48 protein-coding genes, 1 other RNA gene and 4 pseudogenes (1 of these 53 running past the window's edge) are annotated in these 57,671 nt (G+C 59.2%); 20 read left to right on the forward strand and 33 right to left on the reverse strand.

Features of this window, described 5'->3' with window-relative positions:
- The 4 genes and pseudogenes from GHN92_RS24005 to GHN92_RS03820 form a co-directional block, all read left to right on the forward strand.
- Positions 1 to 334 (forward strand): annotated as a pseudogene (locus GHN92_RS24005) (hypothetical protein); the annotation flags it as partial.
- A gap of 59 nt (positions 335 to 393) precedes the next feature.
- Positions 394 to 1,692, forward strand: a complete 1,299-nt coding sequence (locus GHN92_RS03810) for a carbohydrate porin (protein WP_095001509.1) — start codon at positions 394 to 396, stop codon at positions 1,690 to 1,692.
- Between the two features lie 80 nt (positions 1,693 to 1,772).
- Positions 1,773 to 3,233, forward strand: coding sequence for an amidase (locus GHN92_RS03815; RefSeq protein ID WP_095018310.1), 1,461 nt, complete (start codon positions 1,773 to 1,775; stop codon positions 3,231 to 3,233).
- Positions 3,234 to 3,273: 40 nt separating this feature from the next.
- Entirely contained in the window at positions 3,274 to 4,617 is a 1,344-nt protein-coding gene (locus GHN92_RS03820) for an MFS transporter (protein WP_095001631.1), read from the forward strand.
- A gap of 74 nt (positions 4,618 to 4,691) precedes the next feature.
- Here the strand turns inward: GHN92_RS03820 and GHN92_RS03825 are convergent, their stop codons facing one another.
- The 12 genes from GHN92_RS03825 to hmpA all read right to left on the reverse strand — a co-directional run bounded on the left by GHN92_RS03825 (position 4,692) and on the right by hmpA (position 17,671).
- Positions 4,692 to 5,921 (reverse strand): efflux RND transporter periplasmic adaptor subunit, encoded by a 1,230-nt coding sequence (locus GHN92_RS03825; RefSeq protein WP_240043259.1) that lies wholly within the window; start codon positions 5,919 to 5,921, stop codon positions 4,692 to 4,694.
- The gene (locus tag GHN92_RS03830; RefSeq protein ID WP_240043258.1) at positions 5,908 to 7,362 is read right to left on the reverse strand and encodes a TolC family protein; all 1,455 of its coding nucleotides are present in this window, start codon (positions 7,360 to 7,362) and stop codon (positions 5,908 to 5,910) included. The genes GHN92_RS03825 and GHN92_RS03830 overlap by 14 nt, the downstream gene beginning before the upstream one ends.
- Positions 7,352 to 8,548 (reverse strand): ABC transporter permease, encoded by a 1,197-nt coding sequence (locus GHN92_RS03835; protein WP_133145188.1) that lies wholly within the window; start codon positions 8,546 to 8,548, stop codon positions 7,352 to 7,354. The genes GHN92_RS03830 and GHN92_RS03835 overlap by 11 nt, the downstream gene beginning before the upstream one ends.
- Complete coding sequence (locus GHN92_RS03840) at positions 8,545 to 9,252, reverse strand: ABC transporter ATP-binding protein (protein ID WP_153379414.1); 708 nt, start codon at positions 9,250 to 9,252, stop codon at positions 8,545 to 8,547. Before GHN92_RS03840 ends, GHN92_RS03835 begins: the two co-directional genes overlap by 4 nt.
- 186 nt (positions 9,253 to 9,438) lie before the next feature.
- On the reverse strand, positions 9,439 to 9,906 hold the full coding sequence (locus tag GHN92_RS03845) for a hypothetical protein (RefSeq protein WP_133144795.1): 468 nt from the start codon (positions 9,904 to 9,906) through the stop codon (positions 9,439 to 9,441).
- 284 nt (positions 9,907 to 10,190) lie between these two features.
- Complete coding sequence (gene cyoE / locus GHN92_RS03850) at positions 10,191 to 11,078, reverse strand: heme o synthase (RefSeq protein WP_095001514.1); 888 nt, start codon at positions 11,076 to 11,078, stop codon at positions 10,191 to 10,193.
- A gap of 11 nt (positions 11,079 to 11,089) precedes the next feature.
- The gene (gene cyoD, locus GHN92_RS03855) at positions 11,090 to 11,416 is read right to left on the reverse strand and encodes a cytochrome o ubiquinol oxidase subunit IV (protein ID WP_016779556.1); all 327 of its coding nucleotides are present in this window, start codon (positions 11,414 to 11,416) and stop codon (positions 11,090 to 11,092) included.
- The gene (locus GHN92_RS03860; RefSeq protein ID WP_095001515.1) at positions 11,416 to 12,039 is read right to left on the reverse strand and encodes a cytochrome o ubiquinol oxidase subunit III; all 624 of its coding nucleotides are present in this window, start codon (positions 12,037 to 12,039) and stop codon (positions 11,416 to 11,418) included. The genes cyoD and GHN92_RS03860 overlap by 1 nt, the downstream gene beginning before the upstream one ends.
- Positions 12,040 to 12,042: 3 nt before the next feature.
- Positions 12,043 to 14,067 (reverse strand): cytochrome o ubiquinol oxidase subunit I, encoded by a 2,025-nt coding sequence (gene cyoB / locus GHN92_RS03865; protein WP_095001516.1) that lies wholly within the window; start codon positions 14,065 to 14,067, stop codon positions 12,043 to 12,045.
- A gap of 3 nt (positions 14,068 to 14,070) precedes the next feature.
- Entirely contained in the window at positions 14,071 to 15,009 is a 939-nt protein-coding gene (gene cyoA, locus GHN92_RS03870; protein ID WP_153379416.1) for a ubiquinol oxidase subunit II, read from the reverse strand.
- An 811-nt stretch (positions 15,010 to 15,820) separates the two neighbouring features.
- Positions 15,821 to 16,330, reverse strand: a complete 510-nt coding sequence (locus GHN92_RS03880; protein WP_095001518.1) for a disulfide bond formation protein B — start codon at positions 16,328 to 16,330, stop codon at positions 15,821 to 15,823.
- A 168-nt stretch (positions 16,331 to 16,498) separates the two neighbouring features.
- Positions 16,499 to 17,671, reverse strand: a complete 1,173-nt coding sequence (gene hmpA, locus GHN92_RS03885; RefSeq protein ID WP_133144794.1) for an NO-inducible flavohemoprotein — start codon at positions 17,669 to 17,671, stop codon at positions 16,499 to 16,501.
- Between the two features lie 154 nt (positions 17,672 to 17,825).
- Between hmpA and norR the strand changes: the two genes are divergently transcribed.
- From norR to GHN92_RS03900, 3 genes are all read left to right on the forward strand, one after another.
- A complete protein-coding gene (gene norR, locus GHN92_RS03890) occupies positions 17,826 to 19,373 on the forward strand; it encodes a nitric oxide reductase transcriptional regulator NorR (RefSeq protein ID WP_133144793.1) in 1,548 nt (515 codons plus the stop codon).
- 217 nt (positions 19,374 to 19,590) lie between these two features.
- The gene (locus GHN92_RS03895; protein WP_095001521.1) at positions 19,591 to 20,490 is read left to right on the forward strand and encodes a chemotaxis protein; all 900 of its coding nucleotides are present in this window, start codon (positions 19,591 to 19,593) and stop codon (positions 20,488 to 20,490) included.
- A gap of 5 nt (positions 20,491 to 20,495) precedes the next feature.
- Positions 20,496 to 20,969, forward strand: a complete 474-nt coding sequence (locus tag GHN92_RS03900) for a GNAT family N-acetyltransferase (protein ID WP_133144792.1) — start codon at positions 20,496 to 20,498, stop codon at positions 20,967 to 20,969.
- On the opposite strand, the gene GHN92_RS03905 is transcribed toward GHN92_RS03900, so the two are convergent.
- The 3 genes and pseudogenes from GHN92_RS03905 to GHN92_RS03910 form a co-directional block, all read right to left on the reverse strand.
- Positions 20,966 to 22,012: a methyl-accepting chemotaxis protein gene (locus tag GHN92_RS03905; protein ID WP_370688595.1), complete on the reverse strand. Its 1,047-nt coding sequence runs from the start codon at positions 22,010 to 22,012 to the stop codon at positions 20,966 to 20,968. The genes GHN92_RS03900 and GHN92_RS03905 overlap by 4 nt on opposite strands.
- Positions 22,013 to 22,270: 258 nt before the next feature.
- Positions 22,271 to 22,552: pseudogene (locus tag GHN92_RS24400) on the reverse strand (PAS domain-containing protein); the annotation flags it as partial.
- Positions 22,553 to 22,704: 152 nt separating this feature from the next.
- Positions 22,705 to 22,932, reverse strand: a complete 228-nt coding sequence (locus GHN92_RS03910; RefSeq protein WP_095001524.1) for a hypothetical protein — start codon at positions 22,930 to 22,932, stop codon at positions 22,705 to 22,707.
- 270 nt (positions 22,933 to 23,202) lie between these two features.
- Between GHN92_RS03910 and GHN92_RS03915 the strand changes: the two genes are divergently transcribed.
- From GHN92_RS03915 to GHN92_RS24410, 9 genes and pseudogenes are all read left to right on the forward strand, one after another.
- The gene (locus tag GHN92_RS03915; RefSeq protein WP_095025446.1) at positions 23,203 to 24,348 is read left to right on the forward strand and encodes an efflux RND transporter periplasmic adaptor subunit; all 1,146 of its coding nucleotides are present in this window, start codon (positions 23,203 to 23,205) and stop codon (positions 24,346 to 24,348) included.
- Complete coding sequence (locus GHN92_RS03920) at positions 24,345 to 27,440, forward strand: multidrug efflux RND transporter permease subunit (RefSeq protein WP_153379418.1); 3,096 nt, start codon at positions 24,345 to 24,347, stop codon at positions 27,438 to 27,440. Before GHN92_RS03915 ends, GHN92_RS03920 begins: the two co-directional genes overlap by 4 nt.
- 8 nt (positions 27,441 to 27,448) lie before the next feature.
- The gene (locus tag GHN92_RS03925; protein ID WP_095001527.1) at positions 27,449 to 28,123 is read left to right on the forward strand and encodes a heavy metal response regulator transcription factor; all 675 of its coding nucleotides are present in this window, start codon (positions 27,449 to 27,451) and stop codon (positions 28,121 to 28,123) included.
- A gap of 28 nt (positions 28,124 to 28,151) precedes the next feature.
- A complete protein-coding gene (locus GHN92_RS03930) occupies positions 28,152 to 29,495 on the forward strand; it encodes a heavy metal sensor histidine kinase (protein WP_095018366.1) in 1,344 nt (447 codons plus the stop codon).
- A 229-nt stretch (positions 29,496 to 29,724) separates the two neighbouring features.
- Positions 29,725 to 29,949 carry a hypothetical protein gene (locus GHN92_RS03935; protein WP_095020348.1) on the forward strand — a complete coding sequence of 75 codons (225 nt, stop codon included), beginning with the start codon at positions 29,725 to 29,727 and terminating at the stop codon, positions 29,947 to 29,949.
- Positions 29,950 to 30,140: 191 nt separating this feature from the next.
- Positions 30,141 to 31,460, forward strand: a complete 1,320-nt coding sequence (locus tag GHN92_RS03940) for an OprD family porin (RefSeq protein WP_095031980.1) — start codon at positions 30,141 to 30,143, stop codon at positions 31,458 to 31,460.
- Positions 31,461 to 31,545: 85 nt separating this feature from the next.
- On the forward strand, positions 31,546 to 33,039 hold the full coding sequence (locus tag GHN92_RS03945; protein ID WP_153379420.1) for a GGDEF domain-containing protein: 1,494 nt from the start codon (positions 31,546 to 31,548) through the stop codon (positions 33,037 to 33,039).
- A gap of 101 nt (positions 33,040 to 33,140) precedes the next feature.
- Positions 33,141 to 33,866: pseudogene (locus tag GHN92_RS24405) on the forward strand (cache domain-containing protein); the annotation flags it as partial.
- Positions 33,867 to 33,942: 76 nt separating this feature from the next.
- Positions 33,943 to 34,617 (forward strand): annotated as a pseudogene (locus GHN92_RS24410) (GGDEF domain-containing protein); the annotation flags it as partial.
- A gap of 50 nt (positions 34,618 to 34,667) precedes the next feature.
- On the opposite strand, the gene lpxC reads toward GHN92_RS24410, so the two are convergent.
- The 18 genes from lpxC to rsmI form a co-directional block, all read right to left on the reverse strand.
- Complete coding sequence (lpxC, locus tag GHN92_RS03955; protein ID WP_019823785.1) at positions 34,668 to 35,579, reverse strand: UDP-3-O-acyl-N-acetylglucosamine deacetylase; 912 nt, start codon at positions 35,577 to 35,579, stop codon at positions 34,668 to 34,670.
- A 112-nt stretch (positions 35,580 to 35,691) separates the two neighbouring features.
- Positions 35,692 to 36,906, reverse strand: coding sequence for a cell division protein FtsZ (gene ftsZ, locus GHN92_RS03960; RefSeq protein ID WP_095001531.1), 1,215 nt, complete (start codon positions 36,904 to 36,906; stop codon positions 35,692 to 35,694).
- A 73-nt stretch (positions 36,907 to 36,979) separates the two neighbouring features.
- On the reverse strand, positions 36,980 to 38,239 hold the full coding sequence (ftsA, locus tag GHN92_RS03965) for a cell division protein FtsA (protein WP_016779533.1): 1,260 nt from the start codon (positions 38,237 to 38,239) through the stop codon (positions 36,980 to 36,982).
- Between the two features lie 15 nt (positions 38,240 to 38,254).
- Positions 38,255 to 39,121 carry a cell division protein FtsQ/DivIB gene (locus tag GHN92_RS03970; protein ID WP_095001532.1) on the reverse strand — a complete coding sequence of 289 codons (867 nt, stop codon included), beginning with the start codon at positions 39,119 to 39,121 and terminating at the stop codon, positions 38,255 to 38,257.
- A 4-nt stretch (positions 39,122 to 39,125) separates the two neighbouring features.
- On the reverse strand, positions 39,126 to 40,082 hold the full coding sequence (locus tag GHN92_RS03975) for a D-alanine--D-alanine ligase (protein WP_088379010.1): 957 nt from the start codon (positions 40,080 to 40,082) through the stop codon (positions 39,126 to 39,128).
- Positions 40,079 to 41,539 carry a UDP-N-acetylmuramate--L-alanine ligase gene (murC, locus tag GHN92_RS03980; protein ID WP_095001533.1) on the reverse strand — a complete coding sequence of 487 codons (1,461 nt, stop codon included), beginning with the start codon at positions 41,537 to 41,539 and terminating at the stop codon, positions 40,079 to 40,081. Before murC ends, GHN92_RS03975 begins: the two co-directional genes overlap by 4 nt.
- Entirely contained in the window at positions 41,532 to 42,602 is a 1,071-nt protein-coding gene (murG, locus tag GHN92_RS03985; RefSeq protein ID WP_095026394.1) for an undecaprenyldiphospho-muramoylpentapeptide beta-N-acetylglucosaminyltransferase, read from the reverse strand. The genes murC and murG overlap by 8 nt, the downstream gene beginning before the upstream one ends.
- Positions 42,592 to 43,806: a putative lipid II flippase FtsW gene (ftsW, locus tag GHN92_RS03990; protein ID WP_095001535.1), complete on the reverse strand. Its 1,215-nt coding sequence runs from the start codon at positions 43,804 to 43,806 to the stop codon at positions 42,592 to 42,594. Before ftsW ends, murG begins: the two co-directional genes overlap by 11 nt.
- Entirely contained in the window at positions 43,803 to 45,149 is a 1,347-nt protein-coding gene (murD, locus tag GHN92_RS03995) for a UDP-N-acetylmuramoyl-L-alanine--D-glutamate ligase (RefSeq protein WP_178102595.1), read from the reverse strand. The genes ftsW and murD overlap by 4 nt, the downstream gene beginning before the upstream one ends.
- Before the next feature lie 5 nt (positions 45,150 to 45,154).
- The gene (gene mraY / locus GHN92_RS04000; RefSeq protein ID WP_095001537.1) at positions 45,155 to 46,237 is read right to left on the reverse strand and encodes a phospho-N-acetylmuramoyl-pentapeptide-transferase; all 1,083 of its coding nucleotides are present in this window, start codon (positions 46,235 to 46,237) and stop codon (positions 45,155 to 45,157) included.
- On the reverse strand, positions 46,237 to 47,604 hold the full coding sequence (gene murF / locus GHN92_RS04005) for a UDP-N-acetylmuramoyl-tripeptide--D-alanyl-D-alanine ligase (protein ID WP_153379422.1): 1,368 nt from the start codon (positions 47,602 to 47,604) through the stop codon (positions 46,237 to 46,239). Before murF ends, mraY begins: the two co-directional genes overlap by 1 nt.
- Positions 47,597 to 49,060 carry a UDP-N-acetylmuramoyl-L-alanyl-D-glutamate--2,6-diaminopimelate ligase gene (locus GHN92_RS04010; RefSeq protein WP_153379424.1) on the reverse strand — a complete coding sequence of 488 codons (1,464 nt, stop codon included), beginning with the start codon at positions 49,058 to 49,060 and terminating at the stop codon, positions 47,597 to 47,599. Before GHN92_RS04010 ends, murF begins: the two co-directional genes overlap by 8 nt.
- Positions 49,060 to 50,808, reverse strand: coding sequence for a penicillin-binding protein 2 (locus GHN92_RS04015; RefSeq protein ID WP_095018295.1), 1,749 nt, complete (start codon positions 50,806 to 50,808; stop codon positions 49,060 to 49,062). The genes GHN92_RS04010 and GHN92_RS04015 overlap by 1 nt, the downstream gene beginning before the upstream one ends.
- Positions 50,805 to 51,098: a cell division protein FtsL gene (ftsL, locus tag GHN92_RS04020; protein WP_019823808.1), complete on the reverse strand. Its 294-nt coding sequence runs from the start codon at positions 51,096 to 51,098 to the stop codon at positions 50,805 to 50,807. The genes GHN92_RS04015 and ftsL overlap by 4 nt, the downstream gene beginning before the upstream one ends.
- A complete protein-coding gene (gene rsmH, locus GHN92_RS04025; protein ID WP_165446504.1) occupies positions 51,095 to 52,042 on the reverse strand; it encodes a 16S rRNA (cytosine(1402)-N(4))-methyltransferase RsmH in 948 nt (315 codons plus the stop codon). Before rsmH ends, ftsL begins: the two co-directional genes overlap by 4 nt.
- Positions 52,039 to 52,494, reverse strand: coding sequence for a division/cell wall cluster transcriptional repressor MraZ (gene mraZ / locus GHN92_RS04030; protein ID WP_095001541.1), 456 nt, complete (start codon positions 52,492 to 52,494; stop codon positions 52,039 to 52,041). Before mraZ ends, rsmH begins: the two co-directional genes overlap by 4 nt.
- Before the next feature lie 357 nt (positions 52,495 to 52,851).
- Positions 52,852 to 53,205: RNase P RNA component class A (gene rnpB / locus GHN92_RS04035), an RNA gene on the reverse strand.
- A gap of 140 nt (positions 53,206 to 53,345) precedes the next feature.
- Positions 53,346 to 54,200 carry a 16S rRNA (cytidine(1402)-2'-O)-methyltransferase gene (gene rsmI / locus GHN92_RS04040; RefSeq protein WP_095001542.1) on the reverse strand — a complete coding sequence of 285 codons (855 nt, stop codon included), beginning with the start codon at positions 54,198 to 54,200 and terminating at the stop codon, positions 53,346 to 53,348.
- Positions 54,201 to 54,435: 235 nt separating this feature from the next.
- Here rsmI and GHN92_RS04045 point away from each other — a divergent pair, with 235 nt between their 5' ends.
- The 4 genes from GHN92_RS04045 to GHN92_RS04060 form a co-directional block, all read left to right on the forward strand.
- Positions 54,436 to 56,208 carry a penicillin-binding protein activator gene (locus GHN92_RS04045; protein WP_095018294.1) on the forward strand — a complete coding sequence of 591 codons (1,773 nt, stop codon included), beginning with the start codon at positions 54,436 to 54,438 and terminating at the stop codon, positions 56,206 to 56,208.
- Positions 56,208 to 56,573 (forward strand): YraN family protein, encoded by a 366-nt coding sequence (locus tag GHN92_RS04050; RefSeq protein WP_153379441.1) that lies wholly within the window; start codon positions 56,208 to 56,210, stop codon positions 56,571 to 56,573. The genes GHN92_RS04045 and GHN92_RS04050 overlap by 1 nt, the downstream gene beginning before the upstream one ends.
- Positions 56,574 to 56,707: 134 nt before the next feature.
- A complete protein-coding gene (locus GHN92_RS04055; protein ID WP_095001545.1) occupies positions 56,708 to 57,301 on the forward strand; it encodes a phosphoheptose isomerase in 594 nt (197 codons plus the stop codon).
- On the forward strand, positions 57,298 to 57,671 hold the 5' portion of the coding sequence (locus tag GHN92_RS04060) for a BON domain-containing protein (protein WP_095001546.1). It continues 208 nt past the right edge of the window; only the first 374 of its 582 coding nucleotides appear in the window; its start codon is at positions 57,298 to 57,300; its stop codon lies off the right edge, out of view. The genes GHN92_RS04055 and GHN92_RS04060 overlap by 4 nt, the downstream gene beginning before the upstream one ends.

Genomic DNA, 57,671 nt, shown 5'->3' on the forward strand with positions numbered 1-57,671 from the left:
CAAGCCCGGCTCCCACAACCCCAGGGCCATCTCTCCCTGTGGGAGCGGGCTTGCTCGCGATGCAGGCAACACGGTGCATCTGGCAAACCGCAATGCCCCCATCGCGGCCAAGCCCAGCTCCCACAACCCCAGGGCCATCTCTTCCTGTGGGAGCGGGCTTGCTCGCGATGCAGGCAACGCGCTGCATCTGGCAAACCGCAGTGATCCCATCGCGGCCAAGCCCGGCTCCCACAACCCCGGCTCCCGCACGGTAGTCGCACTACCAGCCCCTGGCCCTATCGATAGTCCCCGCTGGCCCCATTCGCTGGTCACGGATATGCAGTACTACTGCTGACCACCAAAGCACTTGGCGTCGTCCTGAAAACAAAACGTTAAGGATGGGAAACTCTCACTATGTTTTACGCAAAGTATCCGTTAGCCGTCAGCCTTGCCGCCTTCGCTTTTACCCAGCATGCGCTGGCAGCCGACACGTCCGCTGCCCCCGAATGTGCCCAGTATGAAAAGCTGCTGACCCGCGCCGAACTGGCCTTCAAGAACGTGCCCATTTGCGCGCGGATCAAGCCGGACCTGTGGGGGCTGCGCAAGGAGCTGGCCGAGCATGGCATCGGTTTTACCGCCACCTCGTATAACGGTTACACCTATGACGTATTGGGCAACAACGCGAAAAAGCAGGTGTATAACGGCCAGAACCCCAGCTACAACACGTCGCTCAACCTGTACCTGACTTACGATCTGACCCGCATCGGTTTTGCCAATGACGCGCAGCTGACACTGGCCGGCAACTGGGTGGACTCGACCTACACCCCGGCCAACCCGCGGGTCAAAACCGTCTCGGTATTTGCCATCAACCAGTCCTTTTTCAATCACCAGCTGGAACTGGAATACGGCTTCATACCCGGCGTGCGCCTGTTCTATGGCATGGCGCTGGGGGGCAGTGCCTCGACCGCCGCCCTGGGGCCAAGCAGCGTGGTGCCATTTCAGGTCGGCATGTCGGCTACCGAGCCGACCCCAACCGTCAACGTGATCGTGCGTGACCCGTCGCTGCGCTTCTACAACAGCACCGCCCTGACCCGCAGCGTCAGCCCCGAAGGCATCCAGAAGGATGTCGACCTCAACCCCAGCGGATTGCGCCTCAAGGTGCCGGATGCCCGCGCCATGCTGATCAATGAGTTCGGCTACAAGCAGGCACCGTCGGCCAGCTCCAACGCCATGTGGCTGCGCGCAGGGGCCATGTACAACACCAGCCATTACACCGAGTTCACCACCGGTGAAAAGTCGGACAACAACTACGGCGTATACCTGGCCGAGACGGTGCAGGTGACCAAGCCCTACGGCGATGCCCGCGGCTGGTATCTGGACAGCAAACTCGATTACTCGCCTGACTCGGTCAACGCCATCAACAAGGCATTCCAGGTCAGTGCCTTCAATGTCGGCCCGTTCGCCAGCCGCCCTGCCGACATGGCCGCCGTGGGCCTGACCAAGAGCTACTACAGCAAGGATCTGCGCGACGTGACCAGGAGCTATGGCATGGAAGCGGCGCCCTACACCCTGGCGGTAACCGCTTCCTATGCGGCCCGCCTGATCCCCGGCGTGTATTTGATCAGCGGTCTGACCTACACCAAGAACCCGGTATTCACGCCGATCCATTCCGATGCCCTGTTGCTCCAGGAATCGCTGAACTTCCTGTTTTAAAGCGCCAGCCCCCAGCCGTATATACCCGTCACCTGGTCCTTTGCAGCGCAGGCCCAGGTGCTAATGCGAGGTCGTAGAACATGAGCGATGAACGTTATCAACTGTCCACCGGCGACTATCTGGCGCTGGACGCCACAGCCATGGTCGCGGCGGTCAAAACCGGCGAACTGACCCCCCGGATGCTGCTCAGCGCCGCCCAGGCGCGCTGCGATGCGGTAAACCCGCTGGTCAATGCGGTCAACATGCGCCACGACGAGCATGCCAATAGCGTGCTCAGGGCCCGTCACCACGCCGGCAGCGAGCTGCTGGGAGCATTGGCCGGGGTGCCGATGCTGCTCAAGGACTTGAACACTTACCTGACTGGCACCCTGACCACCAACGGCTCAAGAATGCTGGCCGACACGCCGCCGGCAACGCGCAACAGCACCATCGTGCAGCGCTACGAGGCCGCCGGGATGCTGATCTTCGGCAAGACCACCAGTCCCGAGTACGGCCTGACCACCACCACCGAATCCTCACTGTGGGGCCAGACGCGCAATCCGTGGAGTCTGGCCCACAGCGCAGGCGGCTCATCCGGCGGTGCGGCGGCAGCCGTGGCCGCAGGCATCGTGCCCGTGGCCCACGCCACCGACGGCGGCGGCTCGATTCGCATCCCGGCGTCGTATTGCGGCCTGTTTGGCCTCAAGCCCACGCGCTATCGCACCCCTCAGGGCCCGGACACCTTCGAAGGCTGGTTCGGTGCCAGTTGCGGTCATGTGGTATCACGCAGCGTGCGCGACTCGGCACTGTTGCTGGACGTCAGCCACGGTCATGAAAAAGGCAGTCCCTACTGGCTCGCGCCACAGGCCATAAGCTACAGCGAGGCAGTGCGGCGCAGCCCCGGTTCGTTGCGCATCGGCGTGGTCGATCAGGCCATGACCGGCCTGGAACTGGACGCCGATATCCGCAGCGTTTTGAACACTACTGTTGATCTGCTGTTGGGTCTCGGACATCGGGTAGACCCCGTGACCCTGCCCGTCGACCCGCAGCAGGTATACGGCGCTCACGGCGCCGTGGGTGCAGCCGCACTGCTGGCCGCCGTGCGTGACCGCGAAACCGTCCTCGGCCGCCCGTTGCACGCTGACGAGCTGGAGCCCGTCAGCCGTTATCTGGTCAACAATGCCACTTCGGCCACCGCCGAAAACCTGTACCGTGCCCGACGCAGTTTCGAATTGATCGGCAGTCGCATGGAACACCTGTTCGACGACTATGACCTGCTGCTCAGTCCGGTCACCTCGCAGATCACTCCCGAATTGAAAGTGGCCAGTCTGGATCAGGATTACCCGCACTACATCCAGGGCATCATCGGCAGCATCGGCTACAGCGTACTGGCCAATGTCAGTGGCCAGCCGTCCATGTCGGTGCCGCTGGGCACCAGCAGCAGCGGCTTGCCCATCGGCATGATGTTCAGTGCAGGCTGGTGCCGCGAAGACCTGTTGTTCCAATTGGCCGGGCAACTCGAACAGGCAAGCCCCTGGGCTGATCGACGCGCACCGCTGTAAGCCACTCAACCGATGAACACTGCTCGATGGGATTGAAATGATGAATAACCAAATCTCCGGATTTCGCCGTCATTACACCTTGTTTGTGTTGTTCCTGATTTCGGCGGTCAGCCTGATCGACCGTCAGGTCATGGGCGTTGTGATTGAACCGATCAAGGCCGAATTTCACGTTTCCGATACCCAGATCGGCCTGCTTACAGGTCTGGCCTTTGCTCTGGTCTACTGCCTGTTTGCGATCCCGTTGGGGCGCTTTGCCGACCGTGGCCATCGGCGCAACCTGATCGGCTGGTGCTGTGCGTTCTGGAGCGTGATGGCCATGCTTTGCGGCTTTGCCAGTAACTTCTGGACCCTGGCCCTGGCACGCATCGGCGTGGCAGTGGGCGAGTCGGGCAGCGGCGCAGCATCGATGTCGATGATCGCCGACCTCTACCCGCCCCATCAGCGCTCCAAGGCCATCAGCGTATTCATGCTCGGAGCGCCCATCGGCGCCTTGCTGGGCATGAGCCTGGGCGCCTATATCGCGTACTACCACGGCTGGCGCGAAGCCTTTATCTGGATGGCGCTGCCTGGTATCGCTGCCGCTGTATTGCTGCGGTTTACGGCTGCCGAACCATTGCGCGGCTTATGGGAGAAAGCCCGTGAGTCGCGCCCAGCCGTGCCCCATGAAAGCGTGATGCAAGTGATGCGCGTGGCCTGGGCGTCGAAAACCTTTGTACGTATTGCCCTGGCCGGGGCGCTGCTGGCGTTTGCCAGTTATGCGTTCAGTATCTGGAGCACTGCATTTCTGGTACGCAGCCACGGGCTGACGCTCAAGGACGCAGGCATCATCATGGGCCTGGCAGCCGGGCCGGGGGCCATTATCGGCTCTCTGTCCAGCGGCTGGTTGAGCGCCTGTCTGGCCCAACGCGACAGCCGCTGGCAATTGGGCGTGCCGATCGTCGGGGCACTGCTGGCCTTGCCGATGTCGATTGCCTTCGCGCTGTACCCGGCCGGTCATCCCTGGACGCTGGGTGCGCTGCAAGTGCCCCAGGCAACGGTGTTCATGTTTGGCATGTCGGTGTTCGGCATGTGGTGGATGGCACCGAGCTACACCGCCATTGCCCAACTGGTGGCGCCTGAGCGCCGCGCAACCATGATCGCCCTCTACAACTTCGGGATCATGGCCATCGGTGCAGGTTTCGGCCCATTGGCCGTGGGTGTGCTGAGTGATCACCTGACCCCGCTAATGGGCATCAATGCCCTGCGCTGGTCGCTGGTCATCTGTTCCGGGGGTTATCTGCTGGCGAGCGGGTTGTTGATCAGCGTATTGCGGCCGTACGGGATCGCAGCCGGTCTTGCCAATGTACTGCCGGTGTTGCCGACGGCCAAAATGCGCACGGCCTGACAATCACTATGGGGGCCGGCTTTGCTCCGCAGCCTGTATCGCGGACAGCCCGCTCTCCAGAGGGTTGCAGCCAATCACTTGACCCGGACGAAACCGGACTCCACACCGAACACTTCAAGCCCATCCACAGTGGACTGGCCTATGGTGATGGCTCGACGCTCAACCGGGGCGTCCAGCCCGTCGCGATACTCGACAGACAGGGTATCACCGTCCCTCTCGACGGCTTCGTGGGGGATGATGAAACTGTTGTCGTTGCGGTAGGTAACGATGGTCATCCGGGCGCTCATACCCAGCCTCACACGCTTGAAATCACCACCGGAAGGCTGGTTAACCGTAATGGTGAGCGGAAACCTTGCTGCACTGCCCTCATTTTGATCCTGTACGGCCAGTTGACTGATAGAACTGATATAGCCACTCAGGGCTGCCGAAAAACCCTCTCCGGTAATCCTGACTTCCTGATTAAGAGAAAACTTGCTGACGTCGGACTCCGATACCTGGGTGATGACCTTGAGCCCGCTCATATTGGCCAGTTTGATCATCTGCTGGCCCATGCTGAAAAGCGCACCTTTGTGCAACGTCACGGCATCACCACCTGTTGACTGCGGGCCTCCCAGTGACAACACAACACCCGAGTACGGCGCGTAGAGCGTCTTGTGCGCCAGCAATGCGTTCAGTTGTTTATGGATGACACTGGCGTTGCGCAGCTCCATCTCGGCAATGGTTCTGGCCTCCCCCCTGCCGGTTGCCAGCACAGTGTCGAGTTCGGAAGTAGCTGCCGCCAGCTCCAGCGCTTGCAGGTCACGCTGTTGCTTCAAGCTGTCGCGCTCATTACGGGGAACAATGCCTTTTTGATATAACGCCTCGACTTGCGAAAGCTCCAGTTCAAGGTTTTGCATGGCCAGCTCGGCCACCCTGAGTGACCGCTTTGCCCGCACCACCTGCGGATCGTTGGTCCAGGTTCTGAACGTTTCGACTACCTGCTGCTGCTTCAACTTGTTCGCCAGCGCATCCCTGACCTTGATTTCAAGCAACGCCGTATCGAAAGAAAGAAGGACCTGCCCCTCTTCGACCGACATGCCGGGGCTTAACTCATGGGCCATCAAAACCCCTTCAAAAGGGGCATTGAGTACGCTGGTTTCAACCGGTTCTACCCTGCCCACCAGGCCGATTTCATGTTCCAGCTTCTGCCTGCTGACGGCGACCCAAACCTCTGTGTCTTCAGGGACTGAGGAAGTGAACAGGGTCCACCCTGAGGCGAGCAGCAGGACAAGGATAAGGACGCTGAACGGTTTAGAAATCCTCAAGAGAAATCTCCCAGTTTTCCAGCAGCACGCCCAGCAGTACATCGCGTCGGGCCCTGGCATCCAGGTATGAAATCCTCGCATTCAGATTCGCCTCCTCTGCCGCTCGCAGGTCTGACTCGAAGCTGATGATCTGGAAGTTGCTCGAGCGCCCGACATTCAATTTGTCGGTCTCGATGGCCAGTTTGCGGCGGGACAGGTCCGTGAGCCGCTGCGAGATTTCAAGCTGGCGCCACTGGGTTTTCAACCCCCGCACCGAGTCGGTTACCTGGCGTTCAAGATCCATGCGTGCCTCTTGCTGGATCAGTGCTTGCTGCTCTACCTGGGTTCGCGCATGTACTTTGCCTTGTCGCAGGGCCATATCTGCGATGGGGATTTCCAGCTTCAGGCCGGTATAGCTGTCCCAGGATCTGCCACCACCCCGGGTACCCTGTTCGCGTAACTGATTGACCCCTGCCACCCACGACAGATCCCAAAGAGCCTGATCTTGTGCAACCAGCAGATTGATTGAGGCCACTTCACTCTGCAGCAACGTCGCCAAAAACTGAGGCTGGTTTCTCTGCGCCAGTTCAAGCGCCGCGGTCCGATCGACTTCAGGTCGGGTGACCTCCAGGGTTCCGGAGGCATGGATGCTCGTCGACAGGTCGAGGGCCAATAGCTTGAGCAGCGATAAGCGGCTGCTTTCCAGCTGATTGCCGGCCTCTTCGAGCGCCAGTTGCTGAGACGCTATATCCGCTTCAATCTGGACCGTTTCAAACTCGGCCACACGCCCCGAGGCAATCAGCAATCTATTGACCTCCAGCAACGAAACGGCCCGCGCCAAAGCCTTGCTGGCGAGGGCTACCTGGCTCTGCGATTTGAGCAGGCCGTGATAGGCCGAGATGATGTCGTAGAGGGTCTGCGACACGCTGGCCTTGGCAGTCAGCCGGTTGATCTGCCCTGTCAATCTGGCCAGGCGCAGAGGCGCAGTCGTGACATCTTTGCCCGCGCCCCGGAGCAGCGGTTGAATGACCGTCAGCTCCATACCCTCACTTTGCAGCTCCCCCGTATTCTTTGAAGCATTGAGCTGTTGCTTCCAGCCGAGTTCCAGGCGGGTTCCATACTCGCCCAGCACACTGACGCTGGGCTTGGCTTCACTGGCCCGCCCCCGGTCTGCACTGCCTCTGGAAAGCATATGGGTTGCGCTCAACTTGAGTTGCGGGTTGAATCTGTCTTGCGCCACGCGCAGGTCGAACCTCTCGCGCAAGCGTTGAAGCTTGAGGCTGCGAATGCTGTAGTTACTGCGCATACCCAGTGCAACGGCTTCGGCCAGCGACAGGTTGATAACGTGCTCGCTCAACAGCGCCGTGTTTTGGTCCGGCAAGCCTGGTTGTGCAACCGCCAGCGCGGACTGCAGCAACACGCCATATGCCGCGCCCATAAACCCTGCGCGTCTAATAATCACGAAGGGCCTCCACGGGGGGCAGGCGAGAGGCTGCGATGGCCGGTTTCAAACCAAAGAACACACCCACTGCAACGGTGCTGATCACGCCCAGGGGGATAGCATTTGCGGCTATGTCGAATGCCCAGCCCGACACCCGGGCATAGACATAAGCCAGCACCATCCCCAAGCCTGCCCCCAATACAGCACCGGTAGTGCTGAGCACCACCGCCTCAATCAGGAACAGATTGCGGATGTCATGGCGACGGGCGCCAATAGCCATGCGCAGTCCGATTTCGATGCGGCGTTCATAAACGTTCATGTACATGATGTTCATCACCGCCACACCGCCTCCCACCAGCGTGATCCCGCCCAGGGCCATCAAAAGGTAATGGAACGTGCGACTCTGGCGGTTCATGCCTTCAATCATTTGCTGGGGCGTAATCACCTCTATTGTTCGTGACATGAACGCCCGGGTCAGCCTGTCCTGCATCGTCGGGACAACACTGGCACTTTTGTTATGCGGCGGGATGCGCACAATCAGGTCATTGATCCTCGCCTCAGCGGCAACACGGGCAAGGCCCTGCAGCGGTACAAATACCGAGTCATCGACGAAAATCGGACTGAGCATCGACTCGGGTCTGGGCTGCAATACACCGACAACCTTGAACAGGTAATTCTTAAGCCTGAGCCAGTCACCCACACGAATCCGCGTCCCCCCCTGGCTCAGCGAAACGGCCACCTTATGGCCGAGGACCACTGCATTTTCAGACTGATCAAAGGTGTGTAAAAACCGCCCGTCGCTCATCGACAGTTTCATTACCTCAAAGAGCGAAGGCAGCGTCCCGACCAGACGAACATCGGCTGTCTTGCGATTGAACCCGGCCTCCAGCGACACGATCGCAGCAGGTGCGATCAACAGGTCTGCCAGGTCGAGTTTGTTGAGTGCCTCAATGTCAAAGGAGAGACGTGACTCTTGAGTGCCCGGCTTGTCAGCGAGCAGTACCGAAAGGCTATCAACGCCCATGTCCTGAAAGATCAGGGCGACATCATGCCGTGCGTTATGCCCGATATTAATGACCGCAATGATTGAAGCGCTGCCGATCACAATGCCCAGAAGCGCCAGGGCCGAACGTTTGCCCAGTGTACGAAGGCTGTCTACAGCCTCGGTTAGTGTCTGTATCAGTGCCGAGGGGAGCAAAGTGCTCAGGGCTCGCACTTGCGCACCTCCTCAACCCGGCCGCCGTGCACCATGACCTGCCTGTGCATAAGTTGCGCAACCTGATGGTCATGGGTAACAACCACAAGGGTGACCCGCTGCTCCTGCTGGATCGACAGCAGCAGTTCCAGAATGGCACTGGCGGTCTGGCCGTCGAGACTGCCAGTCGGTTCATCGGTCAGTATCAGCGACGGTTGCCCAACCAGCGCACGGGCAATAGCCACGCGCTGCTTTTGCCCACCGGACAGGTCGGCGGGCATAGAATGGGCCCGCTGAGCCATCCCCACGCGCTGCAACATCTGCAGCGCCTGAGCCATGGACTGATTACGGTCGATGCCCCGATAACGAAGCGGCAAGGCTACGTTTTTGATAACGCTCAGGCGCGGGATCAAATTGAAGTTCTGAAAGACAAAACCTATATGCATCTTTCGAAGAGCTGCCAGTTCATCACTGTGCATTGCACAAACGGGCTGCCCCATAAGCAGGTACTCACCCTCGTCGGCAAAATCCAGCAGGCCGATGAGATTGAGCAATGTACTTTTACCGGAGCCAGACGGGCCGATGATGGCACAGGTGTCGCCAACCCCAAGTTCGAAGTCGACATTGCGGATTACGGGAATCAAAGCTCTATTGTGTGAATAGCACTTGCCAACGCCTTTCATTGATATGATTTTCACATCAGCCAAAACACCCATTATTTTTTAACATCCGCAGTAGCTGCATCAACTGCAAGCCAGGGGCTTCTTACACAATTTCCACTCCGTGCACGTCTGCTTATCATGAGCAAGTTCTGCTCTATAAACTTCTTTTTGTTACAGACTGCCGACCGACAAGAAAGAGCGCAAACCCCTCATATTTAAAACAGGGTTCAGGCAGCCGGTTTAAAACCTTATAGCTTCAGTCCAGCAACGCGGGTCCGGGCCTGACTTGTCAAAAATAAATTCATAGAAAGCCTCGACCCTGGCGTTGCCCACAGCCAGATTCTGACGCACAAGGTTTAGATCGTGCCATTTGCCGTCCTGGATCATGCGGTCCGGCGAGTACACCATGTTGCCACGATCAAGGTTCGGAGCTTTGCCGGCACTCAGATTAACATTGGCTTTGTTACCACCACTCTGGCCATTGAGACGGGTAATCTTGTATCGCTTGGTATGTACCCATTTACCGGTCTGAAAGTGCCGACCGGCTGTCCCTTCAATAACGCCTATAAAATTACCCGCTTTGCACGTTAGCGTGAAATCATGGTTTTTACCTATGCCAACCGGGATATCCCTGGCAACACTGACCTCAACAAAAGTACAAACAAGAAAACCAACAGCAAGTGCTTTTTTTATGGAAACCAGGAACACCGTACCCTCCTTGCATCTTAAATAATTATTGAATCAGGCCGGTACATTCGAACACCGATAAACAATAAAAAATATAAGGCGAGTTATCCGCACAACGTAGGAAATTGCGAAAGTTACTTGGTTTCTGTTTATCACCGCTGCCCTGTTTCACCCCAGCTACAACGCATAACCCGCCGCCCGTTTTTCACGGTATTACGCCACACAACACAGCGAACGAGCCTGTACAAAAGCCATAAAAAAACCCCGCTCTTCTTTCGAAGGCGGGGTTTTTCACTCTGGACAGATCAGTGCGCGTAAGTCAGTAACAACTCGGCAGGCGCTTTGAAATCCAGGGACATCATGACGCTCAGCGCGGTGATGGTGAAGATCGAGAACACGAACAGCTTGCGTGCCCAGACCTTGTCGTCGACGGCCTTGTAGCCCGTCCACGCCATGTACAGCCAGTACATGCCCATCGCAGCTGCCACGGCCATGTAGCTCATGCCGGCGTAACCGCCGAGGGTGAGCATCAGGGTCGCGATCAGAAACGCGAGGATGTAGAGCAGGATGTGCTTCTTGGCAACCTTGATCCCGCGCTTCACTGGCAACACCGGAATCGATGCAGCCAGGTAATCGTTGAAGCGGAAGATCGCGATGGCGTAGGAATGCGGCATCTGCCACAGGCTGAACATCACCAGCAAGGTCATTGCAGCCATGTCGAAGCTGTTGCTCACAGCTACATAGCCGATGACCGGAGGCATTGCACCCGACAGACTGCCGATAAGCGTGCCGTGAACCGACTTGCGCTTGAAGTACAGGCTGTACAGACCGACGTAGATCACGAAACCGATCGCGGCGAACAGAGCCGCCAGCGGGTTGGCTACGCGATACAACAGGTACAGGCCGGCGCCCCCCAGCAGGGTGGCGTAAACCAGCGCCACCTTGAGGGAGATCAGGCCTTGAACCAGTACGCGGTTCTTGGTGCGGTCCATCTTGATGTCAATGTCGCGGTCGATGCAGTTGTTGAACACACAACCGGACGCTACCACCAGGGAGGTGCCGATTACCGCGGCCAGGAACAGGGCAAGATCGAAATGCCCCTTCGAGGCCAGGAAGAACCCGCCTGCCACAGAAAGCACGTTACCGAAAATGATCCCCGGTTTGGTGATTTGGATAAAGTGCTTGAAGGACATCGGGTCTTACCTCACTTCGCCATCATTTCAGTGTGGATGCTGAACATGATCCACAGGGACAAGCCCACCAGCAGCACAATTACCAGCGCAGCAAATACCAGCGCGGTGACGTTGTTGCGTTGTGCAGGCGAACGGTCCAGGTGCAGGAAGTACACCAGGTGAACAACCACTTGCACCACGGCGAACAACAGTACGATCGCCAGGGTGGTGAATTTGGGCAGCGATGGGTACATCACCAGCCCGAACGGAATAACGGTCAGGATCACCGACAGGATGAAGCCGATCGCGTAGGACTTCACGCTGCCGTGGTTGGCGCCGTCGGAATGTGCGTTAGCCATTACAAAGTCCCCATCAGGTAAACAACGGTGAATACGCAGATCCACACCACGTCCAGGAAGTGCCAGAACAGGCTCAGGCAGCTCAGGCGGGTCTTGTTGGTCGAGGTCAGGCCGTTTTTCTGCACCTGGTACATCATGATCGCCATCCAGATCAGACCGCTGGTCACGTGCAGACCGTGGGTACCGACCAGGGTGAAGAAGCCAGACAGGAAGCCCGAACGGCTAGGGCCGTAGCCCTCGGAGATCAACAGGTGGAACTCGTTGATTTCCATGGCGATGAAGCCTGCACCGAGCAGGAAGGTCATGGCCAGCCAGAACAGCACCTGCTGTTTCTTGCCCTTGAACAACGCCAGCATGGCGAAGCCGTAGGTGATCGAACTGAACAGCAGCAGGGCAGTTTCACCCAGTACGTACGGCAGTTCGAAGATGTCGTGGCCCGACGGGCCACCTGCAACGTTGTTTACCAATACCGCGTATACCGCGAAGATCGATGCAAACAAGATGCAGTCGGTCATCAGGTAGAGCCAGAAACCAAAAATGGTTGTCTCGCCCGCGTCGTGGTGTTCCTCATGCTCATGGTCGTGACCATGAGCGTGTCCAGCAGTGGTCGCTAAGTTCGACATGGTTTAAGCCTGTTCCAACTTGGTTTCAACACGAGTAGCCGGAATTGCTTTGGCGGCTACCAGACGCTTGTGCTGCTCGGCCTCGATACGCTCGATGGTCTCGACCGGCACCATGTAGCCTTGGTCGTCACGGGCGGCGTGAGCAACGAAGACAACAACCGTACCTACCAGACCCACGATGGCCAGCCACCAGATGTGCCAGATCATCGCGAAACCGAAGACGGTCAGCAAAGCACCCATGTACACACCAGTAGCGGTGTTGTTAGGCATGTGGATAGGCGAGTACTTGGCCGGAACCTGGTACGCAGTGCCGTTTTCCTTGGCTTCGGTGAACGGGTCGATACCGTCGACTTTTGGCAGTACAGCAAAGTTGTAGAACGGTGGTGGCGACGAAGTCGACCATTCCAGCGTGTGAGCATTCCATGGATCGCCGAATTCGCAGGCGTTCTCTGGCTTGTTGCGGTCACGGACGCTGACATACAGCTGGATCAGCTGGCTGGCGATACCCATGGCAATCAGTACTGCGCCGAACAGGGCTACGTACAGGTAAGGCACCCACTCAGGGTTGGTGCTGGCATTCAGACGACGGGTCATGCCCATGAAGCCCAGTGCATAGAGCGGCATAAAGGCGATGAAGAAGCCGACGATCCAGAACCAGAACGCGCGCTTGCCCCAGGTTTCGTTCAACTTGAAGCCGAACGCTTTCGGGAAGTAGAAGCTGAAGCCTGCGATGTAACCGAATACTGCGCCGCCGATGATCACGTTATGGAAGTGAGCAATAACGAACAGGCTGTTGTGCAGTACGAAGTCAGCACCCGGGATGGCCAGCAGTACGCCAGTCATGCCGCCGATGGCGAAAGTCACCATAAAGCCCAGGGTCCACAGAACCTGGCTGGTGAAGCGCAGACGGCCCTGGTAGATGGTGAACAGCCAGTTGAATAGCTTCACCCCCGTCGGGATCGAAATCAGCATCGTCGCCAGACCGAAGAAGGCGTTGACGCTGGCACCCGAACCCATGGTGAAGAAGTGGTGCAGCCAAACCATGAAGCCCAGCACCGAGATCGCGCCGGAGGCGTAGACCATCGAGTGGTGACCGAACAGACGCTTGCCGGTGAACGTGGAGATAACTTCGGAGAAGATACCGAACGCCGGCAGAATGAGGATGTACACCTCAGGGTGACCCCACGCCCAGAACAGGTTGACGTACATCATTGGATTGCCACCAAGTTCATTGGTGAAAATGTGGAAATCCATGTAACGGTCAAGTGTCAGCAGTGCCAGGGTAGCGGTCAGGATCGGGAACGAAGCCACGATCAGGACGTTTGCCCAGGTGCAGGTCCAGGTGAAGATCGGCATGTCCATCAGTTTCATGCCTGGAGCACGCATCTTCAGTACGGTCGCCAGGAAGTTAACCCCGGTTAACGTCGTACCTAACCCCGATAGCTGTAGAGCCCAGATGTAGTAATCCATCCCCACGCCCGGACTGTACTGCAAGCCCGACAGCGGCGGATAGGCAACCCAACCGGTCTTGGCGAACTCGCCGACGCCCAGCGACAGGTTGACCAGCACAACGCCGGACACCAGCAGCCAGAAGCTCAGGGAGTTGAGGAACGGGTAGGCCACGTCACGGGCGCCGATCTGCAGCGGCACTGCAAGGTTCATCAGGCCGGTGAAGAATGGCATCGCCATGAAGATGATCATGATCACACCGTGAGCGGTGAAGATCTGGTCATAGTGTTCAGGTGGCAGGTAGCCAGGCGAACCCTCGGTGGCCATGGCCAGCTGGGTACGCATCATGATTGCGTCGGCAAAGCCGCGCAGCAGCATGACCATGGCGACGATGATGTACATCACGCCGATTTTCTTGTGGTCGACTGACGTTAGCCATTCGGTCCACAGGTAGGTCCACTTCTTGAAATACGTGATTGCTGCAAACAGTGCCAGACCACCCAGCGCGATCATGGCGATGGTCACCATCACGATCGGCTCGTGGAACGGGACCGCTTCCCAACTTAATTTACCAAACATCGTTTACTCCTCTGCCCCGGCAGCTGAATGCGAACTCATGTCCACCACATCGGTCCCGGCCACTTCTTTCTTCTCGTGCTTCACCGGCTTGCCTGGCGTCATACCTTCGTACTTGTCGACGATTTTCTGAAACAGGTTCGGTGTGTACGAGGAGAACAGTTCAACGGGGTTGTTCTGACTTGGCTTGCTCAAGGCTTCGTATTCAGCTTTGTCAAGCTGTTTAGGTGATGCTTTGACTTCACTTACCCAAGCATCGAAATCAGCCTGAGTAGTCGCGATCGCTTTGAATTTCATGCCCGTGAAACCGGCACCGCTGTAGTTGGCAGAGATGCCTTCCATTTCAGCGTTGCGGTTGGCAATCAGGTGCAGCTTGGTCGTCATCCCGGCCATGGCGTAGATCTGACCGCCCAGGCCTGGAATGAAGAACGAGTTCATGACCGTGTCAGAGGTGATACGGAAATTGACCGGGGTGTTGGCCGGGAACACGATCTTGTTGACGGTAGCGATACCCTGTTCCGGATAGATGAACATCCACTTCCAGTCCATTGCCACCACTTCGATGGTAATCGGCTTGACGTCGGACTCGAGCGGACGATAAGGGTCCAGCGCGTGGGTCGACTTGTAGGTGATCACGCCCAGGGCGATGATGATCAGAATTGGCACAGTCCAGATCACGACTTCGATCTTGGTGGAGTGCGACCATTTAGGTGTATAGGTAGCGCTGGTGTTCGACGCGCGATATTTCCACGCGAAGACGAGGGTCATAATGATGACCGGCACCACGACCAGAAGCATCAGCAGTGTTGCAGTGATGATCAGATTCCGCTCTTCGATCCCGACCTGCCCCACCGGATCGAGCAATGTCATGTTGCAACCTCCCAGCAGCAGCGTGCCGAAAAGTGGCAATAAGCCAAGGAGTCTGGGGTACCTTTTTTTAGTCATCTCACGACCTCTAAAACAGCTTGCACAATGCAGTTGGTTTTTTTCGCCAACACTTCGCCCTGCCAAGGGTTGGCTCTTTTCCGGAATTGAATGAAAGCCTGCTCTATCACCATCAGGCGAACGGGCAAAATTCCGGGTTAGCAGTGATTTCTTATTCGATACGTGGTCAATGGCCTTGTCACAGACCAATTCCATTTGGTGCGGAACTTAGAAGGGTTGCCAGTACCTGGGAGTCGCATGGGACGCCTGTATTGAACAACCCAGTCGGCCTTCAACTTCCCGCTTGGGCTCAGGGATGAGCAGGCTGGACGTTCAGTGCGGGCGATTGTAGTTAGGTAGCTCTCTATAAACCATGTCTCATCCCGAAATAATTCTTATCGGGTACGGTAACAATCCCTGCCTATTATTACGCCAAGCGTTCAAGCCCCCCCTTGAAACAGAGTTGTAGCACGTCTTTAGCCCTGCACTTTTATGCCCCTTTTTAGCGCATGAACACACCCCCCTGACCCCGCCTGAACGCCCAAATAAAAAGGGCTACAGCCGATTTGCGTTGAGTCTCGCAACCCTGATTTCAACCCCTTTGCCAGCGTCAAAATGCCTCAGCTGGGTTACACGAAGTCATACGTTTAAAAGACCACTGGTCAGACCAAAACCAGCCCTGCGACACCCTGCGCGTGACAATATGTCGCAGTGTCGCACAGCCTTTTTCGACGTGAGGATCACGCCTTCTTTACATTTGCGCAGGGACAAAAAAACGCCCCGCACTGCCGAAGGAAGCACGAGGCTGCTCAAGCAAAAATTGGTGGCTGGCTCAGCTCGATTGTTTCCGGTTGCGATAGATGCCCAGTGGCACCAGCACCGCAGTCATTACAAAGGCCACCAGTGCCCACTGTGCCAGCGACAGACCAAGCACCGGCGGGTATGGGGTGGAGCAAAACCCGTCGACCTGAAACCCCAGGGGGAACACGGCTGCCAACGGCAGACCATCGACGATTGGCTGCAACACATCAAGACCGCAGCTCACGGCCGGGTGAGCGAGGATATAGACGTGGCGCCCGGCGGCGGCAATACCACCGATGGCACTGAGCACCACCAGCACTTCAAACACGGTGAGGCTGCGCCGGCCAGGCATGGCTGCACCGATAAAGGCAAAGATCGCGATCAGCAGCAGTGCATAGCGTTGCAGGATACACAGCGGGCAAGGTGCCTCGCCGAGCACGATCTGCATGTACAGCGCGCCGCCGATCAGCGCCAGGCAGATCACCCCGAGCAGGACCAGGAAGCGTTTCTCCCGGCCCAGTTGCAACATGTCATTGGTCATCCCGCGTCCCTTTGCCTGATTATGTGTAAGCCGCACAGTTTACACCCAGACCCCGGGCCTGGATGTATCTGAACGTTGCAGGAAAAGTGGCGCAAGGGGATTAATGGGGGATTAAGGTCTTGCCTGCCTCTTGTAGCAGCCTTCGTTCCTCGGCAGCTGCCACGCGCCCTACTTCAGCTCGGCTGCCGGGCCGAAGAACTCGTAGCGGCTTTGCTGCTCCGGCACACCCAGGGCTTTGAGATGACGCTTGACCGCCCCCATAAAGCCTTTTGGCCCCAGGAAGTAGGCATCCAGGTCACGCTCTTGCGGTAACCACTGAGCCAGTACTTCTTCGGTCAAAAGCCCTACATGATTTGCAGACTCGCCCTGCTCGTCATAGCAGTAGAAACGCTTCAATTGCGGATGCTGGTCTGCCAGTTCATCGATCCATGTGCGGAAGGCATGCACATCGGCATTGCGGGCACAGTGGATAAAGTGGATCGGGCGTTTTGTCGCCAGGGCCGCTTCAAGCATCGCCAGGGTCGGTGTTATGCCCACACCGCCACTGATCAGCACCAGCGGTTTTTCGCTATTGGCCAGGGTGAAGTCGCCCGCTGGCGGGAACAGCTCCAGGGTATCGCCCACATTCAGACGGTCGTGCAGGAAGTTTGACACCACCCCACCCTTCTCGCGCTTGACGCTGATACGGTAGCGACCGACCTGAGCCAGCGCCGACAGTGAGTAGTTGCGACGCACTTCTTCGCCATCGATCATGAGTTTCAGACCGATATACTGGCCCGGGGCAAAGTCGAGGATCGGTTGCTGGTCTACCGGGCGGAAGTAAAACGAAGTGATTTCAGCACTTTCCTGGATTTTGGCAGCCAGTTTGAACTCGCGCCCGCCGCGCCAGCCGCCGGGTGCTGCAGCTTTTTCGTCGTAGATGGCAGCTTCGGCACCGATCAGGATATCGGCCAACTGGTTGTAGGCCGCTCCCCAGGCGCTGAGCACTTGCGGGGTCGCGATGTCGCTGCCCAGCACTTCTTCAATAGCCCGCAGCAGGCAGCTGCCAACAATTGGGTAGTGCTCAGGGAGGATTTGCAACGCAACATGCTTGTTGATGATCCGGGCCACCAGATCGCCCAACTGGTCCAGCTGATCGATGTGCCGTGCATACATCAGCACGCCGTTGGCCAGTGCTCGCGGCTGGTCGCCACTGGCCTGGTTGGCCGGGTTGAACAGCGAACGCACTTGCGGGTATTCCGAAAGCATCATGCGATAGAAGTGGGTAATCAGTCCTTCACCGCCGCTTTCCAGCAGTGGCACGGTAGATTTAACGATGGCACGATCCTGAGCAGTAAGCATATGGGTGACTCCTGAGCACTTAGGCTTCAACAATTACCCTTTACTTATCAGTTTCCGTGCCAACAATTAAACCCTTTAAAATCAGCAAGTTAATACAAATATAGTCATTTTGACACGAGTTACTATATAGTCATAAAGACTACGCGAGGTCAAAATGACTGCAAAACTGCTACTGACCACCCTGCTGCCGCTGGTGGACGATCTGTCCCGTGATCTGCCCGAGAGCGAACGCTATCGCCGCTTGCTGCACGCGCTGCGCACCCTGCTGCCTTGCGATGCCGCAGCCCTGCTGCGACTGGATGGCGAATGGCTGGTGCCGTTGGCTGTTGATGGCTTGAGCCTGGACACCCTGGGGCGGCGCTTCAAAGTCAGCGAGCACCCGCGCTTTCAGGCTTTGCTCGCAAGTCCAGGGCCCACCCGTTTCCCCAGCAACTGCGAACTGCCAGACCCCTACGACGGCCTGGTCGACGGGCTGGCCGAACACCTGGAAGTCCACGACTGCATGGGCTGCCCGCTGTTTGTCGAAGAGCGCCCATGGGGGCTGCTAACCCTCGACGCACTGGATTCCAAACGCTTCGAGCCGGTCTCGCTGGATGACCTGCAGGCCTTTGCCAGCCTGGCTGCCGCTACGGTCAATGTGGCTCAACGGATCGAACGGCTGGCATTGCGGGTCGAGGATGAGCAGCGCAAGGCCGAACTCTATCGGCAAGCCAATGGCTCGCCCAACAAGGAGCTGATCGGCCAGAGCAAGGTGCACAAACGCTTGCTGGAAGAAATTGCCCTGGTGGGCGGCAGCGACCTGACGGTACTGATAACCGGTGAAACCGGTGTCGGCAAGGAGCTGGTGGCCCAGGCTATTCACGCAGCCTCGCCACGGGCAGACAAACCGCTGATCAGCCTTAACTGCGCGGCCTTGCCCGACACGCTGGTTGAAAGCGAACTGTTCGGCCATGTGCGCGGTGCCTTTACCGGTGCCACCAACGACCGACGCGGCAAGTTCGAGCTTGCCAACGGTGGCACGTTGTTTCTGGATGAAGTGGGCGAGCTGTCGCTGACCGTGCAGGCCAAGCTGTTGCGGGTGCTGCAAAGCGGGCAGTTGCAACGCCTGGGCTCAGATCAGGAGCACCGGGTCGACGTACGCCTGATCGCAGCCACCAACCGCGACCTGGCCGAAGAAGTGCGCAGCGGTCGCTACCGCGCCGACTTTTACCATCGCCTTAGCGTTTACCCGCTCAGGGTGCCAGCCTTGCGCGAACGCGGCCGTGATGTGTTGCTGCTGAGCGGCTTTTTCCTGGAGCAAAACCGCTCGCGCATGGGCCTGGGCAGCCTGCGCCTGAGTCCCGACGCGCAGGCGGCGCTGGTGCAGTATTCCTGGCCGGGCAATGTGCGCGAACTGGAACACCTGATTGGCCGCAGCGCCCTTAAAGCCTTGGGCAATTGCAGCTCGCGGCCGCGCATCCTGACCCTGACGGCGGCGGATCTGGATTTGCCGACCTCCGGCGCCAGCGCTGCGCCGATCGCCCCCCAGAGCCTGTCGGATGCCGTGGGCGACTTGCGCCAGGCCACTGAAAATTACCAGCGCCAGCTGATCAGCACCTGCCTGGAACGCCATCAGCACAACTGGGCCAGTGCGGCGCGGGAGCTGGGGCTTGACCGGGCAAACCTGGCCCGCATGGCCAAACGGTTGGGCCTGAAACCCTGATCCCGTAGCAGCTGCCGAGGAACGCAGGCTCGACAGCTGCAGGAACACTGCAACTGTGGGAGCGAGCCTGCTCGCGAAGGTCGTTCGCGAGCAGGCTCGCTCCCACAATAGGGCTTGACCTGCAACAGAGTATCTACAAGGGGATTTATGCCGGCCGGTTAAAGCCCGTAACATTCAGGTCGATAACCCCGTATCGCTCCCAGCACAGAAGATTTTTATGTCATCGAACAATGCCCGCGCAGACTCACTCTCCCTTCTGCTCTTCACTCTGCGCAGCGGCAAGTTGTTGGCGATCAACCTGCTCAAGGTCAGTGAAATCATTCCCTGTCCGCCGCTGACCAAAATGCCCGAGTCCCACCCCAATGTTAAAGGCATCGCCGTGTTGCGCGGCGCGGCACTGTCGGTAATCGACCTGAGCCGTGCCATCGGCGAGCAGCCGCTGCTCGACCCGGACGCTGGTTGCCTGATCGTCACCGATGTCAGCCGCTCCAAACAGGGGCTGCATGTGCAGGCGGTGAGCAAAATCGTGCACTGCCTGAGCACCGATATCCGTCCGCCGCCCTACGGCTCTGGCAAGCGCTCGTATATCACCGGTGTGACCCAGGTCGACGGTGTACTGGTGCAAGTGCTGGATATCGAAAAAGTAATCCACGGCATCGCCCCGGCCAAGGTCGAGGACGCCAGCGACAGCCTCAGCAAAGAAGAGTCAAAACTGCTGGCCAATGCCCGCATTCTGGTGGTGGATGACAGTCAGGTGGCCCTGCAACAGTCGGTCATTACCCTGCGCAACCTGGGCCTGCATTGCCACACCGCACGCAGCGCCAAGGAAGCCATCGAGCGGTTACTGGAGCTGCAAGGCACGCCGGATCAGATCAACGTGCTGGTGTCGGATATCGAAATGTCGGAAATGGATGGCTACGCCTTTACCCGTACCGTGCGCGACACCCCGGACTTTGCCCATCTGTATGTGCTGCTGCACACCTCGCTCAACAGCGCGATGAACAGCGAAAAGGCGCGCCTGGCGGGGGCCAATGCGGTGCTGACCAAGTTCTCTTCGCCGGAGCTTACACAGTGCTTGATCCTCGCCGCGCGCACGGTTGCCGAGCAAGGTTACTGAGTAGCATGAGCCAGTATTGCCTGTTGCTGCGCAAAGATTTGCGCCAGCCATTGCCACCGGCCCACTGGCCCCAGGGCTTCACCCTGGTGGCACTCACCGAGGAGCTGCTGCAACCGGTACATGCCCTGATCAGCCTGAGCCATACCGACGGCACCGGTAGCATCCAAACCCTGCAGGACTGGCAACACGGCCTGCAGCATGACCCCGAGTACGATCCCGCACTGTGTTTTGTGATCCTCCTGGAGGGCCAGGCCGTTGCGGTTGCCCAGGCCTGGACCAGCGCCTACCTCAAGGATCTGGCGGTACACCCGCACCACCGGGGCCGGGGCTTGGGCGGCGCACTGCTCAACCATGTCTTTGCCGTTTTCCGCCAGCGCCGTGAGGCTTGCCTGGATCTCAAGGTCATGGAGCACAACCACAACGCCCGGCGCCTGTACGACAAGCACGGCATGACCCTGATCCAGCGCGAGGCGCTTTAGCGCCGGGTTTGCCAGAACTCTTGCGCAAGCGAGCGCAAACCTGCGGCCAGCTCGGCGACATCCCCTGAATGGCGATGGCTCTGTTGCCCGGCATCCACAGTGACGTCACAGGCACTGCGAATCCCGGCGATATTACGGTTGATATCTTCACTGACCACGCTTTGCTCTTCGACCGCCGAGGCGATCTGCACACTCATCTCGGTGATCTTCTGAACTTGTGCACTGATCCCGTCCAGCGCGCAACTGGCCAGTTGGGTCTGATTGACACTGCTCTGAGCGTATTCACTGCTTTGCTGGATGACCTGCACCGCCGCCCGGGCACCTTCTTGCAGAGCGCTGATCATGGCCTGGATTTCACTGGTCGACTGCTGCGTACGCTGGGCCAGACCACGGACCTCATCGGCCACCACGGCAAAGCCGCGGCCCTGATCACCTGCGCGGGCCGCTTCGATAGCGGCGTTGAGCGCCAGCAAATTGGTTTGTTCGGCAATACTGCGGATCACTTCCAGCACCGAGGAAATATCGCTGCTGTGACTTTCCAGATGATGCACCACCTCGGTGGCTCGCTCCAGCTCCGTCGCCAGGTGCTGCACCGTGCTGCGGCTTTGCGTCACCAGCTGATGGCCTTCACGGGTTTCACTTTGCACCCGATCGGCTGCTTGCGACGCCTGCTGGGCGTTGATCGCTACCTGCGCCACACTCGCCGCCATTTCGTTGATAGCAGTGGCCACCTGATCGGTCTCCAACTGTTGATTCAAGGTGCTGGCATGGCTGCTTTGCAGATGCTGAACCAGTTCGCTGGCGTGCCCGGCCAATCGCTGCGAGGCATCACCGATACGCCCCACCACAGCGCCGACCTGGGCCTCAAGCATATGCAGGGCAAACTCGATCTGGCCGAACTCATCACGGCGCCCGGTATAAATCTGCTGGCTCAACGGATTGTCGCCAACGCCTTTGGCGCGACGGGTCAATGCATGCAAAGGCCGCAGCAACCAGGCAATGGCCAGCGAACTCAACAGACTGCCCAGCAGCCAGATCAACAGCCCGGCCTGTGCGTCAACGCTGGCCAGCCACAGCGTGCCCACGGCTGTAACGGCGCCAAATACGGCACTGACAAACAATGCCAGCCTGCCCCCCAAGCCAAGGCGCAAGCCGGCCGGCAACAGCGGCTTGCGCCCCGAGCGTAGAGCGGCGTAGTGGGCCTCGGCGACCGCGACACGTTCAGGAGTCGGGTGGGTACGCACGGATTGGTACTCGACGGTCTCGCCATTTTTCATCACCGGCGTGACATAGGCGCTGACCCAATAGTGATCACCGTTTCTGCAACGGTTTTTCACCATACCCATCCACGAGCGCCCCGCCTTGAGGGTCTGCCACATATGGCTGAAAGCGGCGGGCGGCATGTCGGGATGGCGCAGCAGGTTGTGCGGGGTGCCCAGCAACTCGCTCAGTTCATAACCGCTGACCTCGATAAAGTCAGGGTTGGCGTAGGTGATGGTGCTGTCGAGATCAGTGGTGGAGAGGATGTTGGCGTCGGGGGCAAAATCAACGGGTCGGCCGGTAATCGGTAGATTGATTTTCATGACGGGCGCGCTCGGATTATTAGAGAAGAGTCGGCAGGGTCGTCGACTCTAAGCGCACCTATTAAGCAAATACTGATCTGGCGCATGACTAAAGGAGTTAATCAGGCCTGAACAAACACTAATGGCATATTGCCACTTTTTAGGGCATAAAATTAGCGTTTGCCCATGGTTTTGCGGGTGCCATGAGGGGGCGCGTTAGGGGTTTTATCATGACCGCCGAGGCCGCTTTTTTGGTAGTACGCCTTGCCCTGGGACTTGGCCTTGGCAAACTCCGATGGCTTGAACGGAAAAGTGAACGCAGGAATGACCGGTTTTTCCGGGGTATCGAGGTTCTCGGTGCTCACGGCATCAGGAGCGGTCGTTGGTGTAGGAGAAGTCATGAAAGCTCCGATATACGGGAAATAAACAGGCCGGATGGCGCAAGACCGCCCAGTATACCTGCGCACCCTGTATAGGTTGCACTCGCTGGTCGTAAAAATAATCCAACCCGCGGTGAAAACCCGTGACGTAGCAGCTGCCGAAGGAACGAGGCAGCTGCTACAAACCTTAAAGCTGTCACAAATGTCAGTTAGCCGTCACCGTTATGACCGGGTCCACACGCTATAACCTTTCTATAAGCCCCCATTCCACGCACACGGCGTCTATCCGGCATGCCCAATAAAACCAAAAAAATCTTGCTGGGCACGCTGCTGATTGCCCTGATGGGTAGCAGCGTCTGGTGGCTCAATCGCCCGGCGCCCGGCAAATCGGCAGGTAGCGCGCCAGTGCCGGTGCGGGTCGTGCAAGTCCTGCAACAGGATGTACCGCGCTATATCAACGGGATTGGCGCCGTACTGTCGCTGCACAGCGTCATCATACGTCCGCAAATCGACGGCATCCTCACGGGTATTCGGGTCAAGGAAGGCCAGACGGTCAAGGCTGGCGACCTGCTGGCTACTCTCGATGACCGCTCGATAAAGGCCAGCCTGGATCAGGCCAGGGCCCAACTGGGACAAAACCAGGCGCAACTGCAGGTCGCATTGGCCGACCTCAAGCGCTATCAGTTGTTGAGCGTGGACAATGGCGTGTCCCGGCAAACCCTCGATCAGCAGCAAGCCCTGGTCAATCAGCTCAAGGCTTCGGCACAGGGTGATCAGGCGGCGATTGCCGCGGCACAGGTGCAGTTGTCCTATACGCAAATCCAGTCCCCGGTCAGCGGGCGCGTGGGCATTCGCGCAGTAGATGCGGGTAACTTTCTAAGGGTCAGCGATGCCCAGGGGCTGTTTTCCGTGACCCAGATCGCCCCCATTGCCGTGGAGTTTTCCCTGCCCCAGCAGCACTTGCCCCTGCTCCACGACTTGCTCACGGCCAAACAACCGGCCCGGGTCAAAGCCTTTGTAGGCAATACCGACAGCAGCGGCACGCAACTGGGCGAGGGCCGCCTTAGCCTGATCGACAATCAGGTCTCGGCAACCACCGGCACAATCAAGGCCAAGGCTCAGTTCGACAACTCCACGCAAAGCTTGTGGCCCGGCCAGCTGGTCAATGTCGAAATCCAGACCGGACTGGACCGCAACGCCCTGGTGGTGCCACCGCAAGTGGTGCAGCGCGGGCTGGATAATTACTTCGTCTACCGGGTCAGCGGCGACAAGGTCGAAACCGTTCCCGTGCAGCTGACTTTTCAGGACACCGAACTGAGCATCATCACCGGCGTCAACCCCGGCGACACACTGGTCAGCGATGGCCAGTCGCGGCTCAAGTCCGGCTCGCGGGTTGAAGTCCTGAGCGGGCCAACGGCTGCCCGGGTGCAGCCATGACCCGCAGCCGCTCGGTGTCCGCCTGGTGTGTCGATCACCCGGTCGCCACGGTATTGCTGACCTTCGCCCTGGTGCTGGTGGGGCTGATTGCCTTTCCCCGGTTACCCGTGGCGCCCTTGCCCGAGGCGGAATTCCCGACCATCCAGGTATCTGCGCAATTGCCCGGCGCCAGCCCGGACACCATGGCGTCTTCGGTGGCAACGCCCCTGGAGGTGCAATTCAGCGCCATCCCCGGCATGACCCAGATGACCTCCAGCAGCGCCCTGGGCTCGATCACCCTGACCCTGCAATTCACCCTCGACAAAAGCATCGACACCGCCGCGCAAGAGGTTCAGGCAGCGATCAACACCGCGTCCGGCAAACTGCCCAAGGACATGCCGACCCTGCCGACCTGGAAGAAGGTCAACCCGGCCGACAGCCCGGTACTGATCCTCAGCATCAGTTCGCTGCAGATGCCAGGCACTGAACTGAGCGATTACGTCGAAACCCTGCTGGCCCGGCAAATCAGCCAGATTGATGGTGTGGGCCTGATCAATATCACCGGTCAGCAACGCCCGGCGATCCGCGTCCAGGCCTCGGCCGACAAGCTGGCGGCCATCGGCCTGACCCTGGCCGATATCCGCCTGGCGATCCAGCAAACCAGCCTCAACCTGGCCAAGGGCGCGCTGTATGGCCCGTCGAGCATTTCTACGCTGTCGACCAACGACCAGTTGTTCGACGCGGATGAATATGGCCAGTTAATCGTCTCGTACAAGGATGGCGCCCCCGTGCAGCTACGGGATGTGGCACGGGTTATCAACGGTTCCGAGAACGACTATGTTCAGGCCTGGTCGGGCCACCAGCCGGGGCTCAACCTGGTGATTTCGCGCCAGCCGGGGGCCAATATCGTCGACACGGTAGACCGCATCCAGGCCGCCCTGCCCGGTCTGCAGGCCATGCTTCCGGCTTCGGTCGAAGTGACGGTGCTGAGCGATCGCACCAAGACCATTCGCGCCTCCCTGCATGAAGTGGAAATCACCCTGCTGATCGCCGTGCTGCTGGTGGTTGCGGTGATGGCGCTGTTTTTGCGCCAGTGGTCGGCCACGCTGATTGTGTCGGCGGTACTCGGCGTGTCGCTGATCGCCAGTTTCGCACTGATGTATGTGCTGGGCTTCAGCCTCAACAACCTGACGCTGGTGGCCATTGTGGTGGCGGTGGGCTTTGTGGTGGACGATGCGATTGTGGTGGTGGAGAACATCCACCGCCATCTGGAAGCCGGAGAAAGCATGCGCGACGCAGCGATCAAGGGCTCCAGCGAGATCGGCTTTACCGTGGTATCCATCAGCGTCTCACTGGTGGCCGCATTTATCCCGCTGCTGTTTATGGGCGGGGTGGTCGGGCGGTTGTTCAAGGAGTTCGCCCTGACCGCGACCTCGACCATCATGATTTCCGTGGTGGTATCGCTGACCCTGGCGCCCACACTGGCCGCGCTGTTTATGCGCACACCGGAACACAAGCCCGATGCCAGGCCGGGCTTTGGCGAGCGCCTGCTGGGCCTCTATGAAAAAGGCCTGAAGCGGGCCCTTGCGCATCAGCGATTGATGCTGGGGATTTTCGCCGTGACCCTGGCCATGGCTATCGCCGGCTATGTGTTGATCCCCAAGGGCTTTTTTCCGGTGCAGGACACCGGCTTTGTACTCGGCACCACCGAGGCGGCGTCCGACATTTCATTCCCGGACATGACGCAAAAGCATCTGGCGCTGGCCGAGATCATCGGCAACGACCCGGCCGTGCAGGCGTTCTCCCATGCCGTGGGCGTGACCGGCAGCAACCAGACCATCGCCAACGGCCGCTTCTGGATTGCCCTCAAGGACCGCGGCCAGCGCGACGTGTCGGCCAGCGAATTTATCGACCGCATTCGCCCGCAACTGGCCAAGGTGCCTGGCATCGTGCTGTACCTGCGTGCCGGCCAGGATATCAACCTCAGCTCGGGCCCCAGTCGTAGTCAGTATCAATATGTGCTCAAGAGCAACGATGGTCCGACGCTCACCACCTGGACCCAGCGCCTGACCGAAAAACTGCGCGCCAATCCGGCCTTTCGAGATCTGTCCAACGACCTGCAACTGGGGGGCAGCATCACCCATATCAGCATTGACCGTAATGCGGCGGCGCGCTTTGGCCTGACCGCCACCGATGTCGATGAAGCACTGTACGACGCCTTCGGTCAGCGCCAGGTCAATGAGTTCCAGACCGAGACCAACCAGTACAACGTGATTCTGGAAGTCGACGCGCAGCAGCGTGGCAAGGCCGAAAGCCTCAATTACTTCTACCTGCGCTCGCCGCTGACCGGGGAAATGGTGCCGCTGTCGGCCGTGGCCAGGGTCGATGCGCCCATCAGCGGGCCGTTGTCCATCAGCCATGACGGCATGTTCCCGGCCGCCAACCTGTCGTTCAACCTCGCCCCCGGCGTGGCCCTGGGCGATGCGGTGCTGATGCTCAATCAGGCAAAAAACGACATCGGCATGCCCGGCACCATCAGTGGCAACTTTCAGGGCGCCGCCCAGGCCTTTCAAAGTTCGCTGGCCAGCCAGCCGTGGTTGATCCTCGCGGCGCTGGTGGCGGTGTATATCATTCTGGGGGTGCTGTACGAGAGCTTTGTACACCCGCTGACCATCATCTCCACCCTGCCCTCGGCCGGGCTTGGCGCGCTGCTGATGCTGTGGATATGTGGCCAGGATTTCTCGATCATGGCGCTGATCGGATTGGTGCTGCTGATCGGTATCGTCAAAAAAAACGGCATCCTGATGATCGACTTTGCCCTCGATGCCCAGCGCACCCGTGGCCTGAGCCCCGAAGAGGCCATCTACCAGGCGTGTATCACGCGGTTTCGGCCGATCATCATGACCACTCTCGCCGCGCTGCTCGGCGCCCTGCCGCTGATGCTGGGCTACGGCACCGGCGCCGAACTGCGCCAGCCTCTGGGGATTGCCGTTGTCGGCGGGCTGCTGGTGAGCCAGGCGCTGACGCTGTTTACCACGCCGGTCATATACTTGTGGCTTGAACGACTGTTCCATCGTTCCAAACCCGTCAGCTTGCTGGCGACGAATCACTGAGGCGGGTCATGCGCGTTCTGATTATTGAAGATGAAGAAAAAACCGCCGACTACCTGCACCGCGGCCTGACCGAGCAGGGTTACACAGTGGATGTGGCCCGCGACGGCATCGAAGGTCTGCACCTGGCAATGGAGAGCGATTACGCCGTGATCGTGCTCGATGTGATGCTGCCTGGCCTCGATGGCTTTGGCGTACTGCGGGCCTTGCGCGCGCGCAAGCAAACCCCGGTGATCATGCTCACCGCCCGCGAACGGGTGGAAGACCGCATACGCGGGTTGCGCGAAGGCGCTGACGATTACCTGGGCAAACCGTTCTCGTTCCTGGAGCTGGTCGCCCGCCTGCAAGCCCTGACCCGCCGCAGCGGCGGTCACGAACCGGTGCAAGTGACCGTCGACGACCTGTGGATAGATCTGATCAGCCGCAAGGCCAGCCGCGCCGGAGCCCGCCTGGACCTGACCGCCAAGGAGTTTTCATTGCTCAGCGTGCTGGCCCGTCGTCAGGGCGAGATCCTGTCCAAGACCGCCATTGCCGAGATGGTCTGGGACATCAATTTCGACAGTGACGCCAACGTGGTCGAAGTGGCGATCAAACGCTTGCGCGCCAAGCTCGACGGGCCATTCGAACACAAGCTGCTGCACACCATTCGCGGCATGGGCTACGTGCTGGAGCGGCGCAGTGTTTAAGCGCCCCGCCGCCCTGAACTCCATCGCCATGCGCCTGAGCGCAATGTTCGCCCTGGTGGCATTACTGGTGTTTGTGCTGATTGGTGGAGCGCTGTACCAGCAGGTCGACAAAAGTATCGGCCGCCTGCCTGAAGCAGAGCTGGATGCCCGCTACAGCGTGCTTGAGTCATCGATCAACCGCTACGGCAACGCCGAGCACTGGGCCAAGATGAGCACCAAGCTCAAGCTGCTCAGCGAAGAGGACAAACGCATCCGGTTTTGGGCGATCAGTTCAGACCCGGCCTATGAGTACGGCAACCCCGAGGCAGCCGTGCGCAAATTTGCCCAAGGACCCGTGGGCGTGCGGGACTTGCGCCTGCCCGGCCAGGCCTACCCGTTCAAAGTATTGATCAGCGAAATTCCAGCCAAAGAGCAGCGCCCGGCGCTGCGCTTTTTGATTGCCATCGATACCCAGACCTTTCGCCAGACCCAGCATCACTTGCTGCTTGCCCTGATAAGTCTGGCAACGATTGGCGTACTGCTGGCCTCATTGCTCGGCTATTGGGTGGCGCACATCGGCCTCAAGCCGCTGATCAAGCTGTCTGAAGAAGCGCAAAAGCTGGCTCCACCGCGCCTGTCGGGGCGTTTGCACCTGGCACCGCTGGCTCCGGAATTGGACCAACTGGTCAGTGCCTTCAATTCGACCCTGGACCGCGTCGAGCAGGCCTGGACCCGGCTGGAGTCATTCAATGCGGATGTGGCCCATGAACTGCGTTCGCCGCTGACCAATCTGATTGGCCAGACCCAGGTGGCGCTGACGCGGGGGCGTTCGGCCGAGCATTACTTTGAAGTGCTGCAGTCGAACCTCGAAGAGCTTGAGCGCCTGCGCAGCATCATCAACGACATGCTGTTCCTGGCCAGCGCCGATCAGGGCAGCAAGGCCAGCAAGCTGTCGAGCGCCTCCCTGGCTGATGAAGTGGCGACCACCCTGGAGTATCTGGAGTTTATTCTTGAAGACGCCCGGGTTGTGGTGCGGGTCAGCGGCGATGCCCGGGTCAATATCGAAAAACCCCACCTGCGCCGGGCGCTGATCAACTTGCTGAACAATGCCGTGCAGCACACCGAAGCCGGGCAAACGATCGAGGTGTCGATCGAGCAGAATTCCGGGCGGGCCATAATCAGCATCAGCAACCCCGGCCTACCGATTGCCGCAGAACACTTGCCGCGCTTGTTCGAGCGTTTCTACCGGGTGGACGCGGCCCGCCACAACAGCGGTGCCAACCACGGGCTGGGGTTGGCCATCGTCAAGGCGATTGCACAGATGCATGGCGGCGAGGTGTTTGTGCACAGCGACGGCGGGCGCAATACATTCGGGTTGGATCTGCCCGCTTGACCTGTAGCACTGTAGATACTCTGTTGCAGGTCAAGCCCTATTGTGGGAGCGAGCAGGCTCGCTCCCACAGTTGCAGTTTTCCTGTAGCTGCCGAGGCTCTAGTCCACGGCCCTCGCATTTGTTACTCAAAACGCAAAAGTCCTTGTCTAAAACAAGGCTTTTTCGCCCCTGCCTGGCGCTATAGATTTAACCCATCACACAGCACTTGCTAAGCAAGAAGGTCTTTGAAATGTCCAGCAGTATGGGTATGGCTAGCGTTTTCGTTTTGTCGTCTTTGTTGTTGTCGCCTTTGGCCATGGCGGAAGAGTCCCCTGCATTCGTCGCACAAAATGCGGCCCGCGCGGCATCGTTTGAACAGCATCAGTCAGAGCTGACAGCACGCCATCAAAACGACGCAAAACCGCAGCCTACACAGGCAAAAGCCAGTGTTTCCGATCAAGCCAAAGACAGCTGATTGCTCACTCGCAGACTTCCCGACCCAGTCGGTCATCTGTCACACATGTGACTGACTGTTTCAAAAGCCGCTATCATAGCGGCTTTTTTTTGTTTTAAAAAAAGCGCTGCCAACACTGGGAGCCCTTCGAACAAGAACAGAATTTGCAAAGAAAATAAAAACTGCCGCCACTTTCAAGGAGCAACAAACTGGTGAAGTACTCACACAAACTCAGTCCGTTATTCATTGCCCTGGCTGCAACGATCCCCACCTACGCCCACGCCGACGAAGACTCAACCAAAGACGGTTTTATCGAAGGTTCCAGCCTTAAGATCCACGCCCGCAATTACTATATGAACCACGATATCCGCAGCCCCCATGCTGATGACAGCAAGGAATGGGGCCAGGGTTTTGTCGGCAAGTTCGAGTCGGGCTTCACCCAGGGTACGGTAGGTTTCGGCCTGGATGCCTACGCCTTGCTCGGGCTCAAGCTCGATGGCGGTGGTGGCACCGATGGCAGCAGCATCCTGCCAGTCAGTGATGGCAACGGCAAAGCGCCTACCGCCTTTTCGTCTGCCGGTGCCGCACTGAAAATCCGCGCCTTCGATACCGAGCTCAAAGCCGGTGATATGTTCCTCACCAATCCGGTAATAGCCGGCGGTGAAACCCGCATGTTGCCGCAGACCTTTCGCGGTGTCAGCCTGACCAACACCAGCTTCGAAGGCTGGATGTTCGAAGGCGGCCAGGTCAGTTTTGAAAAACCTTACAACCAGAGTGGCATGCGCCGCCTGACCACCACCTACGGTGACCTGGGCGATCAAAGCAGCAAGCACATCACCTGGGCCGGCGCGTCCTGGAGCGGCGTGCCAGAAATCACCAGCAACCTCTACGCCGCCCAGTTGCAGGATATCTGGAACCAGTACTACTACGACTTTGACTACACCTGGGAGATGAGCGAGGGCATCACCCTCAACCCCGGCCTGCACTACTATCACACCCAGGACACCGGCAAGGCCCTGCTGGGCGATATCGACAACAACACCTTCAGCCTGCACCTGGCCCTCGGCATTGACGGCCACAAGGTGACCGCGGTGTACCAGCGGGTCAATGGCAACACGCCTTTCGACTATATCTATCAGGGCGACAGCGTTTACCTGGACAACTCGCAGCAATATTCGGACTTCAACGGCCCGAACGAGCGTTCCTGGAAGCTGCAATATGAGTATGACTTTGCCGGCCTCGGAATCGCCGGCCTGACCGCCAGTGCGTCGTATTCACGGGGTGAGCTGGACCTGACCAAGGCCGACCCCGACAGCATCGGCTACAGCAACTGGTACAACCCGGAAGGCAAGAACGCCCATCACTGGGAACGCGACCTGGGCCTCAAGTACGTGATCCAGGAAGGCAAGGCCAAGGATCTGGCAGTGACCCTGCGCTGGGCCACCAACCGCGGCAACACGGCCTACCAGAGCGTGGACAGCGATGTGGATGAGTATCGGGTGATCATCGACTATCCTATTGATGTGTTTTAATCCATGAACAAAGGGCCAGCGTAAAGCTGGCCTTTTCATATGATTGCGTTCATTTTATGGGGCCGAACCCAGGGCGACAATGAGCATGGCCATCAAGCATATCTTGCGCAGTAACGTGCTGACCCTACGCCTGCTGATCGGCGCCACAAGCGTTTCAATCATTGCCATTCTGAGCATCGTCAGCTTCCTGCTGGTACGCGAACACCGCACCGCAGAACTGGCCGCCATCCGCACTTCCCTCAATATCGTGCAGTTGGTCGGGCGTGACGTTCAAAACACGGTAAATCTCTACGACTCAGCGCTCAACGCACTGATCGACGTATCAAAACGCAGCGACCTGAACAGTGTCTCCCTGCCGCTGAAACATATGCTGTTGTTCGATAAAGCCGAACAGACCCCGGCCAATGGCGGCTTTTACCTGCTCAATGCCCAAGGCGACCTGGTCGCCGACTCACGCACTGAAGTCAGCCCCAAAGAAAACTTCAGCCACTGGCCAAGTTTTGTGGAGCACCGTGACTCCAACAGCCCCAACCTGTTTATCTCCCACCCTTTTGACTCAGCTGAAAACGATGGCATTTGCTGCATCAGCTTCAGCCGGCGGATTTCCGGGCCTGACGGCAGGTTTCTCGGCGTCGCGGTGGCGCAGATGAAGCTGGACTATTTCAAGACCCTGTTCCAGAGGCTCGACCTGGAACCCCATGGATTTATCCGACTGATCAGTACTGATGGCACGCCACTGACCCAGCATCCCGAACCGGCATCCGCCGACGCGCACACCAACCTGAGCAACAACCCCGTGTTTGTCCGCTTTCTGCAAGAACACAGAGGCAGTTTTATCGCCCTCTCCAGCATTGATGGCGATGAGCGGCTGTACAATTTTTCCGAGGTCGGTGACCTGCCGTTGATTGTGGTGGTCTCACTGGCCACTGAGGATGTGTTCAGCGCCTGGAGGCGTAACGCCATTTTGGTCGGTATCGGTACGCTCATGTTATGTAGCGCCCTGCTTGTCCTCACCTGGTTGCTGGGCCGTGAATTGCATTTGCGTCAACGCGTCGAGCGCCAGCTCGAAGCGCTGGCAACCACCGACCCGCTGACCGGGCTGGCCAACCGCCGCAAGCTGGACCAGACCCTGGAACAGGAATGGCGGCGGGCGCAGCGCTCAGGCAAGCCGCTGTCGCTGATCATGTTTGACATTGACCATTTCAAGAATTTCAACGACACCTATGGCCATCAGGACGGTGACGAGGCCTTAAAACGTGTGGCACGGACTATCCAGCAGTGCATGCACCGCTCCACCGATCTGGCGGCCCGTTATGGTGGCGAAGAGTTTGCAGTGGTGCTGAGCGATACCGATGCCAGTGGCGCGTACAACCTGGCACAGAGCATCCGCCAGGCCGTCGAACAACTGGAACCGTTGACGCCCTCCCATCGCCGGCTCACCACCAGCATGGGGGTCAGTACCCGCCAGGTTAAACCTGGCGACCAGCTAGCAGGCTTGATCAACAGCGCCGATCAGGCCCTGTATCAGGCCAAGAAGGCCGGGCGCAATTGCGTAATCAGTGCAGCAGAGTTGTCCTGAGTGAGTGCCAGCCTTGAATGAAAGGCCCGCTGTACATGGTTTTTTCTTCAGAGGGTCAAGCCATTAAATATCATCTGCGCACACCGGTTATCACCCGCCGCATGCTGGTCTGGGCCAGCGCCTTGTCGGTGGTTGCGATTGTGAACATCGTCGGCTACCTGCTGGTCAGGGAATACCGCAATACCGAAGATGATGCGGCTCGCTCTGCCTTGAATATCGTGCAGCTGATCAGCCGTGATATCCGCAATACCATTTCCACCTATGACTCGGCGCTCAACAGCCTGGTCAGCCTGGTGCAAAGCCAGGCGCTGGCCTCGCTTTCGCCGCAGACACAACAACCCCTGCTTTTCGACAGAGCGGCCGAGGCGCCGTCCAATGCCGGTTTTTTTGTGCTGGATGCCGACGGCAAGGTGATTGCCGGCTCACGCCCGGTCGAGCCCCTGCTCAACAACGCTCGCCAACAGTCCTGGTTCAAGGTTCATCTCAAGGGGCAAACTGAAGGCATCTTTATCAGCCGCCCCTTGCCTGCCAGCGATGCCCCCAATGACTGGAGCCTGGTACTCAGCCGCAGGATCACTACCCCGGACGGCAGGTTTGGCGGCGTCGCCGTGGCCCTGATGAAGATGAGCTACTTCCAGAACCTGTTTCGCGGCCTGGACCTGGGCCCGAAGGGTAATATCAGCCTGGTCAGCAGCGAAGGCATCATGCTGATCCAGTACCCGGCCACCACCATGTTCTATACCGGCCAGGACCTGGGGCACACGCCGATCTTCCTGCGTTTTCTGACCGAGCGCCACGGCAGCTTTACCGCCGTGTCCGGTATCTATCACCTGCAGCGCCTCTACAACTTCGCCCAGATCAGCGAGTTACCCTTGCTGGTGGTGGTGGCTTTGTCCACCGAGCATATATTCAGCAACTGGCGACACACGGCCCTGTTGATCGGCAGCGCAACCCTGCTGCTGTGCCTGGGCCTGCTGTGGCTGACCTGGCTGCTGGTACGCGAATTGCGCCTGCGCCAGCGCGCCGAAGGCGAACTCGCGGCCCTGGCCGCCACCGACCCGCTGACCGGACTGGCCAACCGGCGCATGCTGGACAAGACCCTGGATCTGGAATGGCGCCGCGCACAACGTACAGGCGCGCCGCTGTCACTGATCATGATTGATATCGACCACTTCAAGCCCTTCAACGATGCTTATGGTCATCAGGCAGGGGATGAGGCCCTGCGCCAGGTCGCCCGGGTCCAAGGCCAATGTGCGACGCCCCGCCGACCTGGTGGCCCGCTACGGCGGTGAAGAGTTCGCGGTGGTGCTGACCGAAACCGACGCGGCAGGCACGCGCCTGCTGGCAGAAAAAATTCGCGCCGCGGTTGAGCAAATGGAGCCGGTCGACCCCACCACCAAAAAACTCACTGTGAGCCTGGGCGCCTGCACCCGCTACGCCAAACCCGGCGACGACCGGGAAGAACTGCTCAGCACTGCCGACAAAGCGCTTTATCAGGCCAAAAAACGCGGGCGCAATCGGGTGATGGATATCAATGAAACCGGCCTGAATGCGCTGAAACCTAAAAACGAAACATAAAAAAAGGCCACCCGAGGGTGGCCTTCAAAAACTAGAGAAAGAAGTTTTACTTAAACTGCCGCAACCGGACGCATATACGAAATCGGTGCAGTGCTGGCATCTTCAAAGGTCACGACTTCCCACGCATCGGTCTGTTCAAGCAGCTTGCGAATCAGCTGGTTGTTCAGTGCATGGCCAGACTTGAAGCCCTTGAATTCACCGATCAGGCTATTGCCCAACAGGTAAAGGTCGCCAATTGCATCGAGGATCTTGTGCTTCACGAATTCGTCTTCATAGCGAAGGCCGTCTTCGTTCAGTACACCATCCGCGTCGACCACGATGGCGTTTTCCACGCTACCGCCGAGTGCGAGGTTGTGCTTGCGCAGGTACTCGATATCACTCATGAAACCAAAGGTACGCGCGCGGCTGACTTCTTTTACAAACGAAGTGCTGGAAAAATCCACGGTTGCACTTTGGGTGCGGTTACGGAAAACCGGGTGATCGAAATCGATCTCGAAGCTCACCTTGAAGCCTTCGAAAGGGACGAAAGTGGCGCGCTTGTCGCCATCTTCCACTGTCACTTCACGCAGGATGCGGATGAACTTCTTCGGCGCGTCCTGTTCTTCCAGGCCGGCAGATTGAATCAAGAACACGAAAGGTCCGGCGCTACCGTCCATAATCGGGACTTCAGACGCGGAGAGTTCGACGTAGGCGTTATCGATCCCCAGGCCAGCCATGGCCGAGAGCAGGTGCTCTACCGTGTCTACTTTTACATCGCCGTTGACCAGCGTGGTCGACATCGTCGTCTCGCCGACGTTTTCCGCGCGCGCAGGGATCTGCACAACAGGGTCAAGGTCTGCACGACAAAACACGATGCCGGTGTCCACAGGCGCAGGCTTGAGGGTCAGGTAGACCTTCTCACCGGAGTGCAGGCCGACACCTGTGGCACGGATAATATTTTTCAGGGTGCGTTGTTTAATCATGGCATTGGCCGCTTCAGCGCAAATTGCGAACTGGTATCAACAAAGGCTGGCGATAATAGCAGACCGAGCCTTTGCTGAACACCAATCACCTTAATACCCCTGATTGATTTCATTAATCAGCCTGGCGACGCAGGAAAGCCGGGATGTCCAGGTAATCCAGATCATCTTGCGGATTGAGCTTGGCAGCAGTCGTCGCGCCTTGCTGGGCCTGGTTGCGCATCACGGTCGGGCGATCCAGATCACGGTAGTTGACCACCGGTTGTTCCTGACGCTCGGTACGGGTTTCCTGACGAACAGGGGCGCTGTGTGCTGCCGAAGCTGCGTACGAAGCCTGCAGGGTGTTGTCGACAACCTTGACCGGCTTCTCGATTTTTGCACCCAGACCGGTAGCAACCACGGTGACATGCAGCTCGTCACGCATGTCCGGATCGATAACAGTACCGACCTTGACCATTGCGTGTTCCGAAGCGAAGGCTTCGATGATGCTGCCCACGTCGGAGTACTCACCCAGGGACAGGTCAGGGCCGGCGGTGATGTTTACCAGGATGCCGCGAGCGCCTTCCAGGTTCACGTCTTCGAGCAACGGGTTGCGAATGGCCGCTTCGGTGGCCTCACGTGCACGGTTCGGACCGCTGGCGCAGCCAGTGCCCATCATCGCCATGCCCATTTCGCTCATCACGGTGCGTACGTCGGCAAAGTCGACGTTGATCATGCCCGGACGCTTGATGATGTCGGAGATACCGCGAACGGCACCGGCCAGTACGTCATCGGCCTTGGCGAACGCAGACAGCAGGCTTGCGTCTTTACCCAGGATGGTGAGCAGTTTTTCGTTCGGAATCGTAATCAACGAATCGACGCTTTCGGACAGCAGACGAATACCTTCGTCGGCGATCTGCATGCGCTTGCGACCTTCGAACGGGAACGGACGGGTCACCACCGCAACGGTGAGGATGCCCATTTCCTTGGCCACTTCGGCAATGATCGGCGCAGCACCGGTACCGGTACCACCGCCCATGCCCGTGGTGATGAACACCATGTTGGTGCCCTGCAACACTTCAGCGATACGCTCGCGGTCTTCCAGGGCAGCCTGACGACCGACCTCAGGGTTCGCGCCGGCACCCAGCCCCTTGGTCACGCCAGTGCCCAGTTGCAGGATGGTACGCGCACCAATGCTTTTGAGCGCTTGTGCGTCTGTGTTGGCGCAGATGAATTCCACGCCTTCGATGTTGCTCTTAACCATGTGGTTAACAGCATTGCCACCGCCACCACCAACACCGATAACTTTGATTACCGGGCTTTGCGGGATGTTGTCTACGAGTTCGAACATGGTCCCTCTCCTTTCATTTCTCTAGTTTTTTTCGCCTACTTCTACCGCTTTGAATCTGTTTACAGCTCAAGCTTTAAAAGTTGCCCTGTACCCAGCGCTTGAGGCGCTCAAGCACAGGGGCTTTTTGTTCGTCACTGCTGTAGTTGTCGCGGTTGCTGATACCCGATATCGAAATACCGTCTGACTGCTTTTGCAGCCCGTACAACAACAAGCCCACAGCGGTGGAATAAATCGGATTGCGCACAACGTCGGTGAGGCCCTTGAAACTGTGCGGCACACCCAGACGGACCGGCATGTGGAAGATCTCTTCGGCCAGTTCGACCGCGCCTTCCATCTTTGAAGTACCACCGGTCAACACGATGCCCGCCGGAATCAGGTCTTCGTAACCGCTGCGACGCAGCTCGGCCTGAATCAGGGTGAACAGCTCGTCGTAACGCGGCTCGACCACTTCGGCCAGGGCCTGACGGGACAGTTCACGGGGTGGGCGATCGCCCACGCTTGGCACCTTGATGGTTTCGCCGGCACCGGCCAGTTTGGCCAGTGCACAGGCGTAACGAATCTTGATTTCTTCGGCATATTGCGTTGGTGTACGCAACGCCATGGCGATGTCGTTGGTCACCTGGTCACCGGCAATCGGTATCACTGCCGTATGGCGAATCGCGCCTTCGGTGAAGATCGCGATGTCGGTGGTGCCGCCGCCGATATCAACCAGGCAAACGCCCAGTTCCTTTTCATCATCGGTCAGTACCGAGTAAGCCGATGCCAACTGCTCAAGGATGATGTCGTCCACCTCAAGGCCACAGCGGCGTACACACTTCTCGATGTTTTGCGCGGCATTCACGGCGCAGGTCACGACGTGAACCTTGGCTTCAAGACGTACGCCCGACATGCCCAGTGGCTCACGTACGCCTTCCTGGTTATCGATCACATAGTCCTGCGCCAGGGTGTGCAGCACACGCTGGTCAGCCGGGATCGCGACAGCCTGGGCGGCGTCGAGGACGCGCTCAAGGTCGGCGGTGCTGACTTCACGATCACGAATCGCCACGATGCCGTGGGAATTCAGGCTGCGGATGTGATTGCCGGCCACGCCGACAAATGCCGAGTGAATCCGGCAACCGGCCATCAGCTGCGCTTCTTCGATGGCGCGCTGGATCGATTGCACGGTGGACTCGATGTTCACCACCACGCCTTTCTTCAGGCCACGGGACGGGTGCGTGCCAATACCGACGATTTCGATCGTGCCGTCTTCACCGACCTCGCCTACCAGCGCAACCACCTTGGAGGTGCCGATATCGAGGCCGACGATCATTTTGCCGCTTTGCACATTTGCCATGGGTCCTGCCTCTTCTTAATTCTTCGCGACAGCGGGTTGGGCTATCGTGGGTGCCACAGGTTCCCGCCAGCCGACGGCCAATCCGTTGGCATAACGCAAATCGATGCGCGCTATGTTTGTAATCTGTTCTTTCAGCGTTTTTTCATAGATGGCTATGAAGCGACGCATTTTTTCTACCAGATGATCGCGCCCCAACAACAGCTCGATCCCGGGCCCTGCACTACCGGCTCCAGTGGTCAGGAACCAGCTACCGCGCTCACGCAACTCCAGCCGGGCTATGGAAAAGCCCATCGGACGCAGCATCTGGCTCAACACCTGATACTGCTGCATCACCTGCTGCTGAGCCCGTTGTGGACCAAACAGCTGCGGCAAATGTTCGTAATTGGCCAGCTCACGCGGGGTGAACGCCTGGCCCTGGTTGTTCAACAGTGCCTCATCCCCCCAACGCGCAACCGGCAGTTGCTCTTCAAGGCGAATCACCACCTGATCGGGCCACACGCGACGGACTTCGGCGTGGGCGATCCAGGGCATCTGCTCGAGCTCGGTGCGCATGCCTTCCAGGTCTACGGTGAAGAAGCTCGCTGCCACATAAGGGGCAATGCGCTGCTGCACGGCTTGCTGGCTGATATAGGTCAAATCGCCCTGCACGTTGATATTGGTGATCGGGCGGTCGGCATAGGGCATCAGGCGCTGCGCACCTTCATAGGTGCCATAACCCAACGCCACCAGCAGCACCGGCCAGAACAACGCTTTCAAAAAGCCGAAATTGGCTTTTGGCAAACGCACCGACATCGGCTCTTTCGCCACCATCCGGCTGGCGCCACGCGGCACCGGCTTGCGGCCGGGAGCGGGTGGTTGATGACGAAGCGATGCACCTTGCATGGACTTAACCCCGCGCCTCTAAACTTGCCGCCAGAATCGACAGCACCAGCTGTTGGAAATCCAGACCCGCCGCCTTGGCCGCCATCGGCACCAGGCTGTGATCGGTCATGCCCGGCGCGGTGTTGACTTCCAGCAGCCAGAACTGGCCTGCAGTGTCCTGCATCACGTCCAGACGGCCCCAACCGGCAATGCCGATCGCCTCGCAGGCTTTCGCCGTGAGGTCCATGAGCTCCTGTTCCTTGGCACTGTCGAGGCCGCACGGGATCCGATACTGGGTATCGTTGGCCACGTACTTGGCGTCGTAGTCGTAAAAGCTGTGGGGCGTACCCAGGGCAATCGGTGGCAACACCTGGTCACGCAGGGTGGCGATGGTGAACTCGGGACCTGTGATCCACTGCTCAACCAACACTTGCGAGTCGTACTTGCTGGCATCGGCCCACGCGACGATCAACTCGTCCACGTTACTCACTTTGGCCATACCGATACTTGAACCTTCATGAGCCGGTTTGACGATCAAAGGGAAGCTCAGTTCCTTGGCCGCAGAAATACAATCGGCTTCGCTGCTCAATACTGCGTGACGTGGCGTTGGAATACCCAGGCTGTGCCACACCTGTTTGGTGCGCAGCTTGTCCATGGCCAGGGCCGACGCGAGGATGCCGCTGCCGGTGTAAGGAATGCCCAGGCACTCCAGTAGGCCTTGCATGCTGCCGTCTTCACCGCCACGACCATGAAGGATGATGAACGCGCGGTCGATTTTTTCGCTGGTGATACGGGTGATGAAGTCATCGCCCACATCAATACCGAAGGCATCCACACCGGCGCTTTGCAGCGCGCCCAGCACGGCATTGCCCGACTTCAACGAGACTTCACGCTCAGCGCTTTTGCCGCCGAACAACACGGCCACACGGCCGAAATCGGCTGGGGCAATGGTCGAGAACAGATTGGCATAGGCAGCAGTCATTTCAACTTTCCTTCACTGGTAGCGGCAACAGCGCCGGCGAACAGCGGGCTCTTGATAAGTTGCGGTGCCAGACGGCCGATATCGCCCGCCCCTTGGCACAACAGAATGTCGCCAGCGCGCAGCAGCGGCTTGACGATCGGCGCCAGCTCGACGCCGCGCTCGATGTAGATCGGGTCCAGCTGGCCGCGCTGACGGATGCTGTGGCACAGCTGGCGGCTGTCAGCCCCGGGAATCGGCTCTTCGCCAGCCGGGTAGACTTCCATCAACAGCAATACGTTGGCATCGGCCAGTACCTGGACGAAATCGTCGTACAGGTCACGGGTGCGGCTGAAACGGTGCGGCTGGTACACCATCACCAGGCGACGTTCCGGCCAGCCACCACGTACGGCCTTGATCACCGCGGCGACTTCGGTCGGGTGGTGACCGTAGTCATCGACCAGCATCACGCTGCCGCCATCAACTGGCAGCTCGCCATAAACCTGGAAGCGTCGCCCCACCCCTTCAAAGCCCGACAGGCCCTGAACGATGGCTTCATCGCTGATGCCTTCATCAGAGGCTATGCAGATGGTGGCAAGGGCATTGAGCACGTTGTGGTTGCCCGGCATGTTCACCGACACATCCAGCGGCTCGCGGTCAGGGCGCAACACGGTGAAGAAGGTTTGCATGCCCTGCTGGCGCACATTGATCGCGCGTACATCAGCGTTTTCGCTGAAGCCGTAGGTCACGGTCGGACGCTTGACCAGCGGCAGGATTTCACGCACCACCGGATCGTCCAGGCACAGCACGGCCAAGCCGTAGAACGGCAGGTTGTGCAGGAACTCGACGAAGGTCTTCTTCAGCTTGTTGAAGTCGCCTTCGTAGGTCGCCATATGGTCGGCGTCAATATTGGTGACCACCGCCACCAACGGCTGCAGATGCAGGAAGCTGGCATCGCTTTCATCAGCTTCGGCAATCAGGTAACGGCTGGTACCCAGTTGTGCATTGGTACCGGCTGCATTCAGGCGGCCACCGATCACGAACGTCGGGTCCAGGCCACCGGCCGCGAACACCGAGGCCAGCAAGCTGGTGGTAGTGGTTTTGCCGTGGGTACCGGCAACAGCGATACCGTGGCGATAGCGCATCAGCTCGGCCAGCATCTCGGCACGAGGCACCACCGGAATGCGGCGCTCAAGTGCGCTCGCAACCTCGGGGTTGGAGGTATTCACGGCACTCGATACCACCAGCACATCGGCGTTGGCAGCGTTCTCGGCGCGGTGGCCGATATAAATGTGTGCGCCGAAGGACTCGAGCCGCTCGGTCACAGGCGAAGCGTTCAGGTCCGAGCCCGACACTTCATAGCCCAGGTTCAGCAACACTTCGGCGATACCGCACATTCCCACACCGCCGATACCGACGAAGTGGATGCGACGGATACGGCGCATTTCCGGTTGTGGCATAGCTTTTTGATTCTCAACCATTGGCCACCTCCAGGCAGATATCTACAACGTTGCGGGTCGCATCGGGTTTGGCCAGGCGGCGGGCATTGGCCGCCATGCTGTTGAGTCGTTCCGGTTGCATCAAAACCTCTGTCAGGCGTGCAGCCAGTTCGGCTGCGCCAGTTGTCGCTTGCGGCATCAGGAAGGCTGCGCCCTCGCGTGCCAAAAAGTCGGCGTTACGGCTCTGATGGTCATCGATCGCGTGGGGCAATGGCACCAGCAGCGAAGGCAGACCGGCCGCAGCCAGTTCACTGACGGTCAGCGCGCCTGCGCGACAAACCACCAGGTCGGCCCAGCCATAGGCATGGGCCATATCCTTGATAAAAGGCTGTACGTCAGCCTCGACGCCGACCGCGACATAGCGCTCGGCGGTAATCCGGTCATGCTGCTTGCCGGCCTGGTGAAACACTTCAGGGCGAACGTCAGCCGGGACCTTGGCCAGCGCTTCAGGCAACAACTTGTTCAACGGCTCGGCGCCGAGGCTGCCGCCCAGTACCAGCAAGCGCGCCTTGCGCCCTTCGAGCGCAGCCCGAGGCGCCAGGGTAAACAGCTCGGGGCGTACCGGATTACCGGTGCTACGCAGCGTCTGCGAGGCTGCAAAGGTGCCGGGAAAGGCTTCGCACACCCGGCTGGTCATCGGCACCAGCAGGCGGTTGGCCGTACCGGCTACCGCGTTCTGCTCGTGAATGATCACCGGTACACCGCAGGTTTTCGCCGCCAGGCCGCCAGGCCCGGTCACGTAACCGCCAAAACCCAGCACACACACCGGCTTGAGTTGACGAATGATCCTGCGCGCCTGAAACAGCGCCTTGAGCAGTACAAAAGGGGCCTTGAGCAACGACAGCTTGCTCTTGCCACGCAGGCCCGCCACGTTAATCAGGTGCAGTTTGAAACCGGCAGGCTCGACCAGTTCATTCTCGATGCCACGGGGCGTACCGAGCCAGTGCACGGTGTAGCCGCGGGCTTCGAATTCGCGGGCGCAAGCCAGCGCCGGGAACACGTGGCCACCGGTGCCGCCCGCCATGATCAGCACGTTAGCGCCCATGGGTCGGCTCCTCTGCAAAGTCGCTTTCTTTGAAATCGGTCTCTTCACTGCCCAGGTGGGTTCGACTCTCCCACTCGATGCGCAGCAACAGCCCCATGCACACGCAGCAAATCACCAGCGAGCTGCCGCCATAACTGAGGAACGGCAGGGTCAGGCCCTTGGTTGGCAACAAGCCGACGTTTACCCCGATATTGATCAGGAACTGGCCGATCCACAGGAACGACAGGCCATAGGCCATATAAGCCGAGAAATACTGTTTGGCGCGCTCGGCCCACATGCCGATGTACATGCCGCGCACACACACGAATACGAACAGGGCCACGGTCAGCAGCGAGCCGACAACACCCAGCTCTTCTGCCAGTACCGAAAACACGAAGTCGGTATGTGCTTCAGGCAGGTAGAACTGCTTCTGCACACTGTTGCCCAGGCCCACGCCAAACCACTCGCCGCGACCGAAGGCGATCAGGGCCTGGGTCAACTGGTAGCCGGAGCCGAACTGGTCGGACCACGGGTCGGTAAAGGTAATCAAACGCGCCATACGGTAAGGCTGTGCCTGTACCAGCACGAACACCGCGCCGACAGCCAGCGCCACCATCAGAGCGAAACGGAACAGGCCGACACCACCGAGAAACAGCATGGCAGCAGCGGCGCCCATCATCACAACCGTGGCTCCGAAGTCGGGCTCCATCAGCAGCAGGCCGGCCATTGGCAGCAGCACGATAAATGGCTTGAAAAAGCCCATCCAGCTATCCCGCACTTCCTTCTGCTGACGCACCAGGTAGCCCGCCAGGTAGATCACCACAAAGACCTTGGCGATCTCCGAAGGCTGCACGTTGAAGAAGCTGAAACCGATCCAGCGCATCGAGCCGTTTACCTCACGGCCAATGCCCGGGATCAGTACGGCCACCAGCAAACCGAATGCACCGATCAGCAACATGAAGCCCATGCGTTGCCAGGTCGCGATCGGCACCATCATGGTCATGATGCATGCGCCCAGGCCGAGCACGATGTAAAACAGGTGGCGGATCATGTGGTACAGGGTGTTGCCCGACTGCAACGCCGCCACTTCGGACGAAGCCGAAGTGATCATCACCAGCCCCAGACCGAGCAAGGCCAGGCAACCGGCGAGCAACGGGAAGTCGAGGTCGATGCCACGGCCCGTAATCAGCGGTGAAGGATAAGGCTTGAGGATGCCGAACATCATGCCAGCACCTCCACGGCGCGAGCGAACAACTGGCCGCGCTCTTCGTAGTTTTTGAACATGTCGAAACTGGCGCAGGCTGGCGACAGCAAGACTGCATCACCCGATTGCGCCAGTGAGCGGCTCAGTGCGATGGCTTCGTCCAGCGAACCGGCACGCACTTGCGGCACGGCATCGCCAAGGGCGTCGGCTATCAGCCCCGCATCACGACCTATCAACACTGCCGCGCGGCAGTGCTTGGCAACCGAATCACGCAAGCCGCTGAAATCCGCGCCCTTGCCGTCGCCGCCGGCGATAAGGATCAGCTTGCCATCCATGTCCATCCCCAGCCCTTCGATAGCAGCCAGTGCCGCGCCGACGTTGGTGGCCTTGGAGTCGTTGTAGTAGCTCACGCCATCCAGCTCGCGCACCCACTGACAGCGATGCTCAAGACCGGTGAAATTGCGCAGGCTGGCGAGCATGGCGTCGAACGGCAGACCAACCGCGTGACCCAGCGCCAGGGCAGCCAGGGCATTGGCCTGATTATGTGCGCCACGCACTTTCAGCTCGCGCACGGGCATGAGGTTCTGGAATTCGAAAGCGAGGTATTTTTCGCCATTTTCTTCACGCAGGCCGAAGGCCTTGAAGTCCGGCGCGCTGAGGCCGAAAGTCCAGCACGGCTGACCTTCGCTCATCAGCGGGCGGGTCAGGGTATCCTGACGATTGACCACCACCTGCCGGGCGCCACGGAAGATCCGGTGCTTGGCCAGGTGGTACGCAGGCAGGCCGCTGTAGCGGTCCATATGGTCTTCGCTGACATTGAGCACTGTGGCCACTTCAGCACCCAGCTGGTTGGTGGTCTCCAGCTGGAAGCTCGACAGCTCCATCACGTACAGCTCGATATCATCGCTGAGCAGGTCCAGTGCCGGCGTGCCAAGGTTGCCACCCACCGCAACGCGCTTGCCGGCTGCCGCAGCCATTTCACCGACCAGGGTGGTCACGGTGCTTTTGGCGTTGGAACCACTGATTGCCACGATAGGCGCTTTCGCGTTACGCGCGAACAGGTCGATGTCGCCCGACAGTTTCACGCCGCGGGCAGCAGCAGCTTGCAGCGCCGGAGTCGCCAGGGCCAGGCCGGGGCTCACGTAAAGCTCGTCGGCGCGGCACAGGAATTCGACATCCAGCTCGCCACAACGCACTTCCACTTGCGGGTAGTCACGGCGCAGCGTGGCAAGCTCCGGCGGGTTTTCCCGCGTATCTGCCACGGCAAACGACACGCCCCGTTGCGCCAGGAAGCGCACCAGGGACATGCCGCTCTTGCCGAGGCCGACAACGATGCGGAAGTGGTCAGAAGCGATCAGAGACACAGGTTCTACCTCAGCTTCAGTGTGGCAAGGCCGACCAGTACGAGAATCACGGTAATGATCCAGAAGCGGACGATCACACGTGGCTCAGGCCAGCCTTTGAGTTCAAAGTGGTGATGAATCGGCGCCATGCGGAACACCCGCTTGCCGGTCAACTTGAAGGACGCTACCTGGATCACCACGGACAGGGTTTCCATCACGAACACACCGCCCATGATGAACAACACGATTTCCTGGCGCACGATCACGGCGATAGTGCCCAGGGCTGCGCCCAGCGCCAGTGCGCCGACATCACCCATAAAGACTTGTGCCGGGTAGGTGTTGAACCACAGGAACCCGAGACCGGCGCCAATCAATGCGCCGCAGAACACAATCAACTCACCCGCGCCCGGTACATAAGGGATCAGCAGGTAGTCGGCAAATTTCACGTTGCCCGACAGGTAGCAGAAGATACCCAGCGCACCGCCGACCATCACGGTGGGCATGATCGCCAGGCCATCGAGGCCGTCAGTCAGGTTGACCGCATTGCTCGAACCCACGATCACAAAGTAGGTGAGAACAACAAAGCCGATGCCCAGCGGAATGCTGGCGTCCTTGAGGATGGGCAGGATCAGCGTGGTTTCCACCGCGCTTGGCGCCGTCACGTACAAGAAGATCGCCGCGCCCAGACCGAACACCGACTGCCAGAAATACTTCCAGCGGCTTGGCAAGCCACGGGAGTTTTTTTCGATTACCTTGCGGTAGTCATCCACCCAGCCGATGGCGCCGAACAACAGGGTCACGATCAGCACGACCCACACATAACGGTTGCTCAGGTCAGCCCACAACAGGGTGCTGATGGCGATGGCCGACAGGATCAACGCGCCGCCCATGGTCGGAGTGCCCGATTTGGACAGGTGCGATTGTGGGCCGTCATTACGTACCGACTGGCCGATCTGACGGTTTTGCAGGGTGCGGATCATCCACGGCCCCAGGCACAGCGACAAGGTCAACGCGGTCAGCACCCCGAGGATCCCGCGCAGGGACAGGTACTGGAAGACCGCGAAGCCTTTATGGAACTGTTGCAGATACTCCGCTAGCAGCAGCAGCATTAATGTTTCTCCCCGCTGGAACCGCACAAAGCCGCAACGACGTTTTCCATCGCAGCGCTGCGCGAGCCCTTGATCAAAATAGTGGTGTTTGTTTCGTGCTCAGCGCGAAGCGCCTTGATCAGGTCAGCCTGATTGGCGAAGTGACGAGCCTGGTGTCCAAAAGCAGTGACGGCATGAGCCATCATGGGTCCCACCGCATAGAGCGCTGAAACTTTGTCGGCGGCATAAGCGCCTACTTCACGATGTCCTTGCTCCGCCCACTCACCCAGTTCGCCAATATCTCCGAGCACCAGGACGGTGCGGCCGGAAAAGGCGGCGAGTATATCAACGGCAGCGCACATTGAGGTGGGGTTTGCGTTGTAAGTGTCATCAATAATTCGCAGGCCCGCGGCGGTCAATTGCGCGACAGCGCGACCTTTTACCGGCAACACGGCTTCAAGGCCGGTTTTGATACCAAACAGCGACACGCCGAGGGCGTGAGCAGCTGCCGCAGCGGCCAGTGCGTTGGCCACGTTGTGGGTGCCCAACAGGTTAAGTTGGACCTGCTCGCTACCCAGCGGGCTGTGCAAGGTGAAGCCCGGGCAACCGCGAGCGTCACGGCTCAGATCGCTGGCATAAAAATCGGCTTGAGGGTTGTTCAAGGCAAAACTCAGCACCTTGCGCCCCGCTGCCCGGTTATTCCAGATGGCGAATGCCTTGTCATCCAGATTCAGGACAGCGATTCCGTCAGCCTTCAGCCCTTCGATGATTTCGCCCTTGGCTTCGACGATTTTATCCGGGCCACCGAACTCGCCCACGTGAGCAGTACCGGCATTGTTGAGCACGGCGACATGGGGCTGGGTCATGGCCACGGTGTAGGCAATTTCGCCGAGGCGCGAAGCGCCCAGCTCAATAACCGCAGCCGTGTGCTCAGCTGTCAGTTCCAGCAGCGTCAACGGCACGCCCAGATCGTTGTTCAGGTTGCCTTTGGTTGCCAGCACCGGGCCACGGGTGCGCAGAATGCAGGCGAGCATTTCTTTGACCGTGGTCTTGCCGCTTGAGCCGGTAATCGCCGCCACCGGTTTGTCGTAGCCGGCACGGTTGAGCGCACCCAGGCGACCCAAAGCTTCGCGGGTGTCCTTGACCACCAGTTGTGGCAGCGCCGACTCCGGCACTTCGCGCTCAACCAGCGCGGCAACGGCGCCCTTGGCAGCCACTTCATTGAGGTAGTCGTGGCCATCGAAACGCGGGCCGGTCAGCGCAATAAACAGCTGACCCTTGCTGATCGCCCGGCTGTCGATGCTGACCCCACTGAAACGGCAGTCGACTTCAACCACTCGCCCCTGCAGGGCAGCAGCCACTTCACTGAGCAACAGAGGCTTAAGCATGGGCAGCCTCCCAAGTGTTCAAGGCTTTTTCGGCTTCGACCAGATCAGAGAAGTCATGGCGTTCGCCGTTGATTTCCTGATAGTCCTCATGACCTTTACCCGCCAGCACGATCACGTCTTCTGCCTGTGCATTGGCAATAATCCGGGCAATGGCATCGCCGCGACCGGCGACAAAGGTGACGTTCTGCGGCGCAGCGAAACCGCCACGGATATCATCGAAGATCTGCCCTGCAGCTTCGGTGCGCGGATTGTCGTCAGTGACCAGAACACCATCAGCCAAACGCTCAACCACCTGCGCCATCAACGGGCGCTTGCCGCGGTCACGGTCGCCGCCGCAGCCGAACAGGCACAGCAGTTGGCCCTTGACATGCGGGCGCAGGGCTAGCAGTACTTTTTCCAGTGCATCCGGGGTGTGGGCGTAGTCGACCACCACCAGCGGCTTGTTGCCGCCACCCAAACGCTGCATGCGACCGACCGGGCCTTCCAGCTTGGGCAGCACTTTGAGAATTTCGTCCAGCGGGTAGTCCAGCCCGAGCAAGGCGCCAACGGCAGCCAATACGTTACTCAGGTTGAAACGCCCCAGCAGCGAGCTGCGCAACAGATGCTCGCCTTGCGCCGTCACCACGGTGGCCCGCACACCGTCATCATCAAAAATGGCATCACGGCAGTACAAGGTGGCCCCTGTGTCCTCAAGGCTATAGCTGATCAGGCGCGACTCATGCTTTTCAGCGGCCAGTTGGCGGCCAAATTCATCGTCCAGGTTCAGCACCCGGCAGCGCAGGTCCGGCCAGGCAAACAACTTGGCCTTGGCGGCGGCGTAAGCCTCTATCGTGCCGTGGTAATCCAGATGGTCGCGGGACAGATTGGTCAGCACAGCGACGTCAAATGCCAACGCACTGACGCGCCCCTGATCCAGGCCATGGGAAGAAACCTCCATCGCTACCGCTTTGGCCCCGGCCTTTTTCAGGTCGGCCAGCATGGCCTGTACGGCAATCGGGTCTGGCGTGGTGTGACGGCCACTTTGCAGCGCGCCATAAAAACCGGTGCCCAAGGTGCCGACGATGCCGCAGTGCTGACCCAGCAGGTCAAGCGCCTGGGCCACCAGCTGAGTGACGCTGGTTTTGCCGTTGGTGCCAGTGACACCTACCAGATTCAGATGCCGGCTGGGCTCACCATAAAAACGCCCGGCGATATCCGACAGCTGGGCCGCAAGGCCCTTGACCGGAATCAGCGGCACGGCAGAGATAGGCAGCACATCAGCGCCGTCCACTTCATAGGCCACGGCAGCAGCGCCGCGCTTAAGGGCGTCAGCGATATGTTCACGACCATCGAGCTTGCCGCCAGGCACCGCAAGGAACAGATCACCTGCGCGTACATTGCGGCTGTCGAGGGTCAGTTCACGGATCAGCAGATCGTGACCGGCGTGAGGAAAAATCTTGTTCAGGCTCAGGGACATTAGCCACGCCCTCCTTTGGCTGCTGCAGCGGCTGCCGCTGCTTGTTGCTCCGCTGCCGTTGGCAGGTTATCCGGGATCACGTTCATCAGACGCAGCGTGCCGGACATGACTTTGCTGAATACCGGTGCCGAAACCAGACCACCGAAGTAGCCCGCCTTGCTCGGCTCATCGATCACCACGACGATCGCGTACCGCGGGTCGCTCATGGGACCAAAGCCGGCAAACAGGGAACGGTAGGAGTTCACTGCGTAGCCTTTTACCCCACCACCCGTGGTTTTACGCGCCGTACCCGACTTGCCGCCGACGTGATACGCCGGAACCTTGGCACGCCATACACCACGCGGGTTTTCGATTACTTCCTGGAGCATGCCCTGCAGCGTCTTGGCGACTTGCTCCGGCATGACCTGAGCGGCCTGAACAGGTTTGTCCTTGTCTGTCTTGAGCAGGGTCAGCGGAGCGAGCTTGCCGTTGTTGGCCAGGGCCGAGAAGGCATGCACCAGCTGGATCGCGGTCACGGACACGCCGTAGCCGTAAGACAGGGTCGCGGTTTCCGCCTTGCGCCATTCACGGTAGTTGGGCAGGTTGCCCACACGCTCGCCCGGGAAGCCCAGACCGGTGTCCTGGCCCAGGCCCATCTTGGCCATCTGGCGGAAGATCGCTTCACCGCCGATATCGAAGGCCACCTTGCTCATCCCCACGTTACTGGAGTTGATCAGGATGCCGGTCAGGTCGAGGACCGGACCTTCAGTGCGCGATACGTCACGAATGGTGTATTTGCCCAGCTGCAAGGTGCCCGGGTACACCTCAACCTTGTCGGTGGGTTTCCAGCGCCCGGTTTCCAGGGCGGCACTCATGGAGATCGGTTTGACCGTCGAGCCCGGCTCGAACACGTCGATCATGGCGCGGTTACGCATCATCGCCGGTTGCAGGTTGCGCCGGTTATTCGGGTTGTAGGTGGGTTGGTTGACCATGGCCAGAATCTCGCCGGTCTTCACATCCATGATCACCAGGCTGCCAGCCTTGGCGCCGTTCTCGACCAGCGCATTGCGCAGTTCGCGGTTGGCCAGGTATTGCAGGCGCAGGTCAATCGACAACGCCAAGGTCTTGCCGGCCTTGGCGTTTTTGGTCACTTGCACGTCTTTGATCAGACGCCCGCGCCGGTCCTTGATCACTTGCCGCTTGCCCGGCACCCCGGCCAGCCATTCGTCATAGGCCAGTTCGACGCCTTCGCGTCCTTTATCGTCGATATCGGTAAAGCCGACCATATGCGCCGTCACCTCACCCGCAGGGTAGAAACGACGGAACTCTTCAATGCCATAAACACCCGGCACCTTGAGGTCGAGCACCACCTGGCCCTGCTCGGGAGTCAGGCCCCGCACCAGATAGATAAATTCTTTGTTGGCTTGCTGTTCCAGGCGTGCGGTCAGCACCTTGGGGTCTTGCCCAAGCGCGTGTGCCAGGGCTGGCCAACGGTCTTTGGCAACCTGCATTTCCTTGGCATTGGCCCACAGGGTGGTCACCGGCGTGCTCACGGCCAAAGGCTCGCCATTGCGGTCGGTAATCAGGCCACGGTGTGCAGGGATAGGGATATGCCGCAAGCTGCGAGCATCTCCCTGGCCCTTGAGGAAGTCATGGTCGATAACTTGCAGATAAACGATCTGGCACGCGATTGCACCTACCAGCAGTGCCAGCAATGCCAGCACCACACGAAAACGCCACGGATAGAGCGCGCCTTCGAGTTTGATCATGGCGCCACCATTCGAACTTCTGCTGCGCCAGGAATGCGCATCTTCAGTTGTTCGCTGGCCAGGGTTTCGATGCGGCTATGGGCAGTCCAGGTGCTCTGCTCGAGAATCAGGCGGCCCCATTCGGCCTGCGCCTTGTCCCGTACGCTCAGCTCCCCGTACAGGGTGTTGAGCAACTGGCGGTTCCAGTGGGCGCTATACGAAACGCCCACAGCCGAAACCAGCACGCCAATAAACAACAGCAGCATGAAAAAACTTCCGCCGGGAAGTGGTTTGGCGAAGAGCTTGTTCAACGAAGCTTCTCCGCGACGCGCATGACAGCGCTGCGCGAGCGCGGATTGGCTTTGAGTTCGGCATCGGACGCGGTCTGTGCCTTGCCATGAATCTTGATCTTCGGTTCGAAGGCAACGTGCTGCACGGGCAAGCCGCGCGGCAGGTTGTCGGGCTCGCCCTTGACCAGTTTGCGCATAAACAGTTTGACGATGCGGTCTTCCAGCGAGTGGAAGCTGATAACGACCAGGCGGCCGCCGATTGCCAGGGACTCAAGGGCAGCTTCAAGGCCAGCCTCAAGGTCACCCAGTTCGTTGTTCACATGAATGCGCAGGCCCTGGAAAGTACGGGTTGCCGGGTGCTTGCCCTTCTCCCAGGCCGGGTTGGCCACTTTCAGCACTTCGGCCAGGTCGCCTGTACGCTCGAACGGCTTGATATCGCGACGCTCGACAACCGCACGGGCCATGCGACCGGAAAACCGCTCTTCGCCGTATTCCTTGAATACGCGGGCGATTTCCTCCTGGGAGGCAGTGTTGACGAACTCGGCCGCGCTGATACCGCGATCAGGGTCCATACGCATGTCCAGCGGGCCGTCATTCATAAAGCTGAAGCCGCGCTCCGGGTCGTCAAGCTGTGGCGAAGAGACACCCAGATCAAGCAACACGCCGTCGACCTTGCCAGCCAGACCGCGCTCGGCAATTTCGGATCCCATTTCCGCAAAACTGCGCTGCACAATGACAAAGCGGCCGTCTTCGGCCGCCAGCGCTTGCCCGGTGGCAATCGCTTGTGGATCTTTATCGAACCCGAGCAGACGCCCCTCAGGGCCCAGCTTCTGGAGTATCAGGCGGCTATGTCCGCCGCGACCGAAGGTGCCATCCAGATAGCATCCATCAGGGCGTACGGCGAGAGCCTCTACGGCTTCGTCGAGCAGTACGGTGATGTGGTTGAAGCCGCTATCTATAGTCACAGAATTAAATCACGCAGTTCGTCAGGCATCGCGCCCGGTTGTTGAATGGCTGCAAGGTCAGCGGCAGAAACCGCCTCCCAAGCATCCTCGTCCCACAGTTGAAACTTGTTCAGCTGGCCCACCAGCATTGCGCGCTTGTCCAGTCGGGCATATTCACGCAAGCGGGGCGGTACCAGAAAACGACCACTGCCATCGAGCTCAAGGTCGACGGCGTTACCAATCAACAGACGTTGCAAGCGGCGGTTTTCTTCACGCAGCGAAGGCAACGCCCGAAGCTTGGTTTCAATCAACTCCCACTCATCGAGGGGGTACACACACAAGCAGGGATCAACGGCATCAATGGTCACGATCAGTTGCCCGGAACTGCGCAAATTCAACTCGTCACGGTACCGGCTCGGCATTGCGAGACGGCCCTTGGCATCGAGACTGATTGCGTTGGCTCCGCGAAACACTGGCCGCATCTCCAAATATTAGCGTTTTACGTCTAAAAAACCCACTTCACGCCACTTTTCACCACTTATGCACACTATAGGAATGCGCCCACACCACCGTCAAGGAGCGGCCTACAGGAAAACCCTTACATAACGGAGATTTAGGAGGGGAAATAGACGTGGAGCAGTAAGCGGAGAGATTTTTTGACCCGCGACGTGCCGCAAATTCAAAGCTCTGGACTTCAAACTTAAAGTAGTTTGTTAAGAGTAAGAACTTTTCGGCATTACGTCGGGAAATAATCTTGCGATGAATTGCAGGGGGGATAAGGCAATTGCGAATATAGCAATCTGCCTGCAGCGCAGACAGAAGAAAAAAAGGTGGAGAGTCGATCTGTAAGCCGGGTTCTGTCGTGAACAGTCATTCGTCTACGATGGCCATCACTGGACATCTTTAGCAACCTACCCGGTCCCAGCGCGGGCCACGCCTTGGGACCCTATTTGGTCTTGCTCCAAGTGGGGTTTACCTAGCCACGAACTGTTGCCAGTCGTGCGGTGCGCTCTTACCGCACCTTTTCACCCTTACCGGCGCCGAAGCGCTTAGGCGGTTATTTTCTGTGGCACTTTCCGTAGGCTCACGCCTCCCAGGCATTACCTGGCACTTCGCCCTATGGAGCCCGGACTTTCCTCCCCCCCCTAATTTTCATAGAGGGCAGCGACTGTCCAATCGACTCTCCGGCGCGAAGATTAACTGTACAGAGCGTATAGAACAAGCGTTAAAAGCCGCAAGGCAGGTTGATTTGCCTGACTTGCGGCCTTTAGCCACGGGCTAGAACACAAAGAAATATCAAAGTGCCATCACGCGATATCAATTATTACTCACTTTTCTGCTTTTCAAGTGCAACTTGGTACAACACGTTTTTGCGCTCACCGGTTATTTCAGCTGCAAGTGCAGCAGCACGCTTGAGCGGCATTTCTTTAAGCAGCAAGTCGAGAATACGCATTGCCTCACTGCTGACCGCGTCTTCCGTTTCTGGCGCAGTCCAGCCGGCAACCAGAACCACACACTCGCCGCGCTGCTGGTTACTGTCGCTTTCAACAAAAGCGCGCAGCTCGGACAGGGGCAAACCTTTGAGCGTCTCGAATGTTTTAGTCAGCTCACGCGCCAGCAATGCCGGGCGCTCGGGCCCGAATACCAATTCAAGATCTTGCAGGCACTCAAGAATACGGTGCGGGGCCTCGTAAAAAATCAGTGTGCGCGGCTCTTCCTTAAGTAATTGCAGCCGCGAACGACGCCCAACCGCCTTGGCCGGCAGGAACCCCTCAAAGATAAAGCGATCAGAAGGCAGCCCCGCAGCCGACAAGGCGGCGATCAAGGCGCAGGCTCCCGGCACGGGCACGACCTTGATCCCGGCAGCGCGCGCCTGACGCACGAGGTGATAGCCGGGGTCGGAGATCAGCGGGGTACCGGCATCCGAGATCAATGCCACATCTTCACCCGCCAGCAAACGCTGGATAAACCGACTGCCTTCATCACGCTCGTTATGCTCGTGACAGGCACCCAGCGGCGTGGAGATACCAAAATGCTGCATCAAGCGCAGGGAGTGGCGCGTGTCTTCGGCCGCAATCAGCGATACATCACGCAATACCTTGAGCGCACGCGCACTGATGTCGTCCAGGTTACCGATGGGCGTGGCCACCACATAAAGTGAGCCAAGAACGGAATTCATATCACCTGGAGCAGTCAAAACGCACACCTCATAAGAGTTAAAGGCGCCATTGTAGCGCGTAGAGCCCTCATGAACGCACCCACCCTGCAGGCCGCAAAACGCCAACCGGGTAAACTTTTAATGCCACAACGTACATAACGCATCTAAATTCAGGCTTTATTGCCTCTAACATCGCGCCCCGGCCAGTGCTTGGGTACACTTCCCAACTCATTTGATCGAGTATCAGGAACACTACATGATCGCTTGCCTGCGGCTGTTCACTGCCCTCTGCCTTGCTGCCCTGCTGGCGGCTTGCGCCAGCTCGCCCTCGTCCAGCCTTGGCGAACTTCCACGGACCCCGGATGCCAGCCTTGAGCAATTGCTCCAGCAGGCCACCGAGAGCACCAATCCGGAAAAGGCCGCCCTGTTGCGCCTGTCGGCAGCCGACCTTGCCCTGCGCCAGCAAAACAACGCCCGCGCCGCGCAGATCCTGGCCATGGTCCCGCTGGACCAGCTCAAGCCCGCACAACAGGTTTTTGCCAACACCCTGGCAGCCGAACTGGCGATGAACCGCAATGATCCCAAGGCCGCAGTCGCCGCCCTGAATCATCCAAGCACATCGATCCTGGGCGAGCTGCCCGTCGACCTGCAAGTGCGCACCCGTACCGTGCATGCCCGCGCCCTGGAGGCTGACGGCCAGGCCCTGGCCGCCGCCCGTGAACGCGCAGCGCTGAGCCCGAACCTGACCGGCGATGCCGCCAACAGCAACAACGACGCTATCTGGGCACTGGTGGCCAGCTTGCCGGCCGAGCAACTGCACGCCCAGGGCAATGATGTACTGAGCGGCTGGATGTCCCTGGCCCTGGCGGTGAAAAGCGCCGGCACCCTGCAAGACCAACAGAACGCGATTGATCAATGGCGCGCACAGAACCCGGCCCACCCGGCCGCTATCCAGCTGCCGACCCCACTGGTCAAGCTCAAGGAGCTGGCCAGCCAGCCCCTGACCAAGATCGCCCTGCTGCTGCCACAGGACGGCCAACTGGCCTCGGTGAGCAAAGCACTGCGTGATGGCTTTATGGCTGCACATTATCAGGCCCAGCAAGCCGGCCAGAACCCGCCGAGCATTCAGTTCTATGACAGCTCGCGCCTGACCTCGCTGGACGAGTTCTACCGCCAGGCACAAGCCGACGGCGTGCAACTGGTGGTTGGCCCACTGGAAAAAAACCTGGTCAAGCAACTGAACAGCCGCCCGCAACTGCCGATTACCACCCTGGCCCTGAACTACAGCGAGGGCACCCAAGGCCCGGCGCAACTGTTTCAGTTCGGTCTGGCGGCTGAAGACGAAGCCCGCGAAGTGGCTCGCCGCGCCCGGGCCGACGGCCTGACCCGCGCTGGCGCCATGGTCCCGGTCGGTGAGTGGGGCGATCGCGTGCTCAAGGCATTCCGCCAGGAATGGGAAGCCCATGGCGGCACCGTCGTTGGCGTTGAACATATCGACAAACCTGTAGCCCTCGCCCAGCAAGTGGCCGATCTGGTGCAACTGCGCAAAAACGGCGGCTCGAGCGAACCAACGCGTCGCCAGGACATGCAGTTCCTGTTCCTCGCCGCGACCCCGCAGCAGGCCCAGCAGATCAAACCCACGCTGAACTACCAGTACGCAGGTGATCTGCCGGTATACGCAACCTCCCACGTATTCAGCGCCAGCGGCGACCAGAACCAGTACAACGACATGAACGGCATCCGTTTTTGCGAGACCCCCTGGCTCCTCGACCCGAACAACCCGCTACGCCAGCAAGTGACCGCACAATGGCCGCAAGCAGGCGGCAGCCTGGGCCGCCTGTATGCGATGGGTATCGACGCCTATCGCCTGGCACCGAGCCTGGGCCAGCTTAAAGCCCTGCCCGACAGCCGGATCGACGGTATGTCCGGCAGCTTGAGCATGAGCCCGACCCAACGTGTAGAACGTCAACTGCAATGGGCCGAATTCGCCAATGGCCAGCCTCAACGCCTGCCGGCTACCGCCAACTGATGCCCAAACGCTCAAGCCAGCAAACTGGCAAGGATGCCGAGCGCCTCGCGCTGCGGCATCTTGAGCAACAGGGTTTGCGCCTGCTGGCACAGAACTGGGCATGCAGGCGCGGCGAGCTGGATCTGGTCATGCTTGACGGCGATACAGTAGTATTCGTCGAAGTTCGTTACCGTCAACATGCGCAATGGGGTGGCGCACTGGCCAGTATTGACGGCCGCAAGCGTCAAAAACTGATACTTGCCGCCCAGCATTTCTTGCAGCAACAGACACGCTGGGCCAATCACCCGTGCCGCTTTGACGTGGTGACGATGGACAGCACAACACCCCGACTGAACTGGCTACGGAATGCCTTTGACAGCCAGTAGCGCTGCCAGGCCGATTCCAGCTCCCTTTTTCAACGATTTTGCTTTGCTTTGCGGGCTGCACATTCTTGTGCCGGGAAGTCACCCAGGAACACCTGGTTCACGCCCGACCAGCCGCCCTACTTAAGGTCACATAGATGGACATGCAATCCCGGATTCGCCAGCTTTTTCAGGCCAGCATCGACACCAAGCAGCAGGCGATGGAAGTGCTTGCCCCTCATATCGAGCAAGCCAGCCAGGTGATGGTTAACGCACTGCTCAATGAAGGCAAGATGCTCTCGTGCGGCAATGGCGGGTCGGCAGGCGACGCCCAGCACTTCTCATCCGAGCTGCTCAACCGCTTCGAGCGCGAGCGCCCGAGCCTGCCTGCCATCGCACTGACCACCGACACGTCGACGATCACCTCGATCGCCAACGACTACAGCTTCAACGAAATCTTCTCCAAGCAGATCCGCGCCCTGGGCCAGCCCGGCGACGTGCTGCTGGCCATTTCCACCAGCGGCAACTCGGCCAACATCATCCAGGCCATCCAGGCGGCCCACGATCGCGAAATGATCGTGGTCGCAATGACGGGCCGTGATGGCGGCGGCATGGCCTCGCTGCTGCTACCCGAGGACGTGGAGATCCGCGTTCCTTCCAGCGTCACTGCACGCATCCAAGAAGTCCACCTGCTGGCGATCCACTGCTTGTGCGATCTGATCGACAGCCAACTGTTCGGGAGTGAAGAATGACTTTAAATCGCCTAGGCCTGGTAGCCCTGACCCTGTGTCTTGGTCTGACCGCCGGTTGCAGCTCGGTACTGACCGCTACCCGCGACACCCCTATCGAGGATGATCGCGGCACCCGCACCTTCGGCAGCAAAATCGATGACTCGCTGATCGAAACCAAGGTCGCCGTGAACGTGGCCAAGGCCAATCCGGATCTGGATACCGGTTCGCACATCGTCGTCACCAGCTACAACGGTATCGTGCTGCTGGCCGGCCAGACCCCGCGTGCAGACCTCAAGGCCCAGGCCGAACAGGCGGCAGCTTCAGTCCAGCGGGTGAAAAAGGTCAACAACGAGCTGCAGGTCATGGCTCCTTCGTCAATCCTGGCGCGCAA

The organism is Pseudomonas sp. FSL R10-2964 (assembly GCF_009600035.1).
Taxonomy (GTDB): Bacteria; Pseudomonadota; Gammaproteobacteria; order Pseudomonadales; family Pseudomonadaceae; genus Aquipseudomonas; species Aquipseudomonas bubulae.

Excerpts from the sequence above, each read along its gene's own strand:
- GHN92_RS03810 (WP_095001509.1), top strand. The coding sequence starts at position 394 with ATGTTTTACGCAAAGTATCCGTTAGCCGTCAGCCTTGCCGCCTTCGCT.
- GHN92_RS03815 (WP_095018310.1), top strand. The coding sequence starts at position 1,773 with ATGAGCGATGAACGTTATCAACTGTCCACCGGCGACTATCTGGCGCTG.
- GHN92_RS03820 (WP_095001631.1), top strand. The coding sequence starts at position 3,274 with ATGAATAACCAAATCTCCGGATTTCGCCGTCATTACACCTTGTTTGTG.
- GHN92_RS03840 (WP_153379414.1), bottom strand. The coding sequence starts at position 9,252 with ATGGGTGTTTTGGCTGATGTGAAAATCATATCAATGAAAGGCGTTGGC.
- cyoE (WP_095001514.1), bottom strand. The coding sequence starts at position 11,078 with ATGTCCTTCAAGCACTTTATCCAAATCACCAAACCGGGGATCATTTTC.
- cyoD (WP_016779556.1), bottom strand. The coding sequence starts at position 11,416 with ATGGCTAACGCACATTCCGACGGCGCCAACCACGGCAGCGTGAAGTCC.
- GHN92_RS03860 (WP_095001515.1), bottom strand. The coding sequence starts at position 12,039 with ATGTCGAACTTAGCGACCACTGCTGGACACGCTCATGGTCACGACCAT.
- cyoB (WP_095001516.1), bottom strand. The coding sequence starts at position 14,067 with ATGTTTGGTAAATTAAGTTGGGAAGCGGTCCCGTTCCACGAGCCGATC.
- cyoA (WP_153379416.1), bottom strand. The coding sequence starts at position 15,009 with ATGACTAAAAAAAGGTACCCCAGACTCCTTGGCTTATTGCCACTTTTC.
- GHN92_RS03880 (WP_095001518.1), bottom strand. The coding sequence starts at position 16,330 with ATGACCAATGACATGTTGCAACTGGGCCGGGAGAAACGCTTCCTGGTC.
- hmpA (WP_133144794.1), bottom strand. The coding sequence starts at position 17,671 with ATGCTTACTGCTCAGGATCGTGCCATCGTTAAATCTACCGTGCCACTG.
- norR (WP_133144793.1), top strand. The coding sequence starts at position 17,826 with ATGACTGCAAAACTGCTACTGACCACCCTGCTGCCGCTGGTGGACGAT.
- GHN92_RS03895 (WP_095001521.1), top strand. The coding sequence starts at position 19,591 with ATGTCATCGAACAATGCCCGCGCAGACTCACTCTCCCTTCTGCTCTTC.
- GHN92_RS03900 (WP_133144792.1), top strand. The coding sequence starts at position 20,496 with ATGAGCCAGTATTGCCTGTTGCTGCGCAAAGATTTGCGCCAGCCATTG.
- GHN92_RS03910 (WP_095001524.1), bottom strand. The coding sequence starts at position 22,932 with ATGACTTCTCCTACACCAACGACCGCTCCTGATGCCGTGAGCACCGAG.
- GHN92_RS03915 (WP_095025446.1), top strand. The coding sequence starts at position 23,203 with ATGCCCAATAAAACCAAAAAAATCTTGCTGGGCACGCTGCTGATTGCC.
- GHN92_RS03920 (WP_153379418.1), top strand. The coding sequence starts at position 24,345 with ATGACCCGCAGCCGCTCGGTGTCCGCCTGGTGTGTCGATCACCCGGTC.
- GHN92_RS03925 (WP_095001527.1), top strand. The coding sequence starts at position 27,449 with ATGCGCGTTCTGATTATTGAAGATGAAGAAAAAACCGCCGACTACCTG.
- GHN92_RS03930 (WP_095018366.1), top strand. The coding sequence starts at position 28,152 with ATGCGCCTGAGCGCAATGTTCGCCCTGGTGGCATTACTGGTGTTTGTG.
- GHN92_RS03935 (WP_095020348.1), top strand. The coding sequence starts at position 29,725 with ATGTCCAGCAGTATGGGTATGGCTAGCGTTTTCGTTTTGTCGTCTTTG.
- GHN92_RS03945 (WP_153379420.1), top strand. The coding sequence starts at position 31,546 with ATGGCCATCAAGCATATCTTGCGCAGTAACGTGCTGACCCTACGCCTG.
- lpxC (WP_019823785.1), bottom strand. The coding sequence starts at position 35,579 with ATGATTAAACAACGCACCCTGAAAAATATTATCCGTGCCACAGGTGTC.
- ftsZ (WP_095001531.1), bottom strand. The coding sequence starts at position 36,906 with ATGTTCGAACTCGTAGACAACATCCCGCAAAGCCCGGTAATCAAAGTT.
- ftsA (WP_016779533.1), bottom strand. The coding sequence starts at position 38,239 with ATGGCAAATGTGCAAAGCGGCAAAATGATCGTCGGCCTCGATATCGGC.
- GHN92_RS03970 (WP_095001532.1), bottom strand. The coding sequence starts at position 39,121 with ATGCAAGGTGCATCGCTTCGTCATCAACCACCCGCTCCCGGCCGCAAG.
- GHN92_RS03975 (WP_088379010.1), bottom strand. The coding sequence starts at position 40,082 with ATGACTGCTGCCTATGCCAATCTGTTCTCGACCATTGCCCCAGCCGAT.
- murC (WP_095001533.1), bottom strand. The coding sequence starts at position 41,539 with ATGGTTGAGAATCAAAAAGCTATGCCACAACCGGAAATGCGCCGTATC.
- murG (WP_095026394.1), bottom strand. The coding sequence starts at position 42,602 with ATGGGCGCTAACGTGCTGATCATGGCGGGCGGCACCGGTGGCCACGTG.
- ftsW (WP_095001535.1), bottom strand. The coding sequence starts at position 43,806 with ATGATGTTCGGCATCCTCAAGCCTTATCCTTCACCGCTGATTACGGGC.
- mraY (WP_095001537.1), bottom strand. The coding sequence starts at position 46,237 with ATGCTGCTGCTGCTAGCGGAGTATCTGCAACAGTTCCATAAAGGCTTC.
- murF (WP_153379422.1), bottom strand. The coding sequence starts at position 47,604 with ATGCTTAAGCCTCTGTTGCTCAGTGAAGTGGCTGCTGCCCTGCAGGGG.
- GHN92_RS04010 (WP_153379424.1), bottom strand. The coding sequence starts at position 49,060 with ATGTCCCTGAGCCTGAACAAGATTTTTCCTCACGCCGGTCACGATCTG.
- GHN92_RS04015 (WP_095018295.1), bottom strand. The coding sequence starts at position 50,808 with ATGATCAAACTCGAAGGCGCGCTCTATCCGTGGCGTTTTCGTGTGGTG.
- rsmI (WP_095001542.1), bottom strand. The coding sequence starts at position 54,200 with ATGAATTCCGTTCTTGGCTCACTTTATGTGGTGGCCACGCCCATCGGT.
- GHN92_RS04045 (WP_095018294.1), top strand. The coding sequence starts at position 54,436 with ATGATCGCTTGCCTGCGGCTGTTCACTGCCCTCTGCCTTGCTGCCCTG.
- GHN92_RS04050 (WP_153379441.1), top strand. The coding sequence starts at position 56,208 with ATGCCCAAACGCTCAAGCCAGCAAACTGGCAAGGATGCCGAGCGCCTC.
- GHN92_RS04055 (WP_095001545.1), top strand. The coding sequence starts at position 56,708 with ATGGACATGCAATCCCGGATTCGCCAGCTTTTTCAGGCCAGCATCGAC.